This window comes from Halobacillus litoralis, assembly GCF_009856445.1.
Classification (GTDB): Bacteria; Bacillota; Bacilli; order Bacillales; family Halobacillaceae; genus Halobacillus; species Halobacillus litoralis.
In genome coordinates this window covers 625915-683585 of sequence record NZ_WMFA01000002.1, presented here as the reverse complement: position 1 = coordinate 683585, position 57671 = coordinate 625915, and the positions used below count along the sequence as shown (strand labels likewise).

The 57671-nt window shown below is 44.4% G+C and carries 58 protein-coding genes and 2 riboswitches (2 of these 60 only partly in view); of the genes, 4 read left to right on the top strand and 54 right to left on the bottom strand.

Annotation, left to right across the window (positions count from 1 at the left end; all coding sequences use genetic code 11):
- The 8 genes in view from GLW00_RS08700 to GLW00_RS08665 are tightly spaced (at most 23 nt apart) and all read right to left on the bottom strand, a layout consistent with a single transcriptional unit that may run on beyond the window.
- Window positions 1–1728, bottom strand: the 5' portion of a protein-coding gene (locus tag GLW00_RS08700; protein WP_160913798.1) for an assimilatory sulfite reductase (NADPH) flavoprotein subunit. 69 nt of this gene lie to the left of the window's left edge; 1728 of the gene's 1797 nt are visible here — the first part of the coding sequence; it begins with the start codon at window positions 1726–1728; its stop codon lies beyond the left edge, outside the window.
- 23 nt (window positions 1729–1751) lie between these two features.
- Window positions 1752–2564: a uroporphyrinogen-III synthase gene (locus tag GLW00_RS08695; protein WP_160913124.1), complete on the bottom strand. Its 813-nt coding sequence runs from the start codon at window positions 2562–2564 to the stop codon at window positions 1752–1754.
- Window positions 2552–3178 carry an NAD(P)-binding protein gene (locus GLW00_RS08690; protein ID WP_160913122.1) on the bottom strand — a complete coding sequence of 209 codons (627 nt, stop codon included), beginning with the start codon at window positions 3176–3178 and terminating at the stop codon, window positions 2552–2554. Before GLW00_RS08690 ends, GLW00_RS08695 begins: the two co-directional genes overlap by 13 nt.
- Window positions 3175–3933, bottom strand: a complete 759-nt coding sequence (locus tag GLW00_RS08685) for a sirohydrochlorin chelatase (protein ID WP_160913120.1) — start codon at window positions 3931–3933, stop codon at window positions 3175–3177. Before GLW00_RS08685 ends, GLW00_RS08690 begins: the two co-directional genes overlap by 4 nt.
- Before the next feature lie 13 nt (window positions 3934–3946).
- Window positions 3947–4723 carry a uroporphyrinogen-III C-methyltransferase gene (cobA, locus tag GLW00_RS08680; RefSeq protein WP_160913118.1) on the bottom strand — a complete coding sequence of 259 codons (777 nt, stop codon included), beginning with the start codon at window positions 4721–4723 and terminating at the stop codon, window positions 3947–3949.
- 13 nt (window positions 4724–4736) lie between these two features.
- A complete protein-coding gene (gene cysC, locus GLW00_RS08675; protein ID WP_160913116.1) occupies window positions 4737–5333 on the bottom strand; it encodes an adenylyl-sulfate kinase in 597 nt (198 codons plus the stop codon).
- Window positions 5334–5338: 5 nt separating this feature from the next.
- Window positions 5339–6487, bottom strand: coding sequence for a sulfate adenylyltransferase (gene sat / locus GLW00_RS08670; RefSeq protein ID WP_160913114.1), 1149 nt, complete (start codon window positions 6485–6487; stop codon window positions 5339–5341).
- A 13-nt stretch (window positions 6488–6500) separates the two neighbouring features.
- Window positions 6501–7235, bottom strand: a complete 735-nt coding sequence (locus GLW00_RS08665; protein WP_160913111.1) for a phosphoadenylyl-sulfate reductase — start codon at window positions 7233–7235, stop codon at window positions 6501–6503.
- A gap of 81 nt (window positions 7236–7316) precedes the next feature.
- A riboswitch (SAM riboswitch) is annotated at window positions 7317–7423 on the bottom strand.
- Window positions 7424–7593: 170 nt separating this feature from the next.
- Window positions 7594–7691, top strand: a riboswitch (SAM riboswitch).
- 118 nt (window positions 7692–7809) lie between these two features.
- On the opposite strand from GLW00_RS08665, the gene GLW00_RS08660 reads away from it, so the two are divergent.
- Window positions 7810–8691 (top strand): sulfite exporter TauE/SafE family protein, encoded by an 882-nt coding sequence (locus GLW00_RS08660; protein WP_160913110.1) that lies wholly within the window; start codon window positions 7810–7812, stop codon window positions 8689–8691.
- Between the two features lie 40 nt (window positions 8692–8731).
- Here GLW00_RS08660 and GLW00_RS08655 read toward each other — a convergent pair whose 3' ends face one another.
- Together GLW00_RS08655 and GLW00_RS08650 are read right to left on the bottom strand one after the other, a co-directional pair.
- On the bottom strand, window positions 8732–10399 hold the full coding sequence (locus tag GLW00_RS08655; protein ID WP_160913108.1) for a DAK2 domain-containing protein: 1668 nt from the start codon (window positions 10397–10399) through the stop codon (window positions 8732–8734).
- Between the two features lie 31 nt (window positions 10400–10430).
- Window positions 10431–10793 (bottom strand): Asp23/Gls24 family envelope stress response protein, encoded by a 363-nt coding sequence (locus GLW00_RS08650; RefSeq protein ID WP_160913106.1) that lies wholly within the window; start codon window positions 10791–10793, stop codon window positions 10431–10433.
- 242 nt (window positions 10794–11035) lie between these two features.
- On the opposite strand from GLW00_RS08650, the gene rpmB reads away from it, so the two are divergent.
- Window positions 11036–11224, top strand: coding sequence for a 50S ribosomal protein L28 (gene rpmB / locus GLW00_RS08645; protein WP_035505437.1), 189 nt, complete (start codon window positions 11036–11038; stop codon window positions 11222–11224).
- A gap of 146 nt (window positions 11225–11370) precedes the next feature.
- Here the strand turns inward: rpmB and spoVM are convergent, their stop codons facing one another.
- The 14 genes from spoVM to GLW00_RS08575 all read right to left on the bottom strand — a co-directional run bounded on the left by spoVM (window position 11371) and on the right by GLW00_RS08575 (window position 25154).
- The gene (gene spoVM / locus GLW00_RS08640; RefSeq protein WP_035505439.1) at window positions 11371–11451 is read right to left on the bottom strand and encodes a stage V sporulation protein SpoVM; all 81 of its coding nucleotides are present in this window, start codon (window positions 11449–11451) and stop codon (window positions 11371–11373) included.
- Window positions 11452–11499: 48 nt separating this feature from the next.
- Entirely contained in the window at window positions 11500–12159 is a 660-nt protein-coding gene (locus GLW00_RS08635) for a thiamine diphosphokinase (protein ID WP_326317058.1), read from the bottom strand.
- A gap of 368 nt (window positions 12160–12527) precedes the next feature.
- On the bottom strand, window positions 12528–13181 hold the full coding sequence (gene rpe / locus GLW00_RS08630; protein WP_160913104.1) for a ribulose-phosphate 3-epimerase: 654 nt from the start codon (window positions 13179–13181) through the stop codon (window positions 12528–12530).
- A gap of 2 nt (window positions 13182–13183) precedes the next feature.
- Entirely contained in the window at window positions 13184–14065 is an 882-nt protein-coding gene (gene rsgA / locus GLW00_RS08625) for a ribosome small subunit-dependent GTPase A (RefSeq protein ID WP_160913102.1), read from the bottom strand.
- Window positions 14066–14076: 11 nt separating this feature from the next.
- The gene (pknB, locus tag GLW00_RS08620; protein WP_160913100.1) at window positions 14077–16131 is read right to left on the bottom strand and encodes a Stk1 family PASTA domain-containing Ser/Thr kinase; all 2055 of its coding nucleotides are present in this window, start codon (window positions 16129–16131) and stop codon (window positions 14077–14079) included.
- On the bottom strand, window positions 16131–16892 hold the full coding sequence (locus GLW00_RS08615; protein ID WP_160913098.1) for a Stp1/IreP family PP2C-type Ser/Thr phosphatase: 762 nt from the start codon (window positions 16890–16892) through the stop codon (window positions 16131–16133). The genes pknB and GLW00_RS08615 overlap by 1 nt, the downstream gene beginning before the upstream one ends.
- 145 nt (window positions 16893–17037) lie before the next feature.
- Window positions 17038–18384: a 16S rRNA (cytosine(967)-C(5))-methyltransferase RsmB gene (gene rsmB, locus GLW00_RS08610; protein ID WP_160913096.1), complete on the bottom strand. Its 1347-nt coding sequence runs from the start codon at window positions 18382–18384 to the stop codon at window positions 17038–17040.
- Entirely contained in the window at window positions 18377–19324 is a 948-nt protein-coding gene (gene fmt, locus GLW00_RS08605) for a methionyl-tRNA formyltransferase (RefSeq protein WP_160913094.1), read from the bottom strand. Before fmt ends, rsmB begins: the two co-directional genes overlap by 8 nt.
- Before the next feature lie 22 nt (window positions 19325–19346).
- The gene (priA, locus tag GLW00_RS08600) at window positions 19347–21755 is read right to left on the bottom strand and encodes a primosomal protein N' (protein ID WP_160913093.1); all 2409 of its coding nucleotides are present in this window, start codon (window positions 21753–21755) and stop codon (window positions 19347–19349) included.
- A complete protein-coding gene (gene coaBC, locus GLW00_RS08595) occupies window positions 21752–22957 on the bottom strand; it encodes a bifunctional phosphopantothenoylcysteine decarboxylase/phosphopantothenate--cysteine ligase CoaBC (protein ID WP_160913091.1) in 1206 nt (401 codons plus the stop codon). Before coaBC ends, priA begins: the two co-directional genes overlap by 4 nt.
- 104 nt (window positions 22958–23061) lie before the next feature.
- Window positions 23062–23289 carry a DNA-directed RNA polymerase subunit omega gene (gene rpoZ, locus GLW00_RS08590; protein ID WP_146816568.1) on the bottom strand — a complete coding sequence of 76 codons (228 nt, stop codon included), beginning with the start codon at window positions 23287–23289 and terminating at the stop codon, window positions 23062–23064.
- 2 nt (window positions 23290–23291) lie between these two features.
- On the bottom strand, window positions 23292–23906 hold the full coding sequence (gene gmk / locus GLW00_RS08585) for a guanylate kinase (protein WP_160913089.1): 615 nt from the start codon (window positions 23904–23906) through the stop codon (window positions 23292–23294).
- A gap of 14 nt (window positions 23907–23920) precedes the next feature.
- Window positions 23921–24184: an extracellular matrix/biofilm regulator RemA gene (remA, locus tag GLW00_RS08580; RefSeq protein WP_027954142.1), complete on the bottom strand. Its 264-nt coding sequence runs from the start codon at window positions 24182–24184 to the stop codon at window positions 23921–23923.
- A 79-nt stretch (window positions 24185–24263) separates the two neighbouring features.
- Window positions 24264–25154, bottom strand: coding sequence for a YicC/YloC family endoribonuclease (locus GLW00_RS08575; protein WP_237417460.1), 891 nt, complete (start codon window positions 25152–25154; stop codon window positions 24264–24266).
- A gap of 141 nt (window positions 25155–25295) precedes the next feature.
- On the opposite strand from GLW00_RS08575, the gene GLW00_RS08570 reads away from it, so the two are divergent.
- A complete protein-coding gene (locus GLW00_RS08570; RefSeq protein ID WP_160913085.1) occupies window positions 25296–27011 on the top strand; it encodes an Rqc2 family fibronectin-binding protein in 1716 nt (571 codons plus the stop codon).
- A 104-nt stretch (window positions 27012–27115) separates the two neighbouring features.
- Window positions 27116–27241 (top strand): hypothetical protein, encoded by a 126-nt coding sequence (locus GLW00_RS20805; protein WP_255534767.1) that lies wholly within the window; start codon window positions 27116–27118, stop codon window positions 27239–27241.
- A 38-nt stretch (window positions 27242–27279) separates the two neighbouring features.
- On the opposite strand, the gene GLW00_RS08565 is transcribed toward GLW00_RS20805, so the two are convergent.
- The 30 genes from GLW00_RS08565 to spoVE form a co-directional block, all read right to left on the bottom strand.
- Window positions 27280–29454 carry an FUSC family protein gene (locus GLW00_RS08565; RefSeq protein ID WP_160913083.1) on the bottom strand — a complete coding sequence of 725 codons (2175 nt, stop codon included), beginning with the start codon at window positions 29452–29454 and terminating at the stop codon, window positions 27280–27282.
- Between the two features lie 689 nt (window positions 29455–30143).
- On the bottom strand, window positions 30144–30770 hold the full coding sequence (pyrE, locus tag GLW00_RS08560; protein WP_160913081.1) for an orotate phosphoribosyltransferase: 627 nt from the start codon (window positions 30768–30770) through the stop codon (window positions 30144–30146).
- A complete protein-coding gene (pyrF, locus tag GLW00_RS08555; protein ID WP_160913079.1) occupies window positions 30745–31467 on the bottom strand; it encodes an orotidine-5'-phosphate decarboxylase in 723 nt (240 codons plus the stop codon). Before pyrF ends, pyrE begins: the two co-directional genes overlap by 26 nt.
- On the bottom strand, window positions 31433–32365 hold the full coding sequence (locus GLW00_RS08550) for a dihydroorotate dehydrogenase (protein ID WP_160913077.1): 933 nt from the start codon (window positions 32363–32365) through the stop codon (window positions 31433–31435). The genes pyrF and GLW00_RS08550 overlap by 35 nt, the downstream gene beginning before the upstream one ends.
- Complete coding sequence (locus tag GLW00_RS08545; RefSeq protein WP_160913075.1) at window positions 32362–33120, bottom strand: dihydroorotate dehydrogenase electron transfer subunit; 759 nt, start codon at window positions 33118–33120, stop codon at window positions 32362–32364. Before GLW00_RS08545 ends, GLW00_RS08550 begins: the two co-directional genes overlap by 4 nt.
- Entirely contained in the window at window positions 33117–36320 is a 3204-nt protein-coding gene (gene carB / locus GLW00_RS08540; protein WP_160913073.1) for a carbamoyl-phosphate synthase large subunit, read from the bottom strand. Before carB ends, GLW00_RS08545 begins: the two co-directional genes overlap by 4 nt.
- A complete protein-coding gene (locus GLW00_RS08535) occupies window positions 36299–37408 on the bottom strand; it encodes a carbamoyl phosphate synthase small subunit (RefSeq protein ID WP_160913071.1) in 1110 nt (369 codons plus the stop codon). The genes carB and GLW00_RS08535 overlap by 22 nt, the downstream gene beginning before the upstream one ends.
- On the bottom strand, window positions 37389–38678 hold the full coding sequence (gene pyrC, locus GLW00_RS08530) for a dihydroorotase (RefSeq protein ID WP_160913069.1): 1290 nt from the start codon (window positions 38676–38678) through the stop codon (window positions 37389–37391). Before pyrC ends, GLW00_RS08535 begins: the two co-directional genes overlap by 20 nt.
- Window positions 38679–39575: an aspartate carbamoyltransferase catalytic subunit gene (locus tag GLW00_RS08525; protein ID WP_160913067.1), complete on the bottom strand. Its 897-nt coding sequence runs from the start codon at window positions 39573–39575 to the stop codon at window positions 38679–38681. It abuts the gene before it with no gap.
- A 164-nt stretch (window positions 39576–39739) separates the two neighbouring features.
- Window positions 39740–41128: a solute carrier family 23 protein gene (locus GLW00_RS08520; protein WP_160913065.1), complete on the bottom strand. Its 1389-nt coding sequence runs from the start codon at window positions 41126–41128 to the stop codon at window positions 39740–39742.
- Between the two features lie 182 nt (window positions 41129–41310).
- Complete coding sequence (gene pyrR / locus GLW00_RS08515; protein ID WP_089654623.1) at window positions 41311–41853, bottom strand: bifunctional pyr operon transcriptional regulator/uracil phosphoribosyltransferase PyrR; 543 nt, start codon at window positions 41851–41853, stop codon at window positions 41311–41313.
- A 192-nt stretch (window positions 41854–42045) separates the two neighbouring features.
- Window positions 42046–42957, bottom strand: coding sequence for an RluA family pseudouridine synthase (locus GLW00_RS08510; RefSeq protein WP_160913063.1), 912 nt, complete (start codon window positions 42955–42957; stop codon window positions 42046–42048).
- Window positions 42954–43427, bottom strand: a complete 474-nt coding sequence (gene lspA / locus GLW00_RS08505) for a signal peptidase II (protein WP_160913061.1) — start codon at window positions 43425–43427, stop codon at window positions 42954–42956. The genes GLW00_RS08510 and lspA overlap by 4 nt, the downstream gene beginning before the upstream one ends.
- 681 nt (window positions 43428–44108) lie before the next feature.
- Window positions 44109–44633: a DivIVA domain-containing protein gene (locus GLW00_RS08500; RefSeq protein WP_089652830.1), complete on the bottom strand. Its 525-nt coding sequence runs from the start codon at window positions 44631–44633 to the stop codon at window positions 44109–44111.
- Window positions 44634–44710: 77 nt separating this feature from the next.
- Window positions 44711–45484 carry a YlmH family RNA-binding protein gene (locus GLW00_RS08495; RefSeq protein WP_160913059.1) on the bottom strand — a complete coding sequence of 258 codons (774 nt, stop codon included), beginning with the start codon at window positions 45482–45484 and terminating at the stop codon, window positions 44711–44713.
- A 73-nt stretch (window positions 45485–45557) separates the two neighbouring features.
- Window positions 45558–45827: a YggT family protein gene (locus GLW00_RS08490; protein WP_089652828.1), complete on the bottom strand. Its 270-nt coding sequence runs from the start codon at window positions 45825–45827 to the stop codon at window positions 45558–45560.
- Window positions 45828–45830: 3 nt separating this feature from the next.
- Window positions 45831–46280, bottom strand: a complete 450-nt coding sequence (locus GLW00_RS08485; RefSeq protein WP_160913057.1) for a cell division protein SepF — start codon at window positions 46278–46280, stop codon at window positions 45831–45833.
- A 21-nt stretch (window positions 46281–46301) separates the two neighbouring features.
- A complete protein-coding gene (locus tag GLW00_RS08480; protein WP_160913055.1) occupies window positions 46302–46973 on the bottom strand; it encodes a YggS family pyridoxal phosphate-dependent enzyme in 672 nt (223 codons plus the stop codon).
- Window positions 46974–46991: 18 nt separating this feature from the next.
- The gene (gene pgeF, locus GLW00_RS08475) at window positions 46992–47792 is read right to left on the bottom strand and encodes a peptidoglycan editing factor PgeF (RefSeq protein WP_160913053.1); all 801 of its coding nucleotides are present in this window, start codon (window positions 47790–47792) and stop codon (window positions 46992–46994) included.
- 57 nt (window positions 47793–47849) lie between these two features.
- Window positions 47850–48125, bottom strand: coding sequence for a YlmC/YmxH family sporulation protein (locus tag GLW00_RS08470; RefSeq protein ID WP_089652824.1), 276 nt, complete (start codon window positions 48123–48125; stop codon window positions 47850–47852).
- Between the two features lie 747 nt (window positions 48126–48872).
- Window positions 48873–49652, bottom strand: a complete 780-nt coding sequence (sigG, locus tag GLW00_RS08465) for an RNA polymerase sporulation sigma factor SigG (RefSeq protein WP_146818891.1) — start codon at window positions 49650–49652, stop codon at window positions 48873–48875.
- A gap of 82 nt (window positions 49653–49734) precedes the next feature.
- Window positions 49735–50454, bottom strand: coding sequence for an RNA polymerase sporulation sigma factor SigE (gene sigE / locus GLW00_RS08460; RefSeq protein WP_089652821.1), 720 nt, complete (start codon window positions 50452–50454; stop codon window positions 49735–49737).
- Between the two features lie 18 nt (window positions 50455–50472).
- Window positions 50473–51381, bottom strand: coding sequence for a sigma-E processing peptidase SpoIIGA (gene spoIIGA, locus GLW00_RS08455; protein WP_335808464.1), 909 nt, complete (start codon window positions 51379–51381; stop codon window positions 50473–50475).
- Window positions 51382–51775: 394 nt separating this feature from the next.
- A complete protein-coding gene (ftsZ, locus tag GLW00_RS08450) occupies window positions 51776–52936 on the bottom strand; it encodes a cell division protein FtsZ (RefSeq protein ID WP_160913051.1) in 1161 nt (386 codons plus the stop codon).
- A 75-nt stretch (window positions 52937–53011) separates the two neighbouring features.
- Window positions 53012–54307, bottom strand: a complete 1296-nt coding sequence (gene ftsA, locus GLW00_RS08445; RefSeq protein WP_089652819.1) for a cell division protein FtsA — start codon at window positions 54305–54307, stop codon at window positions 53012–53014.
- A 193-nt stretch (window positions 54308–54500) separates the two neighbouring features.
- Window positions 54501–54857 carry a small basic family protein gene (locus GLW00_RS08440; protein WP_089652818.1) on the bottom strand — a complete coding sequence of 119 codons (357 nt, stop codon included), beginning with the start codon at window positions 54855–54857 and terminating at the stop codon, window positions 54501–54503.
- 1 nt (window position 54858) lies between these two features.
- The gene (locus tag GLW00_RS08435; protein WP_160913049.1) at window positions 54859–55563 is read right to left on the bottom strand and encodes a DUF881 domain-containing protein; all 705 of its coding nucleotides are present in this window, start codon (window positions 55561–55563) and stop codon (window positions 54859–54861) included.
- A 5-nt stretch (window positions 55564–55568) separates the two neighbouring features.
- Window positions 55569–56273: a DUF881 domain-containing protein gene (locus GLW00_RS08430; protein ID WP_160913047.1), complete on the bottom strand. Its 705-nt coding sequence runs from the start codon at window positions 56271–56273 to the stop codon at window positions 55569–55571.
- Entirely contained in the window at window positions 56260–57075 is an 816-nt protein-coding gene (locus tag GLW00_RS08425) for a cell division protein FtsQ/DivIB (RefSeq protein WP_160913045.1), read from the bottom strand. Before GLW00_RS08425 ends, GLW00_RS08430 begins: the two co-directional genes overlap by 14 nt.
- A 402-nt stretch (window positions 57076–57477) precedes the next feature.
- Window positions 57478–57671, bottom strand: the 3' end of a protein-coding gene (gene spoVE, locus GLW00_RS08420; RefSeq protein WP_160913043.1) for a stage V sporulation protein E. The gene runs 901 nt beyond the window's last position; only the last 194 of its 1095 coding nucleotides appear in the window; its start codon lies off the right edge, out of view — the gene reads right to left on this strand; its stop codon occupies window positions 57478–57480.

Sequence of the window (57671 nt, the reverse complement as noted above, 5' to 3'; positions counted from 1 at the left end):
GGTGTAATTTCCTTCTTCCTTTATGATTTCAAGGATGGTGTTGTGTACATCTTTGGCCATATATTTTTCATCCCCACATACGTAGACATAAGCCCCGGATGCTAACCATTGATAAAATTCTTTCTGATTCTCAAGCAAGCGATGCTGGACGTACACTTTTTCTGATGTATCTCTGGAGAAAGCGACATCCATTTTTGTTAGGACGCCGTCTTTTAACCAACGCTGCCATTCCACTTGATAGAGAAAATCCGTGACAAAGTGCTGCTCACCGAAGAAAAGCCAGGACCTGCCCTGTCTCTCGCTTTCTTCTCGCTCTTCAAGAAAGGATCGGTATGGGGCCACGCCCGTTCCCGCTCCAATCATGATGATGGGTATGGATGGATCCTCAGGTAGTTTGAAATTGTTGTTTTTCTGTACAAAAACAGACAGTTGATCTCCCACTTCTGTCCTTTCTGCACATTGTCCTGAGCACACCCCTGTCCGTTTCCGTCCATTTGAATCGTATCTTACTGTCCCGATTGTCAAATGTACTTCATCAGGATTAGCTTTTAAACTGCTCGCTATAGAATACAGTCTCGCAGGTATCTTCCTTAATGAGCTGACAAACGCTTCGGCTCCTGCTTTCCATGGTCCATAATCTCTCACGACATCGAGCAGGTCCCTTCCATATACATAAGCATTCATTTTATCTCTGGATGTCACTAGTTGTTTGAATTCTTTATTTTCTGTCAGAGTCGCTAATTTCTCTAGTAAGGGTATGGTCAAGGCCGTAATCTCATAATGGGAGGTCAAAGCTTCCCGTAAAGCCCGGACTTCCCCATCTTTGTTCACGATGACCGATAAGTCTGGGTCCCATCCCATTTCTTCGACCAGCTCATCTACAAGGGTATCTTCATTTTTCGGATAAATCCCCAGACTATCCCCAGGTTCATAGGCAAGGTTCGCCCCCTCCAGGTCGAGCTCCAAATGGCGGGTCTCTTTATTCGATCCCCGTCCACTCAAATTGATATTCTCCAGCACTTCGGCTTGAAAAGGGTTTTTCTTAGAGTAAATCGGACGATCGGTAACAGACGTGACTTTTTCAACCGTTGGAGAGACCTGTTCATGAGTATCACCTAATGTATGAAGCACTCCATTCCACCATGATTCAGCATCTTCTTCATAATCAAGGTCACAATCGACACGGGGGTGGATACGCTCAGCACCGAGTTCGTTCAGGCGTTCATCGATTTCCTTCCCCGTCTGACAAAAGAACTCATAAGAGCTGTCACCGAGAGCAAGGACAGAATACTTCGTTCCGTCTAATTTTGGTGCTCGTTTGCTGAAGAGAAATTCATAAAAGGACAGTGCATTATCTGGAGGATCTCCGTCTCCGTGGGTACTCGTCAAAATCAATAGATCCTGTTCATTTTTTAAGTTTTTCGGCTTATATTCATCCATATCCAGAACATTGGCTACCATGCCCTTTTCTTTTAACTTGGCCCCATATTCTTCCGCAAGGGCCTGACAGTTTCCGGTATGTGATCCATACAAAAGGGTCACCTGCCGGGAAGACACTGCTTTTTCTTCTCCTTGGTGATTCTTTGCAGCAAGGGAAGGAGAGGTCTGAACGGCGGCCAAATAACCGCTCAGCCATATTTTCTGTCGTTCATCCATTGTTAGAAGCAAACGGTTCAATTGTTCCGTTTGTTCTTGATCAAATGGACTGTTCTTGACATCAAGATTCAACATTGACACCTCCATATTGATAGCTATTGATTCAACCATTGCCCCTGAAAATAATGATCAAGCTTCACAATCATCGCACCCATCTTCGGTCGCTCGGGTTGAATGACCGAAGAAATCCCTCGGTCATTCAGAGCCTGAGCGGTTACTTTACCAACAGCTACCGCCTGGACATGATGTTGGAAAGCTTCCACAACATTTTCCAACCTTTTGCTTTGATGAAATAAATTTTTCACCTGGGTTTTACTTGTGAAAACAACCGCATCCAGTTGAGCGTCTGCGATATGGAGGGCTAAGTCTTCTACGACAACAGGATCAGGTGGTAAGAACTTGTAGGGGTTAGCTCTGTAAACCCTGTATCCTTTCTCCTCTAATTTTCTTACTAAAAATTCTTCATCTTCATTGTATGTCTGTAGAAAGATTTCTCGGTTCTTTGTTCGATCTACAACAGGGATTTGACACAATAGATTTTCCATCGTTCCGTCTGCAGAGATTACATCAGGAAATAGATCATTTGCTTTTAACCAATCCAGCGTTTTCGAACCCCGGATGGCAAGAGACTCGTTTTCGAGCTTCTGAAGAAATTTCCCGTCTACCCTTTCTTTTATTGCGGCAGCTCCAAGCGTACGAGCGCCTATGCCTGTCGTCAGTATGACCCGGTTAAACGATTGATGAAGGTAGTCTTTCACATGAGCGCGGGATGCTTTTTCATCCAGCAGCTGCTCTCCTTGCAATGGAAAAACAAAAGGCTTTCCACCCATGTTCGTTATTAATTTTTGAATCGCTTCCGAACGGCGATCTGCCGCAATGCCAACCTTTTTTCCTTTTAGTCCCGACAAAGGCTTCCTCCTCCTTTGGTATGTATTTCTTCCTTGATGACCCATTGTTTTTCCCGTTCTAAATAAGAGGGATCAAGCATTCTTTCCAGATACATCTCTTTCTCCACTTTAGATAAAGGAGAGGCCTTCAGCATTTGTCTGCATTCATATAAAAAATCCACATAATCCTTATAGGCAGGAGGGAACTGCTTTTCCCATTCTTCACGCAAGCGTCCTGCGAGCTTAGGACTAGCTCCCTGGGTGGTGACAGATACGTTTAGTTTCCCCCGGGTAAATTGTGCAGGAAGATAAAAGTTTCCACCCTTCCCCCCATCTACTCTGTTCACAAGGGGCACATTCCCTGCTTGCAAGGCGATGTTGTCATTTGTCTCGCAGTCATCCGTCGCAATAACTAATAGAAATGCGCTCGTAACATCACCATTTTCAAAATGACGATTCAACCAATGGATCTCCTTCTTCTTGATCATCTCTTTTAAGTCTTCCGTGACTGCAGGGCTGACAACTGTAATTTTTGCCTTTTCTCGTAGGAATACCTTCGCCCTTTTTTCTGCTGCTTTGCCTCCTCCAATGATGATGACTTTCTTCTGTTCTACATCAACCGATAGCGATATCATTTCACAATTCTCTCCTCTTCCACCCCTTTGCTTAAAGCTTGATTGACTCGGTCAACCAAGGATTGAACCATATTTGGGTGATCATTTAAATAAGAAGCGAGGTAGACATGATGTCCTTTCTCTTTTGCGTTCGCCACGCTTTTTTCCAAAGAATCATAGAGGAGGCCTGTAAACCATAAGTAGGGGACCACAATTGTTTTAGAATAGTTGCTTAGCGATTCTTCAAACGCGTCTGGAAATCGAGGAGAAAGTGCAGCCAGGTAGCAGGTTTGAATTTGTTGAATCCGTCCCTTCTCTCTCAACACACCAGCAATCCATTCGATGGATGTTTTTGTATCCGGATGCCTGCTCCCTCTTCCCACAAGTAAAACATTGGCTGATTCATCCATTTCGGTCGGCAGTTCTTTCAGCCGGTCCACCAGTACATCCGTGATTCGTTCCTGCACCCCAAGCGTTTGACCATAAGTAATCGAAATGTCTGGATAGATGGATTCAGCTTTCTCCATCTCATGAGGAATATCCTTGAAATAGTGGCCGGCACTCAGTAGCAGTACAGGGATAATGACAATCCTATCTGCCCCTTTTTCCACAAGTTTACGAATGCCTTCCAACACATCAGGATCTGCTAACTCGAGAAAACAAATATGAGAGAGTTCGCAGTTGACCTGCCGCTGAACAAGGTTCAAAAAGTGAATGGCTTCCTCTTTCGCTTGCTTTTTTCTACTCCCATGACTTACATACAAAACGGCTTCCATGTTACCCCTACTTTCATACAACACCTGTGGCTATTTCCTTAAGATTTTCTTCCAGAGATGACTCAAACCATTGGAGACGTTCTCGTAACCTGACTACGTCTCCAACGACGATCATTGCAGGATTCTCAATACGCTTTGATTTTTCGACAATATCTTCAATCGTGCCTGTCACCGTTTTTTGCTCCTTTGTTGTACCCCATTGCACCAGGGCAACAGGTGTATGAAGAGGTCTTCCGTACTTCAGAAGTCGTTCACAAATGAGCGGCAATTTCTTTACTCCCATATAAATGCACAAGGTATCCATACTTTTAGAGACCCGCTCCCAATAAGCCTCTTCATCGCCGCCTTGCTTATTGACACCTGAAATGAAAGCGACAGAAGAACTGTAGTCCCTGTGGGTCACAGGAATGCCAGCATAAGCAGGCGCTGCAATTCCCGAAGTGATTCCCGGTACGATTTCATAAGGAATGTTTCTTTTGGCGAGTTCTTCCGCTTCTTCCCCTCCGCGTCCGAATACGAATGGGTCTCCCCCTTTCAAACGAGTGACCACTTTTCCTTTCCGCGCATATTTACACAAAAGGTGATTGATGGTCGTCTGACTAAGGGCATGATGGTCCGGACGTTTCCCACAAAACACAAGTTCTGCACCTTCCTTCGCCTCATCCAGAAGCTCTTGATTGATCAAGCGATCATAGAGAATGACGTCTGCTTTTTGTATCGCTTTTAACCCTTTCACTGTGATCAGGTCGTAATCTCCCGGACCCGCTCCCACAATATAAACGTTTGTCATCTTCCGACCCCTTTCATGTCACCCATTTTTTATCTTGTAAAAGCTTCCACACTTGTTCCGCGCAACTTTCCACACTAAACGTTTTAGAATCAAGCACGAGTTCCGGTTGAAGCGGTTTTTCATAAGGCGCATCAATGCCTGTAAATCCCTTGATCTCTCCGTTTCTCGCTTTCTTATAAAGCCCTTTCGGATCACGGGTTTCACACTCCTCTACAGGGCAGTCGACATGGATTTCAATAAAATCCCCTTCCGGTATAGAGGCTCTTACAAGATCCCGGTCTTTTTGATAAGGAGAAATGAACGCTGTTAAAACGATGGTTCCACTGTCCGCAAAAAGTTTAGCGACTTCACCGATCCGTCTGATGTTCTCCTCCCTGTCTACTTCTGAAAACCCGAGATCTGAGTTCAGTCCATGTCTCACATTGTCACCATCAAGTAAATAGCTTTGGATGTCTTTTTCGTACAGGACCTTGTTCAATTGGTTGGCAATGCTTGATTTACCTGAGCCCGAGAGGCCTGTAAACCAGAGCACTCCACTTTGGTGTCCATTTTTCTGGCGGTACTTTTCTTTCCCAATGGATGCCTCATGCCAGGTCAAATTTTCGTTCATGGTCCTCATCCTTTCACTTCTGCTGTTTCTTTCTGCAGTCCTTCGATTAAGACGTCCACTACTTCAGGACGGCTGAACGTTTTTGGCGGCTTTTCTCCTTTACGCAGCAACTCCCTTACTTTCGTTCCTGATAAGATCATGTGATCCTCTTTGTCGTGGGGGCAGGTTTTATGGGAAGCCATCGATTCGCAAGCGTTGCAATAAAAACTGTGTTCAAAGAAAAGTGGTGTGATACCAAGTTCCCCACTTTTATAGTGGCTGAAGATTTTCTGCGCATCGTACGTACCATAATAATCACCGACACCTGCGTGATCTCGCCCTACAATAAAGTGAGAGCAACCGAAATTCTTTCTGACGATTGCATGAAAGATCGCCTCCCTAGGACCTGCATACCGCATGGCCGCATTGAAGACAGCCAATGTGACTCGTTCTTTTGGATAATAGTGATCAAGAAGAACTTGATAACTCTTCATCCGGACATCACTGGGAATATCATCACTTTTCGTTTCGCCGACCAGCGGATTTAAAAACAATCCATCCACCGTCTCCAGCGCAGCTTTCTGGATGTATTCGTGAGCCCTATGGACAGGGTTTCGTGTTTGAAACCCAACGACCTTTTTCCAACCATATTGTTGAAAAAGCTCCCTTGATTCTTTTGGATCTAAGTAAAATGACTTTCCATGTTCGTAAGGAGGTTTATGAAATACTTCGATTTCACCTGCAGCATACCAGTCTCCTCGTTCGAATAATTTTTTCACGCCAGGATGAGCCGACTCTGTCGTTAAGTACACGTTTTGAGCTTCCTTTTTCTTATCCGGTTTAAATCGATCGGTTATTGTAATCGTCCCATACACAATCCCGTCCTTGACTAACTGGGCTTTCCTTCCAAGCGACCGGGATTGTTCCTCTGAGATCGGAAGTGTAATCGGAATACTCCATGGAGTGCCATCTTTTAACCTTAAGGTTTCGACCACAGATTCATAATCTTCCTTGTTCATGAACCCTTTTAAGGGACTATAAGCACCGTTCGCAATTAAACCGACATCACTTAATGCCATCGAATCAAGCTCGATGATATCTTCCGGCAGCTCCTCCGGCCTTGTTTCCTTCCACCTGTTTACAAGCACTCCACCGTGCGGGGTTATGATTGACATGCCTTTTCCTCCTTTAAGATTTTTCCTTTTCTGAAGATTCCGCTGTGTGTAACCCACATTCGGTTTTATTGAACCCTTTCCACCTGCCTGATCTCCCATCATCTGAAGCCTGGGCGGTACAGGGGATGCAGCCGACACTAGGATAATGCTGATCGTGCAATTCATTGTAGTCCAACCTATTTAGTCGGATATATTCCCATACGTCTTCCCAACTCCAGTGAATCAAGGGGCACACTTTAACGGATTTAAATCTCTCATCCTTGTTCACGAAATTTGTTTTCTGACGGCTGGGGGATTGCTCCCGTCTCAGGCCTGACAGCCAAGCTTTTCTGCCGCTGAGAGCATCTTCAAGTGGCTTAATTTTACGGATGTAACAACATTGATCCGGCTGCCGCTTCCATAGGGCGGAGCCATACTGTTCCGCTTGTTCTTCCAGCGTAATTTCAGGTTTTTTCATCGTTATGTTTAACTTCGGATACCTCATTTTCACTTTTTCAATCAGCTGATAAGTTTCTTCAAAATGAAGATCTGTATCAAGAAAAACGACTTCGGCATCCGGCTTCTCCTTGGAAATCAAATCAATGAGAACGATCCCTTCTGCTCCGAAACTGCAGGCATACACGATGTCCTCGTACTGAGAGTAAGCCCACCGAATGACCTCTGCTGCTCCTTTTGTATCATTATTTTTCGGTAGATCACCTTCAAATGGATTGTGAAAAGATTGATACGTTACGAGTGTTTGTTTCATCTTCTCCTCCTTTCTAAAAATAAAAATGCCTTTCTTCACGATAAGAAGAAAGGCATTTACATCTACATGTAAACTATATTCTTCTTATCTTCTCAAGCGCTTACCGCTTGCTGGAATTGGCACAGTATCTATATAGATCCGTTGCCGAGGCTTCAAAGGGCCAGTCCCTCCACCTCTCTAGATAAGAAAAGCTATGAAATTTTCTGAAAAACAAGTTGATACAAATCTTATGCTCGTTATCATCATATGTCAATGCTTTTTTAGGAAAATCAAAAATTTTCTGTTTTTTTAAACTATGTGATTGACAAATAAAACCATGTCCGTTAGTTTAAGAATTATTCTTTTAAAACTCATACGATCCTTATGAAGAGTCGGGGGAGGAACCTGGTCTGACGATCCCGCAGCAACCTGTAAGAGGGTGCTCATTCCAGCAGCCAGAAGGGTGAAAGATAAGGTGTGGATGACTCCCCCTTCTTTCAGATGGGGGTTATTTTTTTGATCATAAAACCAAGTAGATACATAGGAATAATATATATTCACAAACAATTGAACGGTATAAAAGGAGTGGTACACTTTGCAGAAACTGACGATTTTCGCTCTTATTGGATTTGCTGCTCAACTGATGGATGGTGCACTCGGTATGGGATTTGGGCTTAGTTCATCCACGATTCTCTTATCCTATGGACTAGCTCCTGCTGTAGCATCCGCTTCCATTCATATGTCACAGATTGCCACAACAGCTGTTTCTGGTTTTTCCCACTATAAGTTTGGCAATGTAGACAAACGCCTTGTCATGATCATCGCAGTTCCTGGTGCCATCAGCGCCTTCCTAGGAGCAGCATTTTTAAGCTACATATCAGGGGAATTCATTAGACCTTACATATCCATATTCCTACTCACACTAGGAATTTATATCATTTTCCGTTTCCTATTCCTTTCGAAAAATACACATATCAAAGAAAAGAAGTCCGTAAATAAACGTTTCCTCTTACCTCTTGGTATAGCAGGCGGTTTTTTAGATAGTGTCGGCGGGGGCGGCTGGGGACCGGTAAATACACCTGCGCTTCTTTCTCAATCAGGTATCGCTCCAAGGAAAGTCATCGGAACCGTGGATACTAGCGAATTCCTGGTAACGATTTCAGCAACGGCTGGATTTTTGATTTTTTTAGGGCATGATCAATTCAGCTGGCTGCTGATATCATCTTTCGTCATCGGTGGTGTCATAGCCGCTCCCATTGCCGCTTGGCTTGTCAAAACCCTTCCCTCTTCTGTTCTAGGAGTATTAGCCGGAGGTTTCATCATCCTTACAAATACGAGAACTTTACTGTCTTCGATCCAAATCAGCGATTCAGTTTTAACTTTTGTGTACACTTCACTGATCTTTGGGTATCTCTTGATTGTTGTTTTTTCTATTCGAAACCACCTTCGAGTCAAGATGGTTCGAAAACAAGCATAAAAAGAAACGCAGCCCCAAGAGCTGCGTTTGTGTACGTGTTTTATTCGATTGAAAAGATATAAGAATAAATCGGTTGTCCACCATTGTGGATTTCCACTTCTAAATCTTCATACGTTTCTTCGATGAATGATTCAAGTTCTGCTACCTCTTTTTCGTCGGCTTCCTCGCCAGTCAAGATAGTCAGAATCTCATCTTCATCATCGTCAATCATTTGGTTCAACAATGTTTTAGCAGTCGTCAAAGCATCTTTATCAGTGGCAGAGATTTTGCCATCAGCAATTCCCATGAAGTGGCCTTTGGAAATGTCCAAACCATCGATTTGCGTATCTCTAACGGCGTAAGTGATTTGTCCTGTTTTCACTTCAGACATGAGGTTGAGCATTTCCTCTTTATTCGCATCAAGATCTGCTTCCGGGTTGAACCCAAGAAGCGCGCTCATCCCTTGAGGAATCGTTTTCGATGGAATAACAGCAACTTCTACATCCGCTAATTCTGCTGCTTGTTCAGCAGCCATGACGATATTTTTGTTATTCGGCAAGACGAGCACACGTTTCGCATGTGCTTCTTTAATCGCTTCTGATAGATCTTGAGTACTTGGGTTCATGGTTTGACCACCCTGGATAACGACAGTCGCTCCAAGACTTTCAAACAACTTCTTAATTCCGTCTCCCATGCTCACGGTCACAATTCCGTACTCAGCTTTTTCTTCTGACTTGGGCTTGGCTTTCTTTTTGTCACCAACAATCGATGTATGCTGTTCACGCATATTCTCGATCTTCATGTTGACAAGGCTGCCGTACCTTTGACCCAAGGTCATGGCTTCTCCTGGGTATTCCACGTGAACATGGACTTTGATCAAGTCTTCATCAGAAACGACAAGCAGAGAATCTCCCATTTCACTGAGCTCATTACGGAAGGCTTCTTCATCGTATGGGTGTTCAGCAAGTTTATCTTCTTCAAATTTCACCATGAATTCTGTGCAGTAGCCAAATTCAATGTCTTCTGTGTTCATGAAGTCCTGATTCAGCTTGTGGTGTTCTGCGTTGACCATGTCATCCATCGATACAGTATCCTCGAGATCCGGAAGTTCCTCACCTTTTAAATTGGCAAGAAAACCTTCATAAATCGTGACAAGGCCCTGTCCACCACTATCCACGACACCAACTTCCTTCAGTACTGGAAGCAATTCTGGTGTATTCTTCAGTGATTTCTTCGCTGCTTGAACGACTCCTTCGATGAATGGAATGAAATCATCCTCTTTTTCAGCAATCTCAACAGATGCTTCAGCAGCTTCTCTTGCTACAGTTAGAATAGTTCCTTCCACAGGTTTCATGACAGCTTTATATGCTGTAGTGGCCCCGCCTTGAAGAGCTTCTGAAAAGTCTTTGGTTGTGATGACTTCTTTGTCTTCAATCGATTTTGAAAAACCACGGAAAATTTGAGAGAGGATAACACCTGAGTTTCCACGTGCTCCCATCAAGAGACCTTTGGATAAAGATTGGGCCACTGTTCCTACATGATTCTGGTCCACATTCCGAACTTCTTCAGCTCCAGAAGTCATGGACAGATTCATATTCGTCCCCGTATCTCCATCCGGTACAGGGAAAACATTCAAAGCATCAATCATTTGTGAGTTCTGCTTTAAATGATGAGCTCCTTGCAAGATCATTTCGGCAAGCGTCTTGCCGTCTAACTTTTGTAACGTCACACTTACTTCCTCCTTTGACTACAACCGCGATCTATTCAGTTGTCACACGAACTCCCTGAATGAAAATATTCACAGAATCCACGGACAAACCAACTGTTTTGTTTAGTGTGTATTTTACTTGTGATTGGACATTATTAGCGACTTCGGAAATCTTTGTACCGTAGCTCACGATAATGTACATGTCTATATGGAGGCGATCTTCATCCTGTCTGACAACGACTCCTCTGGAAAAATTCTCTTTGCGGAGCATTTCAGATAAACCGTCACGGATCTGATTTTTAGATGCCATACCGACGATGCCGTAGCACTCAACAGCGGCTCCTCCAGCAATCGTTGAAATGACTTCATTGCTAATAGTAATATGACCATATTGGTTATTTAAATCAACAGACATAATAGATCCTCCTTTATAATCCTCATCAATCCTACCCTATTATAACACAAAATCCCCATATGAATTTCTCTTCAATGGTAAGAAAATGACCTGGATATCCCTACTATACTGTGTAACAATTCATAAGTTCTGTCAAGAAAAAATTCTTGATATAATTCTGACTAGATTATTGCAAACACGTATTCTATATGATAAAGTTACTAAGTATCTGATGATTTATGTATGTAACAGGAGGGATTTTCATGGCACGCAGAAGTGTTCTATCTGGTAAAGGTACACGTTCAGGTAACCACCGTTCACACGCGATGAACGCTAATAAACGTAAATTCAAAGCTAATGTTCAAAAAGTTCGCATCCTTGTGGATGGCAAGCCTCAAAAAGTTTACGTAACAGCACGTGAACTCAAGTCCGGCAAAGTACAACGTGTATAATTGCTGACAGAGAGCTTATGAGCTCACAAAAAAAGCACCCTTAGAGGGTGCTTTTTTTATTTGTCTAAAGATAAGTAAACGGGCGCTTTTGGTGCTCTCCGGAGCTCAGCCCATGTGTACTCCGGAGCTTTCCTTTTGAATGGGTCCTAATCTTTTTTAAATGTACTTATGACTGCGCGCACTAAACCCCCGACGAACCGTGGGAGTTTGATGGTATAAAATTTCAAAAGAGCCCCCTCCTCCTATATGAACTAATGCGAACTCCCTTATTCCCCTCAAGTAGGCAAGTCTGTACTTCTTATTACTAAGAGTATGCCTGACTCAAATGAAAAAGTACCTGTATCTTCAATCAGTCGATTCGAGATGCACAAGGTGGATCCAAATGGCAGATAGGCGCGATCCAAGGGATAGTAAAACCCTTCAAGCGTAATCTTTGTCACTTCAAGCGTGACTGGTAAGAATGAAACATACGGGTATAATTCATCCGCTTCTATCTTATGCTCACCAGCGAAGACTAATTCCACCTGATTCTGTCGATCAATAATCGTACTCTTTATGTTTTCCTTCATTAAAGGATAAAGAAGCTGCATGTTCGCTTGAGAATGATCGATTCGACCACCGGTCACTCCGAATAATAGAATATGCCCGGGGTTCAAGCGGAGTGCTTCATTTATCGCTAATTCCAAGTCTGTTTCATCTTTTTCATCCGGAAAAATTAAGACCTGTTTGGCATTCTTTTTTATTTCTGCCAATGAATGTTCTGAAACAGAATCAAAATCTCCAATGGCTATGTCAGGAGCCAGTCCATGCTCAACAAGGACCTCCGCTCCTTGATCGGCGCCGATCCAAACGCATTCCGGACATGCGTATTCTTTTAAATCAGGTATGTAAGACTTCGGTCCGCCGCCGACTACGATCACTCTTTTCATTTTCATAACACCCTTCCTATACCTTTCACAAATAAAACAGTCCTTTACTACTCACGATAAGCTATCGATACGTGAAGACTCAGTTTTGGGACTTTTGTTGAGTGGATGAGTAGGGTACGGGGTTGCTCGCTTTCCGAGAGAGCGCGGTGAGCCTCCTCCGATCTGGGTCCTGTAGGGTCTCGCCATTCCCATCCGCTCCTGATGCTCGATCCGGGTAACGAACCCCAGGAACAACCTAAAACTTCCACAATGTTACTATATACTACAATAGAACGGTTTCTTCTATTTTAAAATGTAACTTATTTCTTTACTGGATGCCAACAAAAGAGTGAATAAAAAAACTCAAAGGATCGAGACCCTTTGAGTTTTTTCAATTATTGTGCCGCTTGTCTAATTTCATCAATTGCTTTTTTGCGATCTTCCTGATTAAAAATGGCACTGCCGGCAACAAGTACATCAGCTCCAGCATCTGTACATTGTTTAGCTGTTTCGACTTTCACTCCACCATCGATTTCAATCTCAAAGGAGAGCCCTTCTTCTTCCCGCCAATGGGAGATTTGTTCGATTTTCGGTACAACGGAATGAATGAATGATTGACCTCCGAAACCTGGGTTAACTGTCATCAACAGGACAAGATCGATATCCTTAAGAATCGGTCGGATTGCCTCTGCTGGAGTACCTGGATTAATGACGACTCCCGCTTTCACTCCGTGGCTTTTGATCAATTGAATCGTCCTGTGGAGGTGAGGACATGCTTCCTGATGAACGGTGATGATATCAGATCCTGCTTTAGCAAAGGCTTCGATATACTGATCCGGATTTTCAATCATTAAATGGACATCAAGAGGCAAGTCGGTGACTGGACGGATGTGGTCGACAATCAATGGACCGATTGTAATATTCGGAACAAAATGTCCATCCATGACGTCTACATGGATATAATCCGCTCCTCCACGTTCAACATCCTTAATTTCCTCTCCAAGTTTCGAAAAATCAGAAGCTAGAATGGATGGTGCAATTTTAGTCATGATTAATACCTCGGCTTTCTGTTCTGTATTTCATTTAAAAATTGTAGGTAATGCTCATATCGCTGTTCGGAAATGTCCCCTGCCTCAACGGCTGATTTGACCGCGCACTTCGGTTCCTTATGATGCAGACAACCTCGGAATTTACAGCCATTCTGTACCTCTACGAACTCAGGGAAACATTCAGGCAGCTGATCAAGTTCCAATTCTCCGAATTCCAGTGAACTGAATCCTGGAGTATCCGCCACAAGACCACCCGCTATTTCATAAAGTTCCACATGACGCGTCGTATGTTTTCCGCGACCTAAACTCTCTGAGATTTCATCCGTATCAATTGAAAGTCGAGGATCGATTGAATTTAGTAGAGACGATTTGCCGACGCCGGACTGGCCAGCGATGACTGTGGTGCGACCAGCTAAGTGAGATTGGACTAGATCCATGGATTCTGTATCATCTACTGCAGATAAAATGACAGGATAGCCGATTTTTTCGTACAGCGTTTTGTAGCTTTCCATCACTTCCATTTGTTGTCCATCCAGTTGATCCACTTTAGAAATGACAATGAATGGCTCGATCCTCTTTTCTTCCACAAGGACGAGGAATCGGTCCAGTAACAAAGCATTGAAATCCGGATGAACGGCAGAAGTGACGATTAATGCCTGATCCACATTCGAAATCGGAGGCCTTACCAATTCATTCTTTCTGTTTTCGATGGATAGGATATATCCTTCTTCCTTATTTTCCGCCTTGAATTCGACAAGATCTCCAACTAAGGGGGTGACTTTCTTTTTTCTAAAGTTCCCTCTTCCCCGACATTGGTAGACCTCCCCTTCACAAAGGACATAATAGAACCCGCTCAATGACTTAATAATTTTTCCTACTGGCATTTTTTCACCTCTTAATACGGTACTTCCACTTCTTCTTGAAAGACTTCGCCATCCCTCATTACTCGGTAAGTTGCTGATTCACCAGGCTCAATCGTTAAGGTAATTTCAAAAGTCTTCGTCTCGGTAATCATTTCACTGATCACAGGTGTACTTCCGTCACGATTTGCATCATTTACGTAAATCAATACTTCCTGACCCTCAGGCTCAGGCTGTTCCCCTTCTTGACCACCATCATCTTGTCCTTCTTCCTCTTTCTTTTCCGGTTCATACGGAACTTCAATAGAAATGGATTCATCTCTAGGAGGTTTTGGTTCAGGTCCTCTGGAAATAACTAAGTTTACGGTAGACCCTTGCTCAACTTCTGTATCAGCAGCGGGATCCTGCCTAATCACATTCCCTTCCCTTATATCTTCCGAAAATTCACGAGTGGTTTCAACTTGCAGGCTATTTCTTTGCAGGTAATCTGTAGCAAACTTCTCATTCGCATCCACTAAACTAGCCAGTTCAACTTTAGCCACTCCAGAACTCACTCGGAAAGTCACCGTCGTCTCATCAGGGATCACACTTGTACCAGGACTTGGACTTACATGGGCAATGATTTCTCCTGCTTCTTGTTCCTCACTTGTTTGTTCGATTTTATCGATCCCACTATATCCCTTACTTTCCAACTCTTCTTTTACCTGCTCGTAATCCTTACCGGCATAGTCAGGGAAATCCAACCGTTCTTTCCCATTGCTGAGATAAACCGTAACCTCTGAACCTTCCTTTACTGTCATCCCTGCTTCAGGGTCTGTTTCAATGACATCTCCCTCTTCCACCTCATCAGAAAAACGTGTTTCTCTTGTCACGTTAAGGTTTAGATCGCTAAGTTCACTATAAGCTGCTTCATACTCTTCTCCAGCAAGATCAGGAATTTCAACATCGGCCGGCTGAATGATTCCAGGGATGGTGAATAAAGCCACGAGCCCCCCTATTAATAGCAATAGTATAACGGTTAAGATCCAAGGCCATACTTTCCGCTTCTTTTTCTGCTTTTTCTCAGGAGGTGGCGGATCTGCGGCTGTTTCCTTATAGTTTTTTGTCGGCGATGCCGGGGCTGGGATTACAGGTTTGTGATCACTGGTATTAATGATCGTATCTTCATTCGGAGAGTCCCCATAGGCTTCATTAGTAATGACAGGGATGGCTTTTGTTTTTTCTTCATCTCCATCATCTGGTAATGTGAAGACAGGTTCATCTGCCCGATAAGGCTCAAGTGAGGTTTCAATCTCATGCTCCATTTCCAATACTGATTCATATCGATGAAACGGATCTTTGGCCGTCGATTTCAAAACGATATTTTCAACACTTTGAGGCAAGTCGGCATTCCATCTTCTTAAAGAAGGAGTTTCATGCTGAAGGTGCTTCAATGCGATCGAGACAGGAGATTCTCCTGAAAAAGGAAGCCTCCCTGTCAGTAATTCGAAAAAAACAATGCCCAGTGAATAGACATCGGACTTTTTGGTCGCCATCCCGCCCCTGGCTTGTTCTGGTGATAAGTAATGAACGGAACCAAGAACAGAGTTTGTCTGAGTCAACGCAGTCGCGCTTAGAGCCATGGCAATTCCAAAATCCGTCACTTTCACATGACCGTAGTGATCGATGAGGATATTCTGCGGTTTGATATCCCTATGAACGATTCCATTGTCATGCGCATGAGCGATGGCTGATGCAATCTGCTTCATTATATCCACTGCTTCAGATACATCGACCGGGCTATATTGCTGAATATACTGCTTCAAAGTCATTCCGTCGACGTACTCCATCACCATAAAATAGATGTCGTCTTCTTCTCCCACATCATAAATGTTGACGATATTTGGGTGAGAGAGACTCGTAGCTGACTGGGCTTCTCTATGAAAGCGAGCGATGAATTCCTCATCATTTCCATGTTCCAGCCGCAGTACTTTAATGGCGACCTCCCTGTCCAGAATGGTATCGTAAGCAAGGTAGACATTCGCCATACCGCCGCCACCGATCATCTCTTGTACACGATAACGGTCATTAAGGAGACGGTTATTCAACATTATTCCGCACCTTCTTTCACGTCTGAAGAAGGATGATGATGAATGACTGCAAGTGTAATGTTATCTTCCCCTCCACGTTCATTCGCAAGGTCGATCATCTGCTGAGTAAAGGATGACCAATTACCTTCAAAAGTTTTCAATTCACTTAATTCTTCATCAGTCACTTTATTTGTGAGACCGTCTGTGCATAAAAGGAGGCGGTCATTCTCTTCAAATTCCATCGTTTTTACATCGGCAGTCAAATCGAATTCCGTACCAAGCGCTTTTAATAAAACGTTTTTCCGAGGGTGGTGTTCCGCCTGTTCTTCAGTAATCTGACCGGAACGCACAAGTTCGTTCACAAGAGAATGGTCCTCGGTGATTACCTTGAAACCATAGTCATTAGCAAAATAACAACGGCTGTCTCCAATGTGGCCGATTGTCGCGAACTCTCCTGTACACAAAGCTACAACGACCGTTGTTCCCATCCCTGCACATTCTTCATGCTCATTGGCATACGATTTGATTTCATTATTTGCTGAGCGCACGGCTTCTTTGATCCATTTTTCTGCTTCATCAGGTGTTTCAATGAGATGGGCTTCCTGCCATTTTTTATGTATGTGTGAGGTCGTCATCTGGCTGGCTACATCACCGGCCTGGTGCCCGCCCATTCCGTCGGCTACAATGGCAAGAACTTGACCAGCATCGTTTTTGAAAACGCCGCCGGCATCCTCGTTATGAATTCTGACTTTCCCCTGATCTGTCTCGTAATAACCTATCATGGTTTCACCTGCCTCATATTTATAACTTCAACCAAACATGGGTGTTGATTCTTAGATGGCATTCCCTCTTTGTTTAAAGGGAAGGAATAGCAACCATAGCCGGCGCAGATTCCTTCCTGGTTTTGCATTCTATTTCAAAGGGGTCTTACTTCTTTCTCAATCGTGTTAAGAAAAATCCATCCGTGTCCCACTCCTGCGGGAAAAGCTGAAGGCCTGTTTCAGTAAGCCCTATGGATTCTTTAAGAGCTTCTGGAAGCTCCTCGAAGAAGGCTGGGTCTACTTCAATGTCCGGATGCTCTTTTAAGAAATGTCTGACGGCTTCCTCATTTTCATGACGGTCTACTGTACATGTACTATAGACCAGTTTGCCCTCAGTTTTTAATAGTGGTGCGACTTCTCTCAAAAGATCATCCTGAATATTTCTTAACGAGAAAATATCTTCCTCTTTTTTATGGTATTTAATGTCTGGTTTGCCACGTAAAACTCCGAGGCCGGAACATGGAGCATCCAGCAGGATACGATCAAAGGTGCCTTGCTCATGTTTTTCTCCCAGTTTTCTTGAGTCTGCTTGGCTTGCGCTGATCGATGTGAGCTGCAGCTGTTCGGCCTTTTTGGTTACCAGCTTCGCTTTTTTCTCATGGAGGTCATATGCTACGACTTCTCCCTCATCCTCCATCTTTTCAGCGATATGGGTGGTTTTACCTCCAGGGGCGCTGCAGGCATCCAGTACCATCAAGCCTTTCTCAAGATCCATCATTTCCGCTACAAGCATGGAACTCTGGTCTTGAACCGTGATATAACCATTTTGGAAAAGAGAATGGGAGAGAATCGCACCCTCCAGCACAAGAAATCCTTGAGGAGAAAGTGTACTCTCTTCAACTTTGAAGCCATCGTCTTTGAGCTGCTTCATCGCGTCTTCGCGCGAAATTCTAAGCGGCTGGACTCTGAGAGACATAGGAAGATGCTGGTTGTTCGCCTCACACATCTCTTTTGTCGTTTCAAATCCATACTGATCGACCCAGCGATTCACAAGCCATAGAGGGTGACTCGTTTCAATTGCCATCCGCTCCACAGGGTCTTCAATTTTGTCCAGACTCTGAACTCCTTTACGCTGAACGTTCCGAAGCACACCGTTCATAAATGATGAGATGCCTTTATGTCCCCGCTTCTTCGAAATTTCCACCGCTTCATGGATGATCGCATGATCCGGTACTCTTTCCAGGAAGATCATCTGGTAAACAGACATATAAAGGAGCCATCTGACCCATGGCTTTATTTTCTTCTGTTTAGCAATGTAAGGCTCGATGGAATAATGGATCAAATCCCGGCGCTGGAGTGTACCGTAGACGATTTCAGTCAACAGTGCACCATCCTGCCTGGAAAGCTTTTGTTTGGAAATCTCCCGGTCTAATAAGACGTGACTGAATCCGCCCTGCTCACCTATCCGAGTAAGAAGATCAAGGGCTGACTCTCTTAATGCATATTTAGTCATGCGTCTCACCTAGACGTTCGCCGACCTGCAAGGACTGACCGGCACCATTAATAAACGCTTGTCCGTCCATCTTTTTCTTCCCAGAGGGTTGGAGAGAAACGACCTTTACAGCCTTACTTCCGCCTGTAGTTACAAGAAAACCATCTTCATCGATTCTTACAACTGTCCCTGGTACTTCTTCAAATGTACCTTCCACCTTCTGAATCCACCAGACTTTCATCGGCTTGCCGTTCCAATACGTATAAGCGACCGGCCATGGGTGAAGACCACGAACATGATTGTAGACCGTTTGTTGATCCTTGCCCCAATCGATAAGTTCCTGCTCCCTCTTAATATTGGATGCGAAAGTGACTTTGGATTCATCCTGTTCTTCTGGCGTAATCTCGCCATTTAACAATTTTGGCAGGGTGTCCGCTAATAAGTCAGCTCCGGCGACGGAAAGTTTATCATGCAGCGTTCCTACATGGTCATCGTCTTCAATCGGAACCGTCACCTTTGAAAGCATGTCCCCCGCATCGAGACGTTTGACCATATACATAATGGTAACTCCTGTCTCTTTCTTTCCTTCAAGGATGCTGTAATGAATCGGTGCACCACCGCGGAATTCGGGCAGTAAGGAGGCATGGACATTGATACATCCATGTTTCGGCTCCTGAAGTAAAGCTTCCGGTAAAATTTGACCGAAGGCAGCGGTTACGATCAGGTCGGGATCGTAAGCAAGAACTTCTTGATATTCTTGTTTGATTTTTTCTGGTTGAAATACTGGGATTCCGTGTTTTTCCGCCGCTACTTTGACAGGTGGCGGGGTCATGGTTTTCTTTCTCCCTTTCGGTCGGTCCGGTTGTGTGATCACAAGGACAACCTCATACCCCTCTTCAATGATGCGGTCAAGGACAGGTACGGCGAAATCCGGTGTCCCCATAAATGCGATTCTTGTCATGACTGTGTTGCTCCCTTCTTGCTTACATCAGCTGATACGGTTGGAAATCAACCGTGATCTGCAAACCATTTTCTTGTTTCATTTCATCTTCATAATAATGCAATATCCGTTCAACGAACTTTCGCTGCTCAGGTTCCTTCTTGTATTTTATCATGCATTGATAGCGATATCTATTATTGATCCTGGTGAGCGCAGAAGGAGTAGGCCCAAGAACATAGGATTGCTCAGAAAGCTTCTGCTGCATGAACATGGTAATCTTCTGTGTCACTTCCTGCACTTTCAGTTGGTTGGGGTGCGAAATAGTGAAAAGTGTCAAGAAAAAGTAGGGTGGATAGCGGAAAGCTTTCCTTAATTTCATTTCTTCATTGAAAAATTGTTCATAATCATACTGGCTGGCAAGTTCAATACTGTAATGTTCTGGTGTGTAAGTTTGAACGACAACTTCCCCTGGTTTCTCATGTCTACCGGCCCTTCCGCTTACCTGAGTAAGCAATTGGAATGTTTTTTCTGATGCACGGAAGTCAGGAAGATTGAGCAGTGCATCGGCTGCCAGCACACCAACAAGAGTGACATTTCCGAAATCCAGCCCTTTAGCGATCATTTGCGTGCCGAGTAGAATATCCGCTTGTCCGTCGCCAAACTTTTTAAGCAGTCGTTCGTGCGCCCCTTTTCTTCTCGTCGTGTCCACGTCCATCCGAATCACACGAGCTTCCGGAATCAACTCCTGAAGCGCTTCTTCCACTTTTTGAGTCCCTGTACCGAAATAGCGGATGGTTTTGCTTTCACATTCCGGACACTCTGTGGGCATTGGTTCTTCATGAGAGCAATAATGGCATTTCAAGCGGTTCTGCCTTTTGTGATACGTAAGGGCAATGTCACAGTGGGGGCATTCACTTACATGGCCGCAGTCCCTGCACATGACGAAAGTGGAATATCCTCGTCTGTTAAGAAAAAGGACAACCTGCTCGCCACGGGAAAGCCTTTCTTCGATTTTTTCCTTCAACGAGATGGAAAACATCGAGCGGTTTCCACTATGAAGTTCCTCTCTCATATCAACGAGATCCACCGTCGGCATTACTGCTTCATTCATACGCTTTTTCATCGTCAACAGCTGATAATTGCCTTTCATAGCCCTTGCGTAACTTTCAAGTGCTGGTGTGGCACTACCTAAAACGACGGGACATTGATGGGTCTTTCCTCTTTCGATGGCGACATCTCTCGCATGGTAACGTGTACGGTCTTCCTGTTTGTAACTTGTTTCATGTTCTTCATCAATGATGATCAAGCCGATGTTTGTAAATGGAGCAAAGATGGCAGACCTTGCTCCGACAACGACTTGAACCTCTCTGCGCTGAATCTTCCGCCATTCATCGTATTTTTCTCCCGCTGATAAAGCACTGTGGAGAACAGCTACTTTTGAACCAAACCTTCCTTTAAACCGTTCAACCATTTGGGGAGTTAACGCAATTTCAGGTACAAGCATGATGGCTTCTTCTCCTTTATCCATCACTTCCTGAATGGACTGCAAATACACTTCAGTTTTACCGCTCCCTGTCACTCCATGAAGAAGAAAAACATCATGCGTATTTTCTTCGATGGTCTTAAGAATCGGCTGTATAGCTGTTTGCTGCTCTCCAGTCAGAGGGAAAGGCTGTGTACGTTCGAAGTCACGATCCCCATATGGATCTCTGAAAACTTCCTGTTTAAACTCGCGAATGATTCCCTGTTCAATGAGCGGCTTTAATGAAGCAGGCGTCGTAGATAGCAGATCCAAAAGCCTCTTCTTTTCCAACACATCCGGATACTGTAGAAAATACTCGACAATGGTTCGCTGCTTTTTCGCTTGGGGAGAAAGGTCCTCAAGCTTCTCCTCTAATTCCATCGGACTTAAGTTAGGTTCGACCATGGTCATCGTCTTCTTCGTTTCCCGGCTTTTCACTTCATAATGGACATCGACGTCTCCATCATTCATGTGTTTTCGGAGGGTGTGGTACCCAATGCCGGATTTCTCGAATTCCTCAAAATCCACAACCGCACGTCCATCAAATAGAGGATCGAGTTCAGAGGCGAGTGGCTCTTCTGTCAGCTTCCATAGCTCTTTTCGATATTTAGCTTTCATCACTTGAGGAAGCATGACTTGAAGACAGGAGATGTAATAGCTCAATGTATTTATTGATAACCACTTCCCGAGTTGTAGAAGTTCTTCCGTCAACGTCGGGATAACATCCAGAACATCGGTGATTTTCTTGACGGAAGAGAATGAACTTGTTTCGGAAAGAGATACCACATATCCTAAAATCTTGCGTGGACCGAATGGGACGATGACACGTACCCCTGGCTGAACGATCCCGTCAAACTTTTCAGGTATTTCATAGTCGAAAGGACGGTTCGTATTTTGAGAGGGTACATCAACGATTACGTTTGCAATCAATGAATTTCACTCTCCATCTCACCAGCTGCCACCATGAGAATGTTTTCGGAGAGTTCCTCTTTGCTCATCAACGGATAGGTCCTTTCTTCCCCTCTTCTGGTGATAAACAAAGAGGCATTGGTATCCGTCCCAAAGCCCGAACCCTCTTCAGATACATTATTGATGACTATGGCATCGAGGTTCTTTTTGTCCATCTTTTCTCTACCATACTTCTCCACGTCTGTCGTTTCTGCAGCAAATCCAATTAAGTATTGGTGTTCTTTCCGCTCCCCTAGCTCCATGAGAATGTCATTCGTCCGTTCCATTTCTACAACATAATCCCCTGGTTGCTTCTTCATCTTTTGATCGTACGTGATTTTCGGACGATAATCAGCTACCGCAGCTGACTTGATGACAAGGTCCTGATCAGCATACTCCTTCAAAACTTCCTCATACATTTCCTGGGCTGTTGTAATTTGAACGACTCTCACACCACTTGGAGGATCTAAAGCAACCTGCCCTGAAACGAGGGTCACTTCAGCACCCAGTTGTTTAGCTTTTTTCGCTAACGCATAACCCATTTTACCTGTCGATGGATTCGTGAAATAACGCACCGGGTCGATCTGCTCGCGGGTAGGCCCGGCTGTTATGAGTACTTTTTTTCCTTTAAGTGGCTGAGGCCGGTGATATTCTTTCTGTAGCACTTCCACAATCGATTCAGGCTCCTCTAAACGACCTTTACCTACATAACCGCAGGCAAGGTAACCTTCCCCAGGCTCAATGAAACGAAATCCCCACTCGTCGAGCTGTTTCAAATTCTTCATCACAGCTGGATGACTGTACATATGAACGTTCATTGCCGGTGCTATATAAACAGGTGCCTCGGTCGCGAGTAAGGTTGTGGAGAGCATATCATCGGCCAGACCATTCGCAAGTTTTCCAATTACATTTGCAGTCGCTGGGGCAATTAAGAAGAGGTCCGCCCAGTCAGCGACATCAATGTGCTGGATTTGAGAAGAATCTTGTTCATCAAAAGTATCGGTATAAACAGGCTGTCTGGATAATGCCTGAAACGTAGTCGGGGCGACAAATTTTTGCGCACTGTCGGTCATAATTACCTTAACCACGGCCCCTGCTTGAACGAGTTTGCTTGTTAGAGCGGCTGCTTTGTAGGCGGCGATTCCACCTGATACTCCTAAGACGATCTTTTTTCCATTCAACATCTGAGAGACCCCTTTACTTGAAAAATGTTGTCACTAAAACACGTAGGAAAAGCCGCGCTGATTTAATCAAGAAGCGCGGCTTTTCCTACGTCGTTTCGATGTTCTTATGTGGTTTCTGTACGTTCCTGGATTTCATCCGCTTCAATATAGTTCAATTTGCCATCGCGGATTTCTTCAAGCGCCACACCAACTTGCTGATGTGAGGTTGGATGATCGATCATCGGTGCGCTTCCTTGTTTCAATTCACGGGCTCTTCTTGCAGAGAGTGTTACGAGTGTGTACTTGGATTTAATCTGTTTCTGTAGGGAATCAATGGATGGTTCTAACATCATGATTATTCATCCTCCAATGCTTTTTTATATTGATGGGCAACACGTTCACGTTTGCAGTGTTCGCTGGAGACGATCGATTTCACTTTCGTCACAGCATTGTCAATCTGATCGTTCACGACGACATAATCATACGCATCCATCATGTCAATTTCTTCTTTCGCTGCCTTCAGGCGGTTCTTCACTTTGTCTTCCGTTTCTGTGCCACGGTTTACAATACGGTCCTTCAATTCTTCCAAAGATGGTGGAATCAAAAAGACGAACACGCCTTCAGGGAAGTTTTCTCTTACTTTGAGTGCCCCCTGGACTTCTATTTCCAAAAAGACATCTTTGCCTTCGTTCAATGTCTGCTCAACGTATTGGCGGGGGGTTCCATAATAGTTTCCCACATATTCCGCGTGTTCAATCAATTGGCCTTCACTGATTAATTTCTCAAATTCATCTCTTGACTTAAAGAAATAATCGACTCCGTCGACTTCCCCTTCCCGTGGATCACGGGTCGTCATGGATATAGAATAGCGTAAATCAGTCGATTGTTCGAATAATGCTTTACGTACCGTTCCTTTGCCGACACCGGATGGGCCGGAAAGGATGAATAAAATACCTTTCTGATCAATCACTGCAAAAAGTCCTCCTAGTTTTCATCTGAGATCTCGTCGTTACTGATGACGCGCTGTCCGACGGTTTCCGGCTGGACGGCTGAAAGGACGACATGATCACTATCTGTAATGATGACCGCACGCGTTCGACGGCCATATGTAGCATCTACTAATTTATTATTGTCACGGGCGACCGTGATGATACGTTTGATCGGAGCGGATTCAGGCGAAACAATAGAAATAATACGATTCGCAGATACGACGTTTCCAAAACCGATATTGATTAATTTCAAGCTCAAAGCTGACTCCTCCTTCTTCTGACCAAGCACTTTCATGACTACCTCTATTATATGAAAAAACTAGGCATAAACACAATTGTTATTCGATATTTTGTACTTGTTCTTTCACCTTTTCCATCTCGCTTTTCAAATTCACAACCATTTCCGTCATTTTGCCATCATTGGATTTTGATCCGATTGTATTCACTTCACGGTGCATTTCCTGCACAATAAAATCGAGTCTTCTGCCAACAGGTTCATCCATGGAAAGTGTGCCTTCAAATTGAATGAAATGGGACTGTAGTCTTGTCAACTCTTCAGTAATGTCGCCTTTCTCTGCAAGCAAAGCAACTTCCTGGAGAATTTTTGTTTCATCGGGCCGGAGTTGTTCTTTAGTGTATTCTTCTATACGTGCCCGAATCCTCTCTTTATATTCCTCGATGACCATCGGGCGCCTTTCATCCAGGCTGCTCAGCCATCTCCGGACTTCTGTGATGCGTTTCTTAAGATCTTCGTACAACTCGTGCCCTTCTTTCAACCGCATCTCCACCAGTTGCCTGGCAGCATTATCCATAGCCTCTAATAGAGGCATTTGCCATTCATCTGCATCGTTTTCCATCTCTTTTTCCGAAAAAACATGGTCTAACTTGGATACCATATCAATAGAAATATCCCCCGTCAAATCGTAGCGGCGCTGGAGATCTTTCAAACGGGTAAAATATTGATCGACAATTTTCCAATTGACATCGATTTTCTTTTCAATGAATGTTTCTCCCTCAAGTGTAACAAAGATATCGACACGACCTCTTGTTAAAAGGCCTTTCACAACCTGTTTCAGCCGTTCTTCCATAAACAGTAATGCATGTGGCATCTTGGTTGTTATATCCAAAAAACGGTGATTCACTGACCGAATCTCGACATGAATCTTTGTATCACCGACTTCAACCGTACTCTTTCCATACCCTGTCATACTTTTTAACAATACGATCATCACCTATATGTAAAATGAATTCCATACCTATTTTAGCAAAAGAAAGGATGCTGTTGCGAATGTTTGGCTTTAGTTGATGAAAAATCTTAGAATAACAAGCTTTACTCATGCTATACTTCTACAAGTAGAGAGGTGAAGACGATGTCTTTTGACGGAATTGTTACCCGGGCGATCACGAACGAATTGAATGAAACGATCCAGTCCGGACGTATTATGAAAATTTATCAGCCAACCGAAACGGAGCTCGTATTTACGGTCCGTTCCAATCGAAAAAAACAAACGCTATTATTGTCCGCACACCCGAGTTATGCTCGCTTCCATTTGACGGAAGATCAATACCATAATCCTAAGGAACCCCCCATGCTTTGCATGCTTCTAAGGAAGCATTTGATCGGGGGATTTATTGAACGGATCGAACAGGTGGACATGGAAAGGATCGTAAAGTTCCATATCCGAACCCGAAACGAAGTCGGCGATGAAACCATGAAAACGCTCATCATTGAAGTGATGGGGAAACACTCCAATATCCTGCTTGTCGATGAAGAAGAAGGACATATGCTCGACAGCATCAAGCATTTGCCCCCTTCGCAAAACCGGCATCGGACGATCATGCCCGGACAGCCTTATAAACTTCCACCAGAACAAGGGAAAATCAACCCCGTTGACCTTGATCCAGATTCGTTCATCAGAAAATTGGATTTCAACTCTGGCAAAATGGATAAACAAATTTTGAATGTGGTGATGGGTTTTTCACCTATGATCACGAAGGAAATTGTTCACAGAGCAGGTCTTGGCGGCTCACAAACTGTGAAAGAAGCCTACAGTGAAATCAGGGAAATCATACTCAACCATGCGTATGAACCACAGATACACAGGGCAGAAAAAGAGCAGTTTTACGTCATCCCGTTACATGCGTTTTCCGATGATGTTGAAAAATTTGAAAGCGTCAGTGCCATGCTGGATGATTATTATTCAGGAAAAGCCGAACGGGATCGTGTTAAGCAACAGGCAGGAGACCTGCATCGTTTCTTGAAAAATGAGCGGGATAAAAATAAACGGAAGATTAAAAAACACGAAACTACGTTGAAGAAATCGGAATCTGCAGAAGAGTATCAAAAACTTGGCGAACTTTTAACTGCACACATGCATATGGTCAAAACAGGCGATGAATCTGTGACGGTCGTTGACTATTACGACCCTGACCAATCAGAAATGACAATTGAACTCAACCCTAATAAATCGCCGAGTGAGAATGCACAAAGCTATTTTCAAACGTACGCAAAACTTAAGAAATCCAAAGAAGTGGTACAAATAGAAATACAGAAAGCAGAAGATGAAATCCTTTATTTCGATCGTCTGATCCAACAAGTCGAAACAGCAAGAGAAGAAGACATTGAAGAAATCCGCGAGGAACTGCGGGAACAAGGCTACTTAAAGAAAAAGCCCGCGACAAAAGGAAACCGTAAAAACAAACCACAAAAACCGAAACCGGAAAGTTTTGAATCAACGGATGGTACGTTGATCTACGTCGGAAGAAACAACAAACAGAACGAATACCTGACGAACCGGATGGCGAACAAAATGGATATTTGGCTGCATGCCAAGGATATTCCAGGATCTCATGTGGTGATTCGTGATGAAGACCCGAGCGAAGATACGCTGTTTGAAGCCGCGCAGCTTGCTGCGAATTTCAGTAAATCAAGCAGGTCCTCTTCTGTTCCTGTTGACTATACACGGATACGTCATGTGAAGAAACCATCAGGTGCAAAGCCTGGGTTCGTCACGTATGACCAGCAACAAACGTTGTTCGTGACACCTGATTCGACTTTCATTAAACGGCTAAAGAAAAAAGACTAACCCATGTCCCTGTGCCTATTATTGGCACAGGGATTTTCACATAGTACAAACTGCGATTACAAATAATATAAAGGCAACTGAATCTGACCAGGGAGGTTGCTGTTATGCCAAAGAATTCAAAATCCAAACGTAACCCGAAAAAGAGCAGAGATGCTGTTCAACCAGCTACGGGTGAAGAACGAATTACCATCTCGAAAGCCGGCGAAGGGTCTTACGATCGTAACAGATAAACGAAAAGCAGCACATGCGAGTTCGCAGTGCTGCTTTTTTAATCTTCCAACCTTTCCGCTGTAACAAGCCCCATTCTTTCACCAACTACCAGCAGAGCTTGATTGATTTTCCAAATATAAAAGAGGTGGTGGACAATATCTCCCTCTCCTTCTTTGTGTCCCGGGGCAAACCGTTCAATCATTTCCCGCTCATGTTGAAGCTTGAACAGTTGTCCACTCATTACTTCCCCGTTCATGACCGCCATGATCGTGCGTATGTTATGCTTATAAACCTTTTCCGTTCGCTGGAGAGCCTCTTTGATTTCCTCGGAATGATAAAAATCCTTTTGATACGTAGAAGCAAGTAATTGTTTTGCATAATAATTAATAGCCGTAAATGACATCAACAATCTGGGGATACCCGAATACTTATTCGCTCCGGGTCTTTGCAACGCAGGTTTTGCCTCCTCTTCTAGCAGCTGGATCTTCACATCCATCTGAAAAGCTAGATCTGCCAGCCCCTTCATGCTTTCTGACTGGCGGAAATTGTCCATGTAGGACAGGATGTAACCCTCGAGATCTTCTAAGTACTCCACCAGCTGTTCTTTCATTTTGTCCAATGTTCGAGTAGGAAAAATGAAGGCGGCAGCCGCAAGTGCAATCCCAGCTCCTGCAATGGTATCGACCACACGGGCTAGCAGCAATCCATAACTGATTCCTCCCAACATGAGGTCATACATGAAAGCGATGAGCATCGTGATGAACATACTCATCACAGTGTAGGAAACGGGAAGCGTGTAAAAAGCAAAAAAGATAACCGCAAAAATCAGGGCTACTTCCAGTTCAGACTGACCTGACACCGTCTTTGCTAAAATGAAACCAATAATAGCTCCTACGATCGTGCCAATGGACCTTTCCAAACCCTTCAGATATGTGCGCCCAACGGTCGGGGTCCCTAATTGAACGATAAAAGTCGTTAATAACACCCAGTAGGGCTGTATAGGAGAAATCAAGTGACCGACAACGACAGCGATTGATCCTGCGATCACCGACTGAATAGCTTTTTTCGTCGAAGGTTTCATCCCTTTCGTTTGTTCTTCCGCTTCTGTTGATTTCTTGTCTTCGGTCAATTCAGCACCAGAATGATCTTTGCCACTATATTTGATGGCAAGGGCTCCCTCCGTCACATGCGAAGCAATCGCCTCAATCCGGCGGAGCAGATAAAGCCATCCTTCAGGTCTTGTTTCACGTTCGCCAAATCTCTGGTCGATCGTATTTCGCAAAGCGCTTACTACACGCTCCGCCTCAGCAAGGTGGCTTTCTTTCTGCTCTAATTTAAGAACTTCAGCCTTCTGCAATGTACGTATGAGTCGTAAGAGGGTGAAACGGAGCTCTTCCGACTGAAGCGCTCCGCTTTCTTTTAACCTCTCTAAACTATCCGAAAGCGTCATGACAAACATCGCCGTATCGAATACATATAACCGTAATTGATCTGTGCGGACACCCGGCCAGACTTCTCTGATATTCTGGGCATTCAAATCTGTGGAGACATGATTTGCGTAATCTCTCAGCTTTTTTACATTTTCCGTCAACTTTTTTGAGCGGATTTGGTTTATATCTGGATCATCTATGACTTCCGTCAACAGTTCGAACGTCAAGTTGGCCTGCCTGTGAAATGATTGGACACTGCGCCTGAGCTGCTGGGCGGTATCTCGGAAAATGATGAAATTATATAGAAAAGCGTAGCAGATGCCTATACAAATGGCGCCGTAAAACCATGGGAATTCTGCTGAGGGGAGTTTTAAAAAGGAAGAAAAATAAACCGTGATAAACCCGATCATCCCTAAAGAAAAGTAGCGACTACCAAATTTAGAAAAATAAAAGCTGCAAAAGATGATCAAGATCATTAACGCGGATACGAGAACGGCACTAAAGGAGAGCAAAGACCCCAGTGTCACTCCGCAGATGGCGGATAAAGGAAGCAAAAGTGTTGTCCCCTGCTTTTCTTTTTTGGTATCGTCCATGACCGCCATGATGCCCAACAGGCCGCAAACACCTGATATAATTGCGGGCAGAAGTGGATCTTTACCGAGTGTATTCAAGATCAGTAAGGTAGTAAAGACAGCTGAGATTACACTCAACGTCGCTTTTCCTGCCTGTTGCAAACGCTTATGTCCAGGATCAGACGCAAGCATTCTTTTCAACCAGTACGACTTTCTTCCTATTTCATACATTGAATAATCCTCCTTTCCTTTGTATGTGAAGAATCGATTCTATCTATTAAATAAATCTTCATTTATGTATTAAGTACGCACAACCCTTTTATTCTAACGAGATAGATAAAAATAAATTATAGAGCGCTCTATCCCATCTGTCAAAAGGGAAAGCTCCCTTTCTTACGTTTCCATCCAATTTGCCGTATTTGATATGTACTGATTTAGTAAGTATACAGGATTTGACTCTCAATAGGGCAAACAAACCCTGAGGATCGCAAAGCTAAGTCTCAAAGAATAGAGATTCATCTAGTAATAATTAACATTTAGTTTTGGGGCATTGGATTAAAAAAACCACGATTGAATCGTGGTTTCAGGTTAGAAAGTATGCGAATACTGCTATCGATGCCAGGTAAGAAAAAACCGCTTGTGCCCAATACCTCCGGCTTTCGCGCTTCAGCATATACACATTCCAAAGAATGAATAACGCAAGGGATGCGAATAAGCTTAATAAAGGTTCCAGGGACCACATAGACTCCATAAATGCAAAGGCCACCCATGTATATAAATAAACAAAACAGGTCAATAAACCAAGCGAAGCATTCATGAGTATGAAAAAAGAGTGTTTTTTAGATTTCATTTTCATCACCAATACGTTTTGATGACTTCATCGTACTAGGAGAATGCAGAAATAGCAACTCCTCTATACGTTAAGAGTTCGTAAAAACATAAGGGTCCTGGCTCCACTTCATCAACAGCTGCTCCTGCTCCTTTTCAATTTGATTTTCATTGAGTAACTGTTGCAGAAGCTCTTCATAACTTGTCAGGGATTGATAAGAATAGCTTGTATCCTTAAATGCATCCTCCGCCGCTTGAAGGTTGTAAGTGAAGATCGACAGCACTTCAACCACTTCCACACCTTCTTTTTTCAAGGCTTCTGCGGCTTCTATTGACGATTTTCCTGTTGAAATTAAATCCTCGATAACAATGGCTTTTTGCCCTTTTACAACATGACCCTCAATCTGGTTTCCTTTTCCATGCTTTTTGGCTGAAGACCTGACATAAACCATGGGAAGATCCATTAAGTCCGCCACCCAGGCAGCATGGGGAATACCTGCTGTTGCACACCCTGCGATGACATCGATGTGGCCCAGGCGCTTGATTTTGTTCACAAATGCTTCTGCAATGCTTTTTCTTATTTCAGGATAGGACATCGTTAAACGATTGTCACAATAGATTGGTGATTTCAGGCCAGATGTCCATGTGAAATAGTTATCGGTTTCAATTTTAACCGCTCCTATGTGAAGCAAGTCACGTATGAGTGTTGATTGACTCATGTTGAAAGGCCTCCTTTATTGTTTTGTAGATGTCTCCGGGGTTTTCTGCATCTCTGATTGCTCTCCCCACAACCATGGCATCACTCCCGTTTTTCCGGGCTTTTTCCGGGGTAGCCACTCGCTTCTGATCATGGTTTTCTCCCCCTGCCAGGCGTATTCCCGGTGTCAAAGCAGCAAGCGTCGTATGTTTTTTTATGATCCCGGCTTCTTCCACCGAACAGACGACACCATCCACGCCGCACTTCTCCGCTCGCATCCCATAGTGCTTGACGACTTCGGCTAAAGGACGGTTGATGAGCAGCTGCTCTTTCAACATTTGCTGGTCCGAAGAGGTAAGAACGGTAACGGCTAATAAAATGGGAACATGCCCTTGTGCTCCTTCTTCCAAACCGATTTTAGCAGCTTTCATCATATCTTCCCCGCCTTGAGCATGAACGTTGACGACATCGACTTTCATGCTGGCAAGGTTTCTCATCGCACGACGTACGGTTTCTGGAATATCATGCAATTTCAAATCGAGAAAGATTTCGTGCTCCATTTCTTTCAATTGATGGATGATGGCAGGACCTTCTTTATAAAAAAGCTCCATGCCCACTTTAACCGGTATGCCTGTAAGGTCATTACGCTTCAAAAAGTCTAGTGCTTCCTTTCCCGTTTGGAAATCAAGGGCGAAGTACAGAGGTTTCAACTTTTTCATCATTGGCACCTCCAATCGCTTGCTCTACGCTTGAAAACCCATAGCGTGAAAGCGTCGCAGGCAAGTCTTCAATGACTTCCTTACAGATGAAAGGATTTTTGAAATTTGCACTTCCGATTGCCACTGCACTCGCTCCGGCTAGTAGGTATTCCAACACATCTTCTGCGGTTTCAATCCCACCCATACCGATGATTGGAATGGTTACGGCTTGGTAAACTTGATGGATCATCCGGATACTGATCGGTTTGATCGCTGCTCCTGAGAGGCCTCCTGTTCCATTTGCAATGACAGGTTTGCGCGTTTTAGGGTCAATCCGCATCCCTGTAAGTGTATTAATCATGGAAAGACCTGAAGCACCCGCTTCTTCTGCTGCAAGAGCCATTCCGACAATATCGGTCACATTAGGAGAAAGCTTCACATACACAGGCACAGTGCTCACTTCGACGACATAACGGATGACTTCTTTCGCTAACAGAGGGTCGGTGCCGAATTGCACCCCTCCCTCTTTGACATTCGGACAAGATATGTTCAATTCGATGGCATCCACATGGGAGGAGATTTGTTCAGCAACCTCCCCATATTCCTCTACCGTACTCCCTGCTACATTGGCAATGATTGGAAGGTTATGGTTTCTCAAAAATGGAATTTCATCCGAAATGATGCTTTCCACACCAGGGTTTTGCAGTCCGATCGCATTCAGCATGCCGCTTGAGGTTTCTGCTACTCTTGGTGTGCCATTTCCAAAGCGGCGTTCCTTTGTGGCTGCTTTCATAATGACAGCTCCAAGGCTTGCAAGGTCATAAAATTGAGCGAATTCCTTTCCGAATGCAAAGCAGCCACTAGCCGGCATAACAGGATTTTTCAAAGTTAAACCCGGTAGATTCACAGATAAATTCATGATAAGACGACCTCCCCGGATTTGAATACAGGACCATCACAACAGATGCGTTTGTATCCTTTTTCATCGTTCGATTCGACGACACAGGCAAAACAGGCGCCGATTCCACAGCCCATCCGTTCTTCCATCGACAAATACCCTGGTGTATCCGGATGTTGATCAGCGACTGCTTTTAACATCACCGTCGGGCCACAGGATAAATAGAGCTGGTAATCCTCTCTCACATCAGAGAGAGCGTCCGTTACACGGCCGCTTTTCCCCAGTGACCCATCTTCTGTCGTCACATGCACTTCTCCAAGGGCACGGAATTCATCGAGTAAAAAGGCATCCTCCCTGGATCTGAAACCGAGAATACTCGTGACGGCCAATCCATTTTCTTTCAGATTCTTCGCAGTGCTGTACAGGGGTGGCACTCCGATACCCCCACCAATAATCAGTGCATGATCAGAATAGATGCTCGTCGTCGGAAAACCTTGACCTCCCGGGCCAAGAACATCCAACCGATCACCGACCTGAGAACGCGTCAACGCTTTGGTACCGTCTCCCATGACTTTATAAATCAAAGTCACGGTACTATTTTCAAGGTTATAATCTGCAATAGATATCGGACGCCGCAGGTAGAAACCATCGATTCTGACGTGCACGAATTGACCAGGATCCGCGATCTCCTGCACCAGTTTTCCTTCCAGGACGAGAAGGTGCGTATCTCTCGCAACCTTCTCATGTCTAAGAATGGTCATCCGTTCGTTTTTCATCCTGTCACTCCTTCCATTGGTGTGATGGCACGGGCCGAGAAGGACATCGCATTAATCACATCTACAATGGTTTTGGCTGTATCCAAGCTTGTTAAACAAGCAAGTCCATGTTCGACCGCTTCTCTACGAATTCTGAACCCATCCGATCTTGCACGCATCCCTTTGTTTAGTGTATTGACAACGAACTGCACTTCTCCTTGTTGAATAAGATCGATGACATCGCGCTGATCCGATCCCACTTTTCCTACCGCTTCTACAGGAATCTGTGCTTCTTCTATCACAGAAGCTGTTCCTTCCGTTGCGAACAGACGGAAACCCAGTTCAAAGAATGTTTTCGCAATATCCAGCATTTCTGATTTGTCTTTGTCTGCAACGGTCAGCAGTACAGATCCTTGTGTCGGAATCTTCAACCCTGCAGATGTCATTCCTTTGTAAAGGGCTTTTTCCAAAGTTTGATCATATCCGATGACTTCACCGGTCGATTTCATCTCAGGTCCTAGCGTCGTATCAACACTTCTCAGTTTTTCAAAAGAGAAGACAGGCACTTTGACATAGACCCCATTCGGCTTTGCAGCCACTCCTAATGTGTATCCTTCGTCTTTCAATGTTTTGCCTAACAGAACCTTTGTAGCGAGCCTGGCCATCGGAACCCCTGTGATTTTACTCAAGAAAGGTACCGTCCGACTTGCTCTAGGGTTCACTTCAAGGACATAGGCCGTCCCTTTGTAAACGACAAACTGGATGTTGATGAGGCCTTTCATATTCAGATCTCTGGCAATCTTTGTTGTCGCATCGATACATTGTTGTTCAAGTTCTTTTGTAAGCCGCTGGGTCGGATAAACAGCCATGGAATCTCCCGAGTGGACTCCTGCGCGTTCAATGTGTTCCATGATCCCCGGGATGAAAACATCTTCCCCGTCCGAGATGGCATCGACTTCGATTTCCATCCCTGTCATGTACTTGTCGATCAGAATGGGATGACCATTGTGTGCAGATGCATTTGTTTCCAAGTAAGAGGAGAGCTCTTCGTTTGAATAAACGATCGCCATCGCACGGCCGCCGAGGACATAGGAAGGTCTGACGACAAGCGGGTATCCGATTTTCTCAGCAGCAAGGAAAGCTTCCTCTGCGCTTTTGACACTTTCCCCTCCTGGTTTAGGGATATTCAAATCGTTGAGCAGCTGTTCAAACAAGTCCCTGTCTTCTGTTTTATCAATCGACTCCATTGTAGTACCCAGGATCTTTACGCCTTCTTTCGTCAATCCGTCCACGAGGTTGATGGCTGTCTGTCCTCCAAACTGGACGATGACGCCTTCCGGCTGTTCGAGATCAATGACATTCATTACATCTTCCAGTGATAACGGTTCAAAATAAAGCTTGTCAGAAACACTGAAGTCTGTGGAAACTGTTTCCGGGTTGTTGTTCATAATAATGGCTTCATAGCCCATTTCCTTCAGTGCAAGGACAGAATGGACGGTCGCATAGTCGAATTCGACGCCCTGGCCGATACGGATCGGACCAGACCCGATGACGAGCACCTTTTTATTTCCACTAGGGATGGCTTCGTTCTCATCTTCATAACTGCTGTAAAAATAAGGCGTTTCCGATTCAAACTCCCCGGCGCACGTATCCACCATTTTGTACACCGGACGAATTCCATGACTTCTTCTCCACTCCCGAACTTCTGCTTCTTCCCGGTTTGTTAATCGTGCGATTTGTTGATCAGAAAATCCGGTTTTCTTTACTTTCTCTAGTAAAGATCCATCCATTTCTCCGTGGGCCACTTTCTTCTCAAGCTGGATGATCCGTTGTAGTTTATAAAGGAAGAATAAATCAATCCCCCCTGTGATATCATGCAGGCTTTCAATGGAATACCCTCTTCTTAACGCTTCTGCGATTAAGAATATCCGTTCATCATCCGCTTTTTTCAATCTTCTATTCAGATCTTCCTCTTTCATATGTTCGGCATAAGAAAGATAAAGCTCTTCTGTATCACCCTCCAGCGATCGGATCCCTTTCAGTAAAGATTCTTCAAAGCTTCTGCCGATACTCATCACTTCACCGGTCGCTTTCATCTGGGTACCGAGTGTACGATTTCCCTTCGCAAATTTATCGAACGGCCAGCGTGGGATTTTCGTTACGACATAATCGAGTGCTGGTTCGAAGCAGGCATAAGTCGTACCAGTGACAGGGTTTTTGATTTCATCCAGCGTCATTCCTACAGCGATTTTGGCTGCAAGTTTAGCAATTGGATAGCCGGTCGCTTTGGAAGCAAGGGCAGAAGAACGACTGACACGTGGATTCACTTCGATGATGTAATATTGGAAACTATCCGGATCAAGAGCAAGCTGGACATTACATCCACCTTCGATCTGGAGAGCCTGGATAATCTCCAATGATGCATTTCTAAGCATTTGATATTCCCGGTCGCTAAGGGTTTGGGAAGGAGCGACAACGATGGAATCTCCCGTATGAATGCCAACAGGGTCGAAGTTTTCCATATTACAAACGACGATTTTATTGTCCGCCCCATCGCGCATCACTTCATACTCTACTTCTTTGAAGCCGGCAATGTTCTTCTCTATTAAACACTGACTGACAGGAGAAGCGGCCAATCCGCTTCTGGCAATTTCTTTTAACTGAGCAGCATCGTCACACATGCCTCCACCGGCTCCGCCCATGGTGTAAGCGGGGCGGACGATGACTGGAAAACCGATCGTCTCTGCAAAATCCAGTGCTTGTTCCACCGTGCTGACAATTTCACTTTCAGGTACAGGCTGGTTCATCTCATGCATTAATGCCCTGAATTTCTCACGATCTTCGGCTTGTTGGATAGCATCAAGCGGTGTTCCTAGGAGTTCCACGTTAAATTCTTCAAGAATACCAGATTCACTCAACTCTACCGCCATATTCAGTCCTGTCTGCCCTCCAAGAGTGGGAAGAATCGCGTCCGGGGTTTCTTTTCTAATAATTTTTTGAAGAAACTCAAGCGTCAGTGGTTCCATATAGACTTGATCAGCAAAGGTATGATCGGTCATGATCGTTGCCGGGTTTGAATTAGCGAGGATAACTTCATATCCTTCTTCTTTCAAAGATTGACAGGCCTGGGTTCCGGAATAGTCAAATTCAGCAGCCTGACCGATGACGATCGGACCGGATCCGATGACGAGTATTTTAGTTAGATCTGTACGCTTAGGCATTGAGAGTCCTCCTTTGTATTCTTCTGGTGGTGATCGATCATTTTCAAGAATTCATCGAATAAATGGGCTGTATCTTCCGGTCCTGGTGAACTCTCCGGGTGATATTGCACAGAGAAAACCGGGTCTTCCTTGTGTTTCAACCCTTCCACTGAGTTGTCATTCAAAGAAACTTGGGAAAGCTGCAGTTCGGTCTCTTCCAGTGAATGAAGGTTGACGGCATAGCCATGGTTCTGAGAAGTGATATACGTTCTCCCCGTATCCAAATCTTTCACCGGCTGATTGATTCCTCTGTGGCCGAATTTCATTTTAGAAGTATCTGCCCCAGAAGCAAGAGCAATCAACTGGTGCCCAAGGCAGATCCCGAATATAGGCACTTGACCGATCAGCTCACGAATGGTTTGAATCGCCTCAGGAACATCTTTTGGATCTCCAGGACCGTTCGAGAGCATCACACCATCCGGTTTCAGTCTCAGGATCTCCTCTGCTGACGTATGGTAAGGAACCACAGTCACATGGCAATCGCGCTTCGTAAATTCCCGTAAAATGCCGTGTTTCATACCGAAATCTACGAGTACAATCCGCTCCCCTCGACCTGGAACAACATACGGCTTAACAGTCGATACCTGTTTCACTTGATCATTCAATAGAGGAGTAGCTTCCAATAAGCTGAGTACTTCATTAATCGGACGATCGGATGAGGCGATCATCGCCTTCATCGTTCCATGCTGGCGGATGATTTTCGTCAGCTTCCTCGTATCAATGTCACTGATCCCTGGAATATTCTTCGCTTTTAAAAATTCGTCGATCGTTTCTTCATTACGAAAATTGGAAGGATAATCACAGTGTTCTTTTACGATGACTCCGAATACCCCCGGGTTGACGGTTTCAAAGTCATCGCGATTGATTCCATAGTTTCCGATGAGTGGATATGTGAAGGTGATCAGTTGTCCGTAATAAGACGGGTCGGAAATCACTTCCTGATAACCGCTCATCCCCGTATTGAATACGACCTCACCAATCGTTTCCCGTTCACTGCCGAATCCTTCACCTACAAATACCGTTCCATCTTCAAGCACGAGTTGTTTCATGCGTTTTCCCCTCCCATACAATTTTTCCTTCAACCATGGTAAGCTCCGGCCAACCTTTCGCTCTCCAGCCATGGAAAGGTGTGTTCTTTCCTTTTGAAGCAAAGCTGTGACGGTCGATCATCTTTTCATGGTTTACCTCTACAATGGTGATATCTGCTGGTGCTCCTTTTTCTAAAGTGCCATAAGGGATACCGAATACCTCAGCTGGCTTGCTCGTCAGCCATTCCACAAGACGCTCCAGCTGAATTTCATGCTTCTCTATGAAGTGGGTGTACAAAAGAGGGAAGGCTGTTTCCAAACCCGTAATTCCAAATGGTGAGTAAAGGAAGCCTTCTTTCTTATCCTCTTCGGTATGGGGCGCGTGATCCGTTGCAATAAAATCGATGGTTCCGTCCATCAAACCTTCAATGAGCGCTTTCTGATCTTCTTTGGATCGAAGCGGCGGGTTCATTTTGAAAAAGGCGTCGTCTTCCTGGACATCCATTTCGTTAAGAATCAAATGGTGAGGCGTTACTTCTGCAGTTACTCGAATCCCCGCTTTCTTCGCATCACGGATGACCCTTACCGACTCCTTTGTTGAAACGTGACACACGTGATAATGGCAGCCTGTGGCTTCCGCAAGCAGAACGTCTCTTGCAATTTGTACAGACTCAGCAATGTTCGCAATTCCAGGCAGACCGAGTCTCTCACTCACATCACCTTGGTGGGCGACCCCTTTATATACGAGTGAATTGTCCTCGCAATGAGCTACGATCGCTTTATCCAGCCGGCTTGCTTCTTTCATCGCTTCGTACATCATGCCAGCCGTTTGAACTCCTACGCCATCATCGGTAAAGGCGAACGCGCCCATTTGCGATAAGGTTTGCATATCAACGAGCTCTTTTCCGAGCTGACGCGTGGTTATTGAAGCATAAGGAAGCACTCTGACTGATGCATCCTGCTTGAACTTCTCCATCAAGTTATGCATGTTCTCTTCAGAATCAGGTACAGGCTTCGTGTTTGGCATAGCACACACAGTTGTGAAGCCTCCACGAGCTGCAGCCTCTGTCCCTGTAAGTATGGTTTCTTTTTGTTCGTCACCAGGTTCACGTAAATGAATATGGACATCCACCAATCCTGGCAGTACAAGACCCTCTTTCGCATTAATCATTTCATCTGCTTCTCCGACAGACGGTGCTATTTCAACAATCGTACCGTCCTCGATCAAAATTTCAGATTTCTCGAAGCGATGCTTCGTAAAGACCTGCCCGTTGATGATTTTCTTTTTCATTTAAAGCTCCCCTTTCATGAGTGCATGGATGATGGCCATCCGCATCGTCACTCCATTTGTCATCTGCCTGAAAATCTTTGACTTTTCGCATTCGACGAGGCTCTCATCGATCTCCACCCCGCGATTCACCGGCGCAGGATGAAGAATGATACTATGTTTCATCATCCTCGCTTCCCTTTCCACTGTCAGTCCATATTGTTCCAGATAGCTACCCGTTTCTTCATGACCCGTATGACGTTCATGTTGAATTCGAAGCAGCATCAGGACATCACAAGTTTCCACAGCTTCGTCCATTGTGATGTAATTCTGTGTCATTGTAGGATCCTGCCATTCGGGTTTACTGACAAACGATACGTCGGCCCCGAGTTGTCTTAGTGCATAGGCATTAGATCTGGCAACCCGGCTGTGTTTTAAATCTCCCGCAATGCAAACATGCAAGCCTCTGAAACTTTGAAAATGTTCATAAATGGTGTACAAATCCAGAAGGGATTGTGTGGGATGCTCCCCACAGCCATCCCCAGCGTTGATTAAGGGTATATCCAACCCTTCCGTACATGTCGACAGGCCATCCACTTCTGACTGCCGCACGACAGCCAGATCCACGCCGAGCGACTCCAGCGTCTTTAAGGTGTCATATAAGCTTTCTCCTTTTGTCAAGCTGGAATCTACCCCATCCAACTCAACAACATCAAACCCCAACCTCTTTTCAGCGATGTGAAAACTCGTTTTAGTTCGCGTGCTCGGTTCTAAAAATAGATTGGCAGCAAATTGTCCTGAAAAAGAGGGACGGTTTACGGGATCTTTCAGTTTTTCTGCTAAATGAATCAGGTGATAAATCTGTTCATTGCTCAGCTGCTTGATGGACAGCAAGTTTCTTTTAGATCGAATGGCGGTCATGTACATCTCTCCGTTCCTATTATTAAGTTAACGGGGACTAAGGAGAAAAAAAGCACCCCCAGGTGTCTGGGGGTGCTGAACTCGTCGCATGACAAACGAGCCCATCCCTAGTACACCTTTTCAAGCCTCTCTGGACTCATTTAAAACGTGAAGCTAGTGTTTGGTTATGCTACATGATTTTTCTTGTTTTGCTGTTCGACTTCAGGCGCTTCGAACATCTGTCCATTTCCGTGTCCTTTTTCTTTACCTGGTAGGATCAAGTTAAGACCGACACCGATGATGGCAGCAAGCGCCATTCCCGCGATTTGTACTTCCTCCGTCACTTGGACGAAAGCACCTCCGACCCCGATGACGAGGATGACTGAGGCGATGATCAAGTTTCTCTTTTCACCAAAATCGATTTGATTATCGATCAGCATACGCAGACCGCTGGAAGCGATAATTCCGAAGAGGAGAATAGATACGCCTCCCATGACGGCGGTCGGAATCGAACTGATGACTGCCGTTACCATGCCGATGAAGCCAAAGACGATGGCGATGACAGCTGCTCCGCCGATGACGAACACACTGTACACTCTCGTAATCGCGAGCACTCCGATATTTTCTCCATACGTGGTGTTCGGAGGTCCTCCCAGACAGGAGGCAATGAATGTCGCCACACCATCGCCAAGAATGGATTTATCCAGTCCTGGATTTTTCAAAAAGTTTCTTCCTACCACTTTCGATAAGACCATCTGATCTCCCGTATGTTCCGTGATTGTGACAAGCGCAAAGGGAACCATCAGAAAGGCGATTTCCCAGCTGATTACTTCCAGTGGGGAAAAGTCAACGAATGGGACAACGAAATCCGGTGCTTGGAAGAATGCGGCTATGGCAGCTGAAAACGAACCTGCTGTCGTAATTGCTGTCCATTCTTCCTGAATGCCGCTAGTATCCACAATGCCTTGGGTCATAGCGAATGCATACCCACCGACAATTCCGAAGAGAATCGGCAGCAGGGAAAAGAACCCTTTAAAATAGATGGAAGCGATAATCGTTATGGCCAGTGTAACAAGGGCGACCATGAAGTGAGTTCCACTGTAGATATTTTCTTCCTGCCCCGGCAGGTACATCGCCATCTCCACCGCCGTTGATGCTAACCCGAGACCGATAACAATAATGACCGGGCCGACAACAATCGGAGGAAGCAGGTTCATGAGCCACTTCGTTCCAAAAATAGAGATTAAGAGAGCAACCAGCCCATAGACAAGACCGGCAAGAAAGCTTCCGACCATCGCTCCCGCAACCCCGCTCGACTTGGAAACTTCAATGATCGGAGCAATGAAGGCGAAACTAGATCCTAGATAGGCTGGTACCTTCCCTCTCGTTATGAGCAGGTATGCGAGTGTTCCAAACCCGCTTGATACAAGAGCGACTGATGGCGATAATCCGGTCAGAAAAGGAACGAGAATCGTTGCGCCAAACATCGCGAACAGATGCTGGAGGCTTAGGACAAGCCATTTATTTAGTGGTGGTACTTCATTAACGTCGAGTGCTGCTTTATGTTGTTTCATATTGAATTCCTCCTTCGTGTCTCTTCCTGTTTGAGGGTGGTACATGTTATGGCATCCCATGATTTTCACATAAAAAAACCTCTTTGCGCTTAAAGGTACGCAAAGAGGTAGACGTGTAGAGTACACGTATCCTTACGAACCTTTTAAGCCTCACGGGACTTTCTTTAAAGGTTACGGTTCATTCATTTTTCATAAATCTTCACTTCGTCTGCTTCATCCGTTTCAGATAAAGTGACGGTAATGATTTCTTCCTGGGAAGTCGGAACATTTTTTCCGACATAATCTGCGCGGATCGGCAGCTCCCGGTGTCCCCGGTCCACTAAAACCGCCAGCTGTATTTCTTTCGGGCGTCCATGGTCGATCAGTGCATCCATTGCGGCACGCACCGTTCGGCCTGTATAAAGGACATCGTCGACGAGAATGACTTTTTTTCCATCAATATCCGCCGTAATGTTCGTTTCTTTCAATTGAGGTTCTGCTCCATTTTCCTGAGGAGTCAAGTCATCACGGTAGAGGGTAATATCAAGCTCCCCGTCTGGAAGATCTGCACCTTCAATCTCCTGAATTTTATCCTTAAGGCGCTGAGCAATCGGCACGCCTCGTGTTTTAATTCCTACAAGGACGAGATCCTCAATTCCCTTGTTCTTTTCTATGATTTCATGAGAGATCCTGGTCAATGCCCGACGGATCGCTGCATCATCGAGTACAGTCGCTTTTGCATTCATCATTGAGTCCTCCTTGATTCCCAGTGTTCAGTGACGAAAAAACCCCTTTTCCGCATAAAGGCAGAAAAGGGGTTCTAATACACGTGTCCTGTGCATAACCGTCACCTTTTCAGCCTCACGGGACTGTCTTTTAAAGGTCTTTATATTCTATATGGAAGTATGACACTCCCTATAAACTTTGTCAATAGCTTATTAAACCTCTTTTGTCTCCAAGTACTTCAGTGTTTCCTTAAATTCCGCTGGAGGTTCGACCTCAAACTTTTTCCATTCCCCGGTTCTCGGATGCTCAAAACCCAGAGATTTAGCATGCAGTGCTTGACCATCAAGGTCCAACGTTTTACGTGGGCCGTACTTCGGGTCACCCGCTAGCGGATGATCAATATAGCGCATATGCACACGAATCTGGTGTGTACGCCCAGTTTCCAATTTACATTCGACTAAAGTGAAATCAGTAAAATGACGCAGGACACGGAAATGAGTCACCGCATCACGCCCGCCATCGACAACTGCCATCCTCTGCCGATCTTTAGGATCCCGTCCAATTGGTGCATCAATCGTGCCATATTCATGATGAATTTCTCCGTGTACAATCGCTTCATATTTACGTTCCACGGTTTTCTTGGATAATTGCTCCGCCAGTGATTGATGAGCGAGATCATTCTTAGCTACCATCAATAGACCACTTGTGTCTTTATCAATCCGATGAACGATTCCCGGGCGCTCCACTCCGTTGATTCCAGACAAATCCTTTACATGGAATAACAGAGCATTCACGAGTGTACCTGAATAGTGGCCCGCTGCCGGGTGGATTACCATGCCGGAGGGTTTATTGACGACAATCACATCTTCATCTTCATACACAATCTCAATCGGAATGTCCTCAGGAAGGATATCCATCGGTTCAGGCTCTGGGATATGCCACGTAATACTCTCCCCCTCCTGCACCTTGTAATTGCTCTTTACTGCTTTTCCATCTACACAGACTATGCCATCTTTCAGCCATCCCTGAATTTGAGATCTGGACGCTTCTTCGATGACCTCTGTTAATAATTTATCAATCCGCTTTGACTGATCGTTTTCTGTAACCTTATAGTGTTCACTCAAGATTTCAAACTTCCTTTCTTTCTGCGCTCATCAACGAAAGTGGCAATCATGACAAAAATCACTCCGACGACAAGAGCAGAGTCCGCTACATTGAAAATAGGAAAATCATAGCTGAAAATGTAGGTGTTGGCGAAATCGACCACTTCCTTACGAAATACACGATCGATGAAATTCCCAACCGCTCCTGCAAGTATGAAAGCAAGAGCTACACCTACAAAGCGACTTTCTTTTCCATACTGATGTAAATAATAAATGACAAATCCTATGACAATCACCGTTATGATATAGAAGAACCACATCTGCCCTTGTAATATTCCCCAGGCAGCACCCTGATTCCGGTGAGAGGTCAGATAGAAAAAGTTTTCGATAATGGTTATGCTTTGGCCAATATCCATTTTTGTGACCACAAGCCACTTCGTCCATTGATCAAGGATAATGAGACCAATGGCAATGATATAATACAAAATCATAAGCGTCCCCCATGAATCTTAGTCCTAGCCTATTGTACCACAAAACTACTCCTGCAAAGAACAACTTCTCACTTCCACATAAGCTCCCTTTAGTTGAAGACTCAGTTTCGAGACTATTATTGAGTGGAACTTTTTTCCCGCAGGAGTCTCGCCATTCCCCTCCGCCCCTTTGCCAAGGAAGATTCTCGAAAACACTACTTAGAAAATTAGCTTATATGTTTATAGGAAATGGATAATATGTACTCTATCCAATGGACGTTTAGAATGCGTAATCGCTTGATACAAAGCCCTTTTTTCCTGCCTATAGGTGGGAAGGATTAGAACCTTATTTATAAGTGCAGGGGTTCTATAATCTGCCTATCAAAATCATAAGAGCTGCCTTTTAGTGTTGGTTTCGAGAATCTATTCCATGGTAAAGGGGCGGAGGGAAACGGTGAGACTCCTATGGGACGTGTGGGACAGGTGAGACCCCGGAAGGCGTAGCCTGAGGAGGCTCACCGCCCGCCCCATGGAAAGCGAACCTTTTCCCGGAGCCCTAAACTCTCACAAAAATCTCGAAACTGAGTCTTCAAGAAACCTGCCAGTTTGCTTAAGAAGGGGTGGAAGAGAAAAGGTGCCGTTCTTGTAGGAACGGCACCTTGATTTGTATGAAAGTATGATTTCCGTATGTACGGGTTGGAATTAAGGCTGGGAGCTGTATTCCTCTTCCATTTTACGCTCGACTTCTTTCTCATCATCAAGCTCTGTATCAAACAGATGATCCCAGTCATCGTTGTCAATCATATCGATTTGAGCTTCTACCAGCATACGAAGTCTTGTTTTGAAAACTTTCGCCTGTTTTTTCATGTCTTCTACTTCGATATTAATGCGACGGGATTTTTCAAGAGCTTCATTGATGATACGATCGGCGTTCTTTTCTGCTTCTTTCACGATTAGTTTCGATTCTTTGTTCGCACTGTTTTTTACGTCTTCTGCGGTTTCTTGAGCGACGAGAATCGATTTATTGAGCGTCGTCTCGATATCGTTGAAGTGACCCAGACGCTCGTTCAACTGACTGACTTCGCGTTCAAGCTCTTTCTTCTGACGTATGACGATTTCATAATCTTTGATGACTTGATCAAGAAACTCATTGACTTCATCTTCATCATATCCTCTGAAACCGCGAGTGAATTCTTTGTTATGAATATCCAGTGGTGTTAATGGCACACCATCCACCTCCCCAAAACATCTATCTATCTTAATAAATTCGACAGGAACCTACGTTATCCTTCTTTGCTGCTGCATTAATTTAATTTTGATGTCATCACTTTATATTTTTCTTTCTTTGTCTCACCCAGCACTTCATCCAGACGGCTCCTCCCTTTTCCACGTAAAGAAATGAGATCGCCTTCCTCTAATAAAAATGAAGCATCTTCTACGGTACGGAAATTGACCTTCACCTGTCCTGCTTCAATAAACATGGATGCCTTATTGCGTGACATCCCGTAAATTTCCTTAACCATAACATCCAGGCGTAACGAAGAAACAGTCGTTTGTTTCGTAGCCCAAGTTTCATTGCTCACTATACGCGCAGATAATGGCTTTTCTTCAAACTGTACATTGGAACGTTTAATACCGGTTAAGTTCATTTTAATATAGTCACTGATTTCAGAGGCTGCTGTAATTTGAATCGTGCCCTCCTGCACAACGAGGTCCCCCATTTTCTCTCTGCGAATCCCCAACGACATAAAAGCACCCAGAACATCCCGATGCTCAAGCGTAACAAACTTTTGAGGATAAGATGCTTCGAGAAGCGTCAACTGAAAGTCACTTTTTTCAATGATTTCATAATCCGGAGCAATGATCGCTCGTTTGCGTTCACTTCCTTCAGCCCCGCCTTCCAATCCGTAAATCAGATCCGGGTCATTCCCCATAAGCGCCTTCATAATCATTTGTTCCCTCGGATCGAGGAAATCTGTCAGCTTCCGCTGATATTTAAGAGACACATCTTCACGAAAAGATAAGACTTGATCTATAAATGGCTTTTCTTCTTTACGAAAATGCTGATAGATATCCACCTAAAAAACCTCCATAATTACCAAAAGGAACAGATTTGAGAACATAGATGTGCTCTCTGATCTGTTCCTCGACTTATAATCCCATAATGATGTAATATAATTCGCCTAACCCTGCTCGCGCAAAGTTCAGGACGAGAATGGCCACAATCGGCGAAATGTCAATCATCCCAAGTGGAGGAATGATCTTTCGGAAAGGTTCCAGGAATGGCTCAGCCAACCGGGAAAGAACTTCACCGAAACTGGATTCACGTGCCCCAGGGAACCAGGACATTAAAATGTAGATGATGAGAATCCAACTATAAATTTGTAGTGCAGTCATTAAAATCTGAAACAAAAACGCCATGTCTTACCACCTTCTGTTAATATCATCGTCTTCTTGAGCAATCATTTCAGAAATAGACCCTGAAATTTCAACGTTATCAGGAGTACAAAGAAATGTTTGAGTTCCAAGTTTCTGAATATCTCCACCTATAGCATATACCGTTCCGCTTAAAAAATCTACAATCCGCTTTGCCTGATGATGGTCGACACGTTGTAAATTGATAACAACAGCCCGTCGGTTCACCAGCTGATCAGCGATATCCTGAGCTTCATTATAGCTGCTCGGCTCACTCAATACCATTTTTGATGAGGACTTAGCACTTTTCAAACTGACAACATTGCCCTGTTCCTGTTTCTTCGCCCCTCGTTGACGCTGGGCAGAATCTTCTTCGTAATCATCTTCCACTTCTTCTTCAATGTACTCGTATTCATCATCCAACGTGAAAAACGAACGAAATTTATTTTTCATGCTCATTTTCATCACCTCTGATTTTATTTATTCACCGACAAGACTGGAGCCAAGACGGATATGTGTTGCTCCTTCTTCAATCGCCAGTGCAAAGTCGTTGCTCATTCCCATGGATAAATATTCACAAGGGGCGTGACGATAACCTTTATCCCTGATGCGATCCCTTAATGCCCTCAATTGGCGGAACACGCCACGTAGTTTCTCTTCGTCTTCCGTATGTGGGGCCATCGTCATCAGTCCTACCACTTTAACATTTTCATATTGACTCAATGCTTCTATGAAAGATTCGACCTCTGAAGCTGCTAACCCATGTTTGGATTCTTCTTCACTTATGTTGACCTGAATGAAACATGGAACCGGGCAGCTGGCCCTTTTGTTAATTTCTTTTGCCAGGGACTTCCGGTCAAGGGAATGGATCATAGAGATTTGTCCAATTACCTCTTTTACTTTTCTTGACTGCAACGTCCCAATAAAATGCCAGGTTGCCTGATCACCGATTTCCTCGTATTTTTCCAGAAGGCCTTCTTTCCTGTTTACCCCAAGATGTTTGATTCCTGCATCCAGCGCTTCCTGTGCACGTTCAGTAGTAACGTATTTGGTAACAGCTATAAGAGTGATTTCATTTTTAGCTCGTCCACTATTTTTACAAGCCTGTTCTATTTGTTGATCTATTTTTGCTAAGTTATCTTCAACCGACATGTTAGAACTCCTTCCCGCTCACAAAGTCCGAAGCGTGATAAACCCAAGCATACGCCCCGTCCTTCCTTGATCGCGCCGGTGGGAATAAAACGTTTTATCTTCCTCGTATGTACAAAAACCAGTCATTTGAATATGTTCTTCCTTCAAGCCTTCCTCGATCATCATTTTCTGGTGAAGAACTTTCAGGTCTAATTGATATTTCCCTTTTCCTTTACTCATCACACATTCTTTTTTGTAGTTTTCAGGAATGAAGCTTATGACACGGTCATCGACTTCATAGTGTTTCCTACCAATGGAAGGACCAATGACAGCCTGTATATTTTCGAGCTTACACCCTTTTTCCTGAAGCGCCCGGATCATCTTCCCTGCCATCCCGTTTACTGTTCCCTTCCACCCAGCATGGGCAATACCTACCCATCCTGATTCAGAATCAGAAAAATATAACGGTACGCAGTCCGCATAAAAAGCCCCGAGTACCAGATTTTTCTCATTGGTTATCAATCCATCAACGTTGGCGACGGCGGTTTCTAAGGAAGTCGTACCCGCACCGGCATTCCTCTGATCTACGGCAGCGACTTCGGTGCCATGAACCTGTTCACCGATCACCCATCTTGAAAGTGGAATGCCGATTTCCTCAGCAAGCGCTCGTCTATTCTTCAACACATCTTCCTTTTTATCAGATACATGGAGCCCCATGTTCAGTGAATCAAAAGGGGCTTCACTATGTCCCCCTTGACGTGTTGTCAATCCTGCAGTCACATGCTGGTGGGAATGAAAACAAGTCATCTGTCTAATGGAATGTGATTGGAAAGGTTCCATTTGAACACCACCTCAATTTCACTCCATTTTAACACATTTTTCATCCAATTTCTTCTCTTATTCGTCTGATTCTGTCTTTTGTACCGTAGAAATGCTTTTGTAACCATTTTTTTTCACTAAAATGACATCAGCCCCGATGTTGACGATTTGATCCCAAGGAATCGTCATCTCTTCTTCCTTCCCGAATAGCCCCATCGCTTTTCCTTTCATTGTGAGAACAAGCCCCTTAAGCCTGCCTCTTTGTGTATCGATATCAAGGTCACTGATATAGCCCAGGCGTTCTCCTGTTTCCATAGCAATGACATCTTTCATCTGCAGTTCCGTGATTTTCATTTCTCCTCACTCTCCTTACTCCCACTATATGCATAGAATCAATAAATTAGAAAACAGACAAATCGATTCCACCCATTTACTCAAACCCTTATTAATGTATATGGCAGGATTGTTGAAGACTCAGTTTCGAGACTTTTGTTAAGTGGATGGGGGCTGCGGGGAATGACTCGCTTTCCCCGGGAGCGCGATGAGCCTCCTCAGGCTGACGCCTTCCGGGTTCTCACCTAGCACTCTTTTCCCGCAGGAGTCTCGCCATTCCCCTCCGCCCCTTAACCAAGGAAGTTTCTCGAAATTACTACCTAAAAAATCAGCTTGTATGGTTAAGAGAAGTGAATGATATAATCTCTACCACATTAACTTTGAGCATACGCAAATGCTTGATACTACGCACTATATGCCCGCCTAGGAGAGAAGAATTGGAATATTACTTATGAATACAAGTGTTCTAATCATCGACTTCCCTCAACCATTCAAGCTGACCCTTTTAGAAGTGGTTCCGAGACACTTATAAGGTAAAGGGGCGGAGGGAAACGGTGAGACTCCTATGGGACAAGTGGGACAGGTGAGACCCCGGAAGGCGTAGCCTGAGGAGGCTCACCGCCCGCCCCATGGAAAGCGAATCGTTTCCCGGAGCCCCTAGAATTACACAAAAGTCTCGAAACTGAGTCTTCCACTAAAGGGAGCGTTTGTGGAATAAAAGAGAGTTTGTGCATAAAAAAAGCTTCTGCGTAGGCAGAAGCTTAGGGTTCATTGGAACATGGATGAATTCATTTCTTTAATCGCCGCTTTTTCTAAACGCGACACTTGAGCCTGTGAAATTCCGATTTCTTCTGCCACTTCCATTTGCGTTTTTCCTTGGAAGAATCGCTTAGTCAAAATCATTTTCTCTCGGTCATTCAGTTGCTTCATTCCTTCTCTGAGCGAGAGTTCATCGAGCCATACCGAGTCTTTTTCCCGGTCATCTTTCAACTGGTCGACCACAAAAATGGGATCACCACCGTCATTGTAGATCGGTTCGAATAGGGATACGGGATCCTGTATGGCATCCATCGCAAAGACTACATCTTCATGCGGGACTCCCATTCGTTCTGCAATTTCATGGGGAGCCGGATCCTTACTTGTCTCACTGATCATTTTCTCACGCATCTGCAAAGCTTTATAAGCTGTGTCACGCAAAGATCGGGAAACACGAATCGGGTTGTTGTCTCTTAAGTACCTGCGGATTTCTCCAATAATCATGGGTACTGCGTAAGTAGAAAATTTAACATTGTGGCTTAAATCAAAATTATCAATGGATTTCATGAGACCGATGCATCCAACCTGGAACAAATCGTCTCCATACTCTCCGCGATTGTTGAAACGCTGAATAACGGATAAGACTAGGCGGAGGTTGCCATTTACCAGCTGCTCTCTTGCCTCCAGCTCTCCACTTTGCAAGCGTTCAAACAGGTCTCTCATTTCTGCATTTTTAAGTACAGGAAGTTTTGAAGTATCTACGCCGCATATCTCTACTTTATGTCGTGTCAATGTAAGACCCTCCCAGGAAGCTGTAATCAGTTCTCAGTATCTCCCTGGGTGGGAAAATTATGCATCAACGTGACGTCGTCTGCTAGACCATTTTGTCGAATTCGCGTTGTAGCCGCCGGATAATTTTCTTCTCAAGCCTTGATATATATGACTGAGAGATGCCCATCATGTCTGCCACATCTTTTTGGGTTTTTTCTTTTTTTCCAATTAAGCCAAAACGAAGTTCCATGATCTGCTTTTCACGATCATTCAATTGTTCAAGCGCCGATTTCAGCAGCTTTTTATCGATTTTCTTTTCGATACCCTTTGTAATTAAATCTTCGTCTGTCCCTAAAATATCAGATAATAAAAGTTCATTTCCGTCCCAGTCCACATTCAACGGCTCATCAAAGGATACTTCTGTTTTCAACTTATTGCTTTTTCTAAGGTGCATGAGAATTTCATTTTCTATGCAGCGGGAAGCATAAGTCGCGAGTTTGATTTTCTTTTCCGGATCAAACGTGTTCACTGCTTTGATCAGTCCGATGGTTCCTATACTAATTAAATCTTCTATGTTCAACCCCGTGTTTTCAAACTTCCTGGCGATATAGACGACAAGCCTTAAGTTGCGCTCAATAAGCATCGCGCGTGCCGCTTTATCCCCTTTCGGAAGAAGTTCAAGCAATTCTCTCTCTTCTTCTCTGGATAATGGTGGTGGGAGCGCTTCACTTCCACCAATGTAATAAATCTCATCTTGCTTGATTCCGAGCTTCATAAGCAAGCGATAATACCAAAGCCGCGCTTTAAAGAACCATTTGAACATGGAATCCCCCTCCTGAAATCACGCTGATTTCCCTTTCACCATCATGTGCGGATGAATGAGCATTTGATAAAGTCGATCGTGTGTCAAATCCTGTTGCTGCACCCCTAATAGAGGTGCTTTCATTTCTAAGTTCCCTGCCTCCGTTTTAACCGTAATCTTATCCACCTGTAACGTCACAAGCAGCTTTCCTGTCACACCTGCCGCCTGATAGGGCACAAGCCGGACGGAGGACTGAATATCCTCGGGTAACTCTGCTAGACCAGTTACGACATGATCCACTTCGAGCTGCTGAAGCTGTTCCTTCGAGACGAATTGTTCCCATAAAAATGAATCGGCTAGAAATACCATTTTCCGACTGATCGGATCCACGAGCTGGTTTCCGCTATCCACTAAACCTTTACAAAGAGCAGTTCTGCCATTCCACTCCACCGTCACGTCATAAATATCCTCAAGCTTCATCTTATGGACGCTGACTTGGTTCAAACGCCATTTCGTAAAAACAAAGGAACAAGGAAAACCAATCACTACAAACAACCAACTGACCGGGTCTCCATAACCACCACTGAATGTTACGATTGAACCCCCTTGTAAGCTGATCTCTGTCGCAAGAAAATAATGAACCCCCATCATGCTTCCACCGATGGCGAAGGTAATAAAATAAAAACTGATCCACTGGACAAAAAATGCACGGAGAGAGGTGTATGAAAAGGCCACCCAGATGATGAACATCGAAAAAAAGATTTTCCCGAGGCTTCCTACAAGCCAGAAGTCCGGCATATAAATGGTAATCGGGACAATCGTAGAGGCGACAAACGCCCCGGCGATCATTCTGATTTTCGATGATTTCGCTCTCGTAATCCCCTGCGTAAGCGATAAAATCATGCCATCCATCAAAAGGTTGAGCAACCAGACAGCATCAAGATAAATGATCCTCTCTCCCCCCCCTTCTCTTTATCTGCTGTAATGAAAAGTATAAGCCCGTCCGGTTAAAAAGTCTGTCACAATCTGAACCCCTGGCTAGCAAGTTTTGTAGAAGGATGGAAAGAATTCCTTTATACCAAAAACGCTCCCTATTCTTGAAGACTCAGTTTCGAGACTTCTTTTGGGTGGATGGGGGCTACGGGGAATAGCTCGCCACTGTCCCACAGGAAAGCGAGTAGCTTCCCAGCCACCCCCTGGCGCTCAATCCGGGCAACGAACCCCGGAAAGTCTCGAAACTGAGTCTTACACAATCCTGCCATTATGTTTAATAAGTGGTTGATGATGAAAGGAAATAAAAAAAACCCGTCACACTGGAATGTGTGACGGGTTTATATGAGTATTATCGGCGACGGTTGCGGTTACGCAGGAACGTCGGGATATCAAGAGTGTCTTCCTCTTGATTTGGTTTGTTTTGTGGTTGTGGCGGAGCTTGGCGACGAGGAGGTTGTTCCTCTCGTACGTTGCGCTCTGGCTGTTGTTCTACTTGCTTTTGCTGGTTCACAGGGTTCACGGTTGGACGCTTCTTCTGCTGACCTTGAGCAATTTGTGCTTCATCGAAACCAGTTGCAATAACAGTAACGACGATTTCGTCTTTCAAGTTTTCATTGATTACAGAACCGAAGATAACGTTTACTTCCTGATCTGCTGCAGAGGTTACGATATCCGCTGCTTCCTGAACTTCATAAAGGCTCAAGTTGGCACCACCGCTGATGTTCATCAGGACGCCGTGTGCACCGTCAATGGAAGTTTCAAGTAGTGGAGAGGAGATCGCCTTTTTGGCTGCTTCAGCCGCACGATTTTCCCCTGTCGCTATACCGATTCCCATAAGCGCGGATCCTTTGTCGACCATGATTGTTTTTACGTCGGCAAAGTCTACGTTGATCAATCCTGGTACGGCAATCAAATCGGAAATACCCTGTACACCTTGACGAAGAACGTTATCCGCTTCACGGAACGCTTCAAGCATCGGTGTGTTCTTATCTACAATTTCAAGCAAACGGTCGTTCGGGATGACAATCAGTGTATCAACCGCACCTTTAAGGCTTTCTGTACCACCGCTCGCTTGGGTAGAACGCTTACGTCCTTCAAACGTGAATGGGCGGGTGACAACACCTACCGTAAGAGCGCCTAGCTCTTTAGCAACCTGGGCGATGACGGGAGCAGCACCTGTACCTGTTCCGCCTCCCATTCCCGCAGTTACGAAGACCATGTCTGCCCCTTGAAGAGCTTCTTCGATTTGTTCTTTGCTTTCTTCAGCGGCTTTACGACCGACTTCCGGATTCGCACCTGCACCAAGTCCTCGAGTCAATTTTCCACCAATTTGCATTTTAACTTCTGCTTTTGAAAGGTTAAGCGCTTGTGCATCCGTATTGACGGCGATGAATTCGACGCCTTGGACACCATGTTCAATCATACGGTTAACGGCGTTACTTCCGCCGCCACCTACTCCGATTACTTTAATCGTTGCTAGCTGGTCCATGCTTGTATCAAAATCTAACATCTTACGTTCCTCCTAATACACGAGATTACAAGATTTATTGGTTCGTCCGTCCCTTGACCGACTCAAACTTGTTCATTAATCAAAGAAATACTTCAAGAGATTACTGAAACCTGATTCTTTTTTCTTCTCTGGTTTCTCGGTTTCTTCTTTTGGTTGTTGCTTTGTCGCACGCTTTTGCTTTTTAGGTTGAGGTTTTTCCTGAAATTCTTCAGTTACAGATGGAAAGATCTCTTTGCCTTGTATTTTCGCATTACGATAGGCGAATTGCAAGATTCCTACCCCACTCGTAAATTGCGGTTCTCTTACTCCGATGTAATCCGGAATCGCAAGCCTTACGTTTGCGTGGAAAACATCCTGCGCTAACTCCAGAACACCAGGCATGTTCATCGTACCGCCGGTCAGTACAAAACCTCCCGGAAGTTCACGTACTCCCATGCGCTGAATTTCCTGTGCAGCAAAGACAAAAATTTCTTCTAGTCTAGCTTCAATCATATCAGAGATTTGCAATTGATTGAATGCCTGTTGACGATTACTTCCAATAATCGTGACAGAAAAATTTTCCTCTTCATTCGCATCGTCAAAAAATGCGTGTCCATGTTCCATTTTCACCTGCTCAGCCTCTTCTGTAGAAGTACGAAGGCCGATGGACAAATCTTTCGTTAAATTGTCCCCACCAAAAGGAATCATGCTTGTCCCTTTTAAGTGTCCTTCTTCAAATACCGAAATCGTGGTTGATCCACCTCCGACATCGATAAGTGCTACGCCCAGATTCGTTTCATCACCGGATAACGAGACAGTTCCAGAAGCTAGCGGCTGCAAACAAACATCCAGTACTTCCAAACCTGCTCGTTCTACACACTTCAGAGTATTATGTAAAACGGTTTTAGCACAGGTAATAATCATACCTTCCATCTCAAGACGTACTCCGATCATCCCTCTTGGGTCTGTGATTTCATCCTGCCCATCCACAATGAACTGACGAGGGATCACATCGATGATCTCTCTTTCAGGGGGTACGGAAACCACTTGAGCAGCATCAATCACTCGTGTGATGTCTTCGTTCCCAATTTCCCTGCTCTCGCTGGAAACGGCAACGACACCATGGCATGGCTGTAATTGAATGTGATTGCCATTCACACCAACAACGACACGATCAATTTTCATATCCACCATGCGCTCAGCTTGTTCAACCGCTGAACGTATAGAATGGACCGTTTGATCGATATCTACAATTGCGCCTTTCTTCATTCCGTTCGATTTAGCTGTTCCTACCCCAATAATATTGAGGTTATCATTCATAATTTCTCCTATAATCACTTTGATTCGACTTGTGCCTATATCTAAACTTACTAAAATTTCATTTTGATTCACCAGTGACGCACCTCCTGTAGCAAGCCATATAAGTAGTTCAAAGCATATCGAATTCACGCTTAAAATACAATCTTTGAAATACAAACGTAAATGAATTGATATATTCCGCGGGGTATTTCCCTTGAATATGATAGAAAAAACACGTTCCTATGTTGTTTTCCACAGTGTTTCGTGAATTTCCTCTTAATTACGTTTATTTTTTTCTAAATTTCGTTAGCAATTTCTGGTCGATGACAATTCTTCTGACGATCGCAAGGTTCCTGAACAGTCGGACGCCAAAGGCAAAGACAGCTGCAAGATAAAGATCCACGCCTAATTGAACTCCAAGAAAGGCAAGTAATGCAGCGAGTGTGATGTTGAAAAAGAAACCGGTCAGAAACACGGTGTCATCGAACGTCTTCTCCAACTGTGCCCTGATCCCGCCAAGAAGCGTGTCAAAAGCGGCCAATACAGCAATGGATAAATAATCGGAATAGGCATCAGGTATACGGATATCCGTTAAGATGCCAAGGGTCACACCGATAATGAGAAATAAAAGGGGTAACCACAAATTAACCACCAGCTTCTTCTAAAATTTCTAAATGGAGGGGGTCATCGTACTTGGGAAGTAGCAATTGGTCTCTCACTTCAAATACGATTTCCATATTGTCGATGTTGAATATGTCCTGTGATGGACTTGCTTTCATATGGTCCAGCAATTTTTCAGGATCTTCAGCCAGCACCTTAATGGTCAGAGGGAGCGAACCAATCGGCCGATTATTTACATAGGTCGATCCATTTACATCCCTCACCGGAGTAAGGTTTGTCAATCGTTCATTCCCGATGCTGATATCCTCAGCGCCATAAGTATTCAGTTCATTTAAGAGTCGACTGAGGAGATGAGGAGATACACTAGGATATTCCTGCCCTGAAGCCCCCTCATCAAAAATAGGACGAATGGTAAGTTCTACACCTGTCCCCGTTTTTTTCTGAAGGCCTATCTTGTTCTCCAAGGTCTCAATGGATCCCTTCAATGTCTCCACTTGCTCGCGTGATGATTGTTTTTCATAATTTTCAATGGTCTGATCAGCTCCAGCAATTTTCTCTAAGAGGTCCTGTTGGTGTTTCTGCTGTATTTTCAAATCTTCCCGTACTTCCCACACATCTCTGGTATCTCTCATCTCTGTTTCATGGGACGTGGTTTGAAACTGCACAGCTACCATAAATCCAATCAATAGAAAAATGATGGATAGGAGCCATTGTGTTCTACGCTTCATGTTGATCACCCTTCAGAGGATAGCCTCGCCTTCATTTCCAATTGGTTTTCTTTCGATAATTGCACATCAACATTTTCGCTGAGCAGCTGATCGACGACACCTCTGGTCAGGCTTAAGCTTGAATAAAGAACCTCTGGGTCGCCGATTGCAGAAATGACGAACGGAGCCGGGTGTTGGATCCCGTCCACAGTAATGACCGGTCCTGTACACGCAATATAACTATCTCTCATATACCTTTGTCCATTGATGGCAATAGCCTTTGCTCCTGCACTGAGAAGTTCGTTAATCACACTGTGAACATGGCTTTCGTGAACGATATACTGATTTACCTGATCATCATCCGGTATATATTCAGCATCGCTCAAAACGACTTCCACCCCTTGGCCTTCGACCGGAACCTCACCATTCAGCATCTGGAGCTTCTTTTTACGTTCAACGAAATCAGCTATCACCTGTTCACTTTCGGCCATCTCATTTTCAAAGTCCTGAATGGTATGCCGCTTCTCTTTTAACTCCTCACGCAGCTGTTTGTTCCGTTTTTCCATGTCCAGCAGCTGTTGTTGATAGAAGTATTCTTTTTCCCATTGGGAATCGTTCAGTTGAACCATTTGAGGTGAACTCTTTGTCAGTTGATAGCTGTAGCTGACAAGGAAACCTGAGATGAGTAGAACAAGAGATAAGATGATCGGTTTCCCTTTAAGTCTCTTCATCCGTGTTCTCCTCTTCCTCAACTGCATCTGATTCACTTTGCGCCTCTTCTTCTTCCGATTGAGGATACTCCTCGAAATAGGCCCCTACATCGATATGTATGATCCCCTCAGCTCCTTCATCAAGCTGGGCAACGATGGAAGGGTAGGCCGGCATTTTTTCGGAAAAACTGCGGATCGAGGCTTGCACCTGATATCCATCATTCATGTAAAGAAGAATCTGATACGGATTCCCGTCACGAGGATCCCAATGGATTTCTGAAATGAGACTGCTTACACTTGATGGAAGTTCTTTTAATTCTTGTGAAATTTCTTTCAGATATGTTTCCTTATTGAACCCGGCAAGGATGGGAGCATCTCCTCCCGGGAGAGCTGTTTGTCCTTCCAAACGGGACCCATCTTCAAGAATGGCATGATAGGAACCATCCTGTTTGATGTAACCGATTCGTTCCGCTTCCTTCACTTCAATTAGAACATTGTTCGGAAAGGAACGGTCGATGGAAGCAAAGGTGATTTCTTGATGTGCCTCAATCTGCTGTTTCATCTCTTCTTCATCGACTCTCCAATAATTCGTGGATGTTGTGACTCCGGCAAGCTCGATAATTTCTTCCTCAGATACGTGATACTCACCTTCCACAACTATATGACGAACATTACTGAGTGGCGACTGGAGATAGATGACCGTCGCTATCAGCAAAAATAGAATAGTCAAATACAGAATCAAGCGACGATTGGCTTTTTTCCGCCTCGTCTGTTTCAATTTTGGTATGCGATCTTCTATGGAAACCACTTTTCTCTCTTCCATAACGGGCATTTCTCCTTATTGCTAGACACCCTTTGCGCTGTTTGTCCTAGCTGTTTGAAAGAATGATGTTCCTCTAAAAGATGCCGAGCTTAATCTACATCTATACGTTTCCCATTATATCACAAAAATAGAGTGAAATATTGATAGAGTTTTACTAGTTTCCTATCAATTTTATTACAGGAAAACCCGCATTTCGATGGGGCTCAAGTGATTTCGCTAAAATGGTTTACCCATTATCCACCTAAGCTAAACTTACAACCATAAATTTATCTATATTTCTCCATCTTCAATCACTTCTCTTTTGATTAAACTCACTTTCAGCCTTCCATAATCCCGTTTTAATGGTAAGAAAACCCATTACGCTCAATAAAAAGAAGCCATGGACTGAACTCCATGACTTCTTTATTTTGTCGAGAAACGGCTGACGCTCAGGAGTAATCCCAGAGATGCTAAAGTCAGTGTCAGGGACGATCCGCCATAGCTGATTAGGGGAAGTGTGATTCCTGTGACGGGAATCAGGCCTGTCACTACACTGATATTGATCATAACTTGGATACTTATCATTCCTACAATGCCGAGGGCAAGTAAAGAACCGA

What these genes read in the sequence shown, in the direction of transcription:
- GLW00_RS08690 (WP_160913122.1), bottom strand. Translation starts at nt 3,178, where the DNA reads ATGATATCGCTATCGGTTGATGTAGAACAGAAGAAAGTCATCATCATT.
- GLW00_RS08685 (WP_160913120.1), bottom strand. Translation starts at nt 3,933, where the DNA reads ATGGAAGCCGTTTTGTATGTAAGTCATGGGAGTAGAAAAAAGCAAGCG.
- cobA (WP_160913118.1), bottom strand. Translation starts at nt 4,723, where the DNA reads ATGACAAACGTTTATATTGTGGGAGCGGGTCCGGGAGATTACGACCTG.
- cysC (WP_160913116.1), bottom strand. Translation starts at nt 5,333, where the DNA reads ATGAACGAAAATTTGACCTGGCATGAGGCATCCATTGGGAAAGAAAAG.
- sat (WP_160913114.1), bottom strand. Translation starts at nt 6,487, where the DNA reads ATGTCAATCATAACCCCGCACGGTGGAGTGCTTGTAAACAGGTGGAAG.
- GLW00_RS08665 (WP_160913111.1), bottom strand. Translation starts at nt 7,235, where the DNA reads ATGAAACAAACACTCGTAACGTATCAATCTTTTCACAATCCATTTGAA.
- GLW00_RS08650 (WP_160913106.1), bottom strand. Translation starts at nt 10,793, where the DNA reads ATGTCTGTTGATTTAAATAACCAATATGGTCATATTACTATTAGCAAT.
- rpmB (WP_035505437.1), top strand. Translation starts at nt 11,036, where the DNA reads ATGGCACGCAGAAGTGTTCTATCTGGTAAAGGTACACGTTCAGGTAAC.
- GLW00_RS08635 (WP_326317058.1), bottom strand. Translation starts at nt 12,159, where the DNA reads ATGAAAATGAAAAGAGTGATCGTAGTCGGCGGCGGACCGAAGTCTTAC.
- rpe (WP_160913104.1), bottom strand. Translation starts at nt 13,181, where the DNA reads ATGACTAAAATTGCACCATCCATTCTAGCTTCTGATTTTTCGAAACTT.
- rsgA (WP_160913102.1), bottom strand. Translation starts at nt 14,065, where the DNA reads ATGCCAGTAGGAAAAATTATTAAGTCATTGAGCGGGTTCTATTATGTC.
- pknB (WP_160913100.1), bottom strand. Translation starts at nt 16,131, where the DNA reads ATGTTGAATAACCGTCTCCTTAATGACCGTTATCGTGTACAAGAGATG.
- GLW00_RS08615 (WP_160913098.1), bottom strand. Translation starts at nt 16,892, where the DNA reads ATGATAGGTTATTACGAGACAGATCAGGGGAAAGTCAGAATTCATAAC.
- rsmB (WP_160913096.1), bottom strand. Translation starts at nt 18,384, where the DNA reads ATGACTAAATATGCATTAAGAGAGTCAGCCCTTGATCTTCTTACTCGG.
- fmt (WP_160913094.1), bottom strand. Translation starts at nt 19,324, where the DNA reads ATGACAAGAATCGCATTTATGGGGACACCGGATTTCGCCGTACCTGTC.
- coaBC (WP_160913091.1), bottom strand. Translation starts at nt 22,957, where the DNA reads ATGTTGAATGGAAAAAAGATCGTCTTAGGAGTATCAGGTGGAATCGCC.
- rpoZ (WP_146816568.1), bottom strand. Translation starts at nt 23,289, where the DNA reads ATGATGTTAGAACCATCCATTGATTCCCTACAGAAACAGATTAAATCC.
- GLW00_RS08575 (WP_237417460.1), bottom strand. Translation starts at nt 25,154, where the DNA reads ATGATCGTATTGTTAAAAAGTATGACAGGGTATGGAAAGAGTACGGTT.
- GLW00_RS08570 (WP_160913085.1), top strand. Translation starts at nt 25,296, where the DNA reads ATGTCTTTTGACGGAATTGTTACCCGGGCGATCACGAACGAATTGAAT.
- GLW00_RS20805 (WP_255534767.1), top strand. Translation starts at nt 27,116, where the DNA reads ATGCCAAAGAATTCAAAATCCAAACGTAACCCGAAAAAGAGCAGAGAT.
- GLW00_RS08565 (WP_160913083.1), bottom strand. Translation starts at nt 29,454, where the DNA reads ATGTATGAAATAGGAAGAAAGTCGTACTGGTTGAAAAGAATGCTTGCG.
- pyrE (WP_160913081.1), bottom strand. Translation starts at nt 30,770, where the DNA reads ATGAGTCAATCAACACTCATACGTGACTTGCTTCACATAGGAGCGGTT.
- pyrF (WP_160913079.1), bottom strand. Translation starts at nt 31,467, where the DNA reads ATGAAAAAGTTGAAACCTCTGTACTTCGCCCTTGATTTCCAAACGGGA.
- GLW00_RS08550 (WP_160913077.1), bottom strand. Translation starts at nt 32,365, where the DNA reads ATGAATTTATCTGTGAATCTACCGGGTTTAACTTTGAAAAATCCTGTT.
- GLW00_RS08545 (WP_160913075.1), bottom strand. Translation starts at nt 33,120, where the DNA reads ATGAAAAACGAACGGATGACCATTCTTAGACATGAGAAGGTTGCGAGA.
- carB (WP_160913073.1), bottom strand. Translation starts at nt 36,320, where the DNA reads ATGCCTAAGCGTACAGATCTAACTAAAATACTCGTCATCGGATCCGGT.
- GLW00_RS08535 (WP_160913071.1), bottom strand. Translation starts at nt 37,408, where the DNA reads ATGAAACAACTCGTGCTTGAAGATGGAACGGTATTTGTAGGTGAAGGA.
- pyrC (WP_160913069.1), bottom strand. Translation starts at nt 38,678, where the DNA reads ATGAAAAAGAAAATCATCAACGGGCAGGTCTTTACGAAGCATCGCTTC.
- GLW00_RS08525 (WP_160913067.1), bottom strand. Translation starts at nt 39,575, where the DNA reads ATGACCGCCATTCGATCTAAAAGAAACTTGCTGTCCATCAAGCAGCTG.
- GLW00_RS08520 (WP_160913065.1), bottom strand. Translation starts at nt 41,128, where the DNA reads ATGAAACAACATAAAGCAGCACTCGACGTTAATGAAGTACCACCACTA.
- pyrR (WP_089654623.1), bottom strand. Translation starts at nt 41,853, where the DNA reads ATGAATGCAAAAGCGACTGTACTCGATGATGCAGCGATCCGTCGGGCA.
- lspA (WP_160913061.1), bottom strand. Translation starts at nt 43,427, where the DNA reads ATGATTTTGTATTATATCATTGCCATTGGTCTCATTATCCTTGATCAA.
- GLW00_RS08490 (WP_089652828.1), bottom strand. Translation starts at nt 45,827, where the DNA reads ATGGCGTTTTTGTTTCAGATTTTAATGACTGCACTACAAATTTATAGT.
- GLW00_RS08485 (WP_160913057.1), bottom strand. Translation starts at nt 46,280, where the DNA reads ATGAGCATGAAAAATAAATTTCGTTCGTTTTTCACGTTGGATGATGAA.
- GLW00_RS08480 (WP_160913055.1), bottom strand. Translation starts at nt 46,973, where the DNA reads ATGTCGGTTGAAGATAACTTAGCAAAAATAGATCAACAAATAGAACAG.
- pgeF (WP_160913053.1), bottom strand. Translation starts at nt 47,792, where the DNA reads ATGGAACCTTTCCAATCACATTCCATTAGACAGATGACTTGTTTTCAT.
- GLW00_RS08470 (WP_089652824.1), bottom strand. Translation starts at nt 48,125, where the DNA reads ATGAAAATCACGGAACTGCAGATGAAAGATGTCATTGCTATGGAAACA.
- sigE (WP_089652821.1), bottom strand. Translation starts at nt 50,454, where the DNA reads ATGTTCAAATGGTTCTTTAAAGCGCGGCTTTGGTATTATCGCTTGCTT.
- ftsZ (WP_160913051.1), bottom strand. Translation starts at nt 52,936, where the DNA reads ATGTTAGATTTTGATACAAGCATGGACCAGCTAGCAACGATTAAAGTA.
- GLW00_RS08435 (WP_160913049.1), bottom strand. Translation starts at nt 55,563, where the DNA reads ATGAAGCGTAGAACACAATGGCTCCTATCCATCATTTTTCTATTGATT.
- GLW00_RS08430 (WP_160913047.1), bottom strand. Translation starts at nt 56,273, where the DNA reads ATGAAGAGACTTAAAGGGAAACCGATCATCTTATCTCTTGTTCTACTC.
- GLW00_RS08425 (WP_160913045.1), bottom strand. Translation starts at nt 57,075, where the DNA reads ATGGAAGAGAGAAAAGTGGTTTCCATAGAAGATCGCATACCAAAATTG.